Annotated in this window: 33 protein-coding genes and 1 tRNA gene (1 of these 34 cut by a window edge); 24 read left to right on the forward strand and 10 right to left on the reverse strand. The window is 45.2% G+C overall.

The window, feature by feature from the left end:
- From GFS24_RS23110 to GFS24_RS23135, 6 genes are all read left to right on the forward strand, one after another.
- Positions 1-2776 carry the 3' portion of a TonB-dependent receptor gene (locus GFS24_RS23110; RefSeq protein ID WP_153663729.1) on the forward strand. It extends 317 nt beyond the left edge of the window, so 2776 of the gene's 3093 nt are visible here — the last part of the coding sequence; its start codon lies off the left edge, out of view; it ends in the stop codon at positions 2774-2776.
- A gap of 26 nt (positions 2777-2802) precedes the next feature.
- Complete coding sequence (locus tag GFS24_RS23115; protein ID WP_153663731.1) at positions 2803-4353, forward strand: RagB/SusD family nutrient uptake outer membrane protein; 1551 nt, start codon at positions 2803-2805, stop codon at positions 4351-4353.
- A gap of 19 nt (positions 4354-4372) precedes the next feature.
- Positions 4373-5299, forward strand: a complete 927-nt coding sequence (locus GFS24_RS23120) for an FKBP-type peptidyl-prolyl cis-trans isomerase (RefSeq protein ID WP_173003168.1) — start codon at positions 4373-4375, stop codon at positions 5297-5299.
- Positions 5292-7883 (forward strand): glycoside hydrolase family 78 protein, encoded by a 2592-nt coding sequence (locus GFS24_RS23125; protein WP_153663735.1) that lies wholly within the window; start codon positions 5292-5294, stop codon positions 7881-7883. Before GFS24_RS23120 ends, GFS24_RS23125 begins: the two co-directional genes overlap by 8 nt.
- A gap of 75 nt (positions 7884-7958) precedes the next feature.
- The gene (locus GFS24_RS23130; RefSeq protein WP_153663737.1) at positions 7959-10919 is read left to right on the forward strand and encodes a glycosyl hydrolase; all 2961 of its coding nucleotides are present in this window, start codon (positions 7959-7961) and stop codon (positions 10917-10919) included.
- On the forward strand, positions 10916-11953 hold the full coding sequence (locus GFS24_RS23135; RefSeq protein ID WP_153663738.1) for a metallophosphoesterase: 1038 nt from the start codon (positions 10916-10918) through the stop codon (positions 11951-11953). Before GFS24_RS23130 ends, GFS24_RS23135 begins: the two co-directional genes overlap by 4 nt.
- On the opposite strand, the gene GFS24_RS23140 is transcribed toward GFS24_RS23135, so the two are convergent.
- The gene (locus tag GFS24_RS23140; RefSeq protein WP_153663739.1) at positions 11950-12618 is read right to left on the reverse strand and encodes a hypothetical protein; all 669 of its coding nucleotides are present in this window, start codon (positions 12616-12618) and stop codon (positions 11950-11952) included. The two genes, GFS24_RS23135 and GFS24_RS23140, sit on opposite strands and share 4 nt — an antisense overlap.
- A gap of 225 nt (positions 12619-12843) precedes the next feature.
- On the opposite strand from GFS24_RS23140, the gene GFS24_RS23145 reads away from it, so the two are divergent.
- The 9 genes from GFS24_RS23145 to GFS24_RS23185 all read left to right on the forward strand — a co-directional run bounded on the left by GFS24_RS23145 (position 12844) and on the right by GFS24_RS23185 (position 26276).
- The gene (locus GFS24_RS23145; RefSeq protein WP_153663740.1) at positions 12844-14004 is read left to right on the forward strand and encodes a chondroitinase-B domain-containing protein; all 1161 of its coding nucleotides are present in this window, start codon (positions 12844-12846) and stop codon (positions 14002-14004) included.
- Positions 14005-14124: 120 nt separating this feature from the next.
- Positions 14125-16197 (forward strand): glycoside hydrolase domain-containing protein, encoded by a 2073-nt coding sequence (locus GFS24_RS23150; RefSeq protein ID WP_153663741.1) that lies wholly within the window; start codon positions 14125-14127, stop codon positions 16195-16197.
- A gap of 6 nt (positions 16198-16203) precedes the next feature.
- Positions 16204-17040 (forward strand): endonuclease/exonuclease/phosphatase family protein, encoded by an 837-nt coding sequence (locus GFS24_RS23155; RefSeq protein WP_173003169.1) that lies wholly within the window; start codon positions 16204-16206, stop codon positions 17038-17040.
- Between the two features lie 9 nt (positions 17041-17049).
- Positions 17050-17631 (forward strand): RNA polymerase sigma-70 factor, encoded by a 582-nt coding sequence (locus tag GFS24_RS23160; protein WP_153663743.1) that lies wholly within the window; start codon positions 17050-17052, stop codon positions 17629-17631.
- A 72-nt stretch (positions 17632-17703) separates the two neighbouring features.
- Complete coding sequence (locus tag GFS24_RS23165) at positions 17704-18618, forward strand: FecR family protein (protein WP_153663745.1); 915 nt, start codon at positions 17704-17706, stop codon at positions 18616-18618.
- A gap of 226 nt (positions 18619-18844) precedes the next feature.
- Positions 18845-22177: a TonB-dependent receptor gene (locus GFS24_RS23170; RefSeq protein ID WP_173003170.1), complete on the forward strand. Its 3333-nt coding sequence runs from the start codon at positions 18845-18847 to the stop codon at positions 22175-22177.
- Between the two features lie 20 nt (positions 22178-22197).
- Positions 22198-24054: a RagB/SusD family nutrient uptake outer membrane protein gene (locus GFS24_RS23175; RefSeq protein WP_153663749.1), complete on the forward strand. Its 1857-nt coding sequence runs from the start codon at positions 22198-22200 to the stop codon at positions 24052-24054.
- Between the two features lie 11 nt (positions 24055-24065).
- Positions 24066-25511, forward strand: a complete 1446-nt coding sequence (locus tag GFS24_RS23180) for a Gfo/Idh/MocA family oxidoreductase (protein WP_153663751.1) — start codon at positions 24066-24068, stop codon at positions 25509-25511.
- Positions 25512-25514: 3 nt separating this feature from the next.
- Positions 25515-26276 (forward strand): DUF1080 domain-containing protein, encoded by a 762-nt coding sequence (locus GFS24_RS23185; protein ID WP_153663753.1) that lies wholly within the window; start codon positions 25515-25517, stop codon positions 26274-26276.
- 40 nt (positions 26277-26316) lie between these two features.
- Here the strand turns inward: GFS24_RS23185 and GFS24_RS23190 are convergent, their stop codons facing one another.
- Positions 26317-27186, reverse strand: a complete 870-nt coding sequence (locus GFS24_RS23190) for an AraC family transcriptional regulator (RefSeq protein ID WP_153663755.1) — start codon at positions 27184-27186, stop codon at positions 26317-26319.
- Positions 27187-27399: 213 nt separating this feature from the next.
- Between GFS24_RS23190 and GFS24_RS23195 the strand changes: the two genes are divergently transcribed.
- Both GFS24_RS23195 and GFS24_RS23200 read left to right on the forward strand, forming a co-directional pair.
- On the forward strand, positions 27400-28215 hold the full coding sequence (locus tag GFS24_RS23195) for a class I SAM-dependent methyltransferase (RefSeq protein ID WP_153663757.1): 816 nt from the start codon (positions 27400-27402) through the stop codon (positions 28213-28215).
- A 204-nt stretch (positions 28216-28419) separates the two neighbouring features.
- Positions 28420-28866 (forward strand): SRPBCC family protein, encoded by a 447-nt coding sequence (locus tag GFS24_RS23200; protein WP_153663759.1) that lies wholly within the window; start codon positions 28420-28422, stop codon positions 28864-28866.
- 81 nt (positions 28867-28947) lie between these two features.
- Here GFS24_RS23200 and GFS24_RS23205 read toward each other — a convergent pair whose 3' ends face one another.
- Positions 28948-29493, reverse strand: coding sequence for a hypothetical protein (locus GFS24_RS23205; RefSeq protein ID WP_153663761.1), 546 nt, complete (start codon positions 29491-29493; stop codon positions 28948-28950).
- A gap of 187 nt (positions 29494-29680) precedes the next feature.
- Between GFS24_RS23205 and GFS24_RS23210 the strand changes: the two genes are divergently transcribed.
- Positions 29681-30157, forward strand: a complete 477-nt coding sequence (locus GFS24_RS23210) for a hypothetical protein (RefSeq protein ID WP_253906573.1) — start codon at positions 29681-29683, stop codon at positions 30155-30157.
- A gap of 165 nt (positions 30158-30322) precedes the next feature.
- On the opposite strand, the gene GFS24_RS23215 is transcribed toward GFS24_RS23210, so the two are convergent.
- Positions 30323-31384, reverse strand: coding sequence for an endo-1,4-beta-xylanase (locus GFS24_RS23215; RefSeq protein WP_153663763.1), 1062 nt, complete (start codon positions 31382-31384; stop codon positions 30323-30325).
- A gap of 180 nt (positions 31385-31564) precedes the next feature.
- Positions 31565-31639 (reverse strand) — tRNA-Glu (locus GFS24_RS23220).
- 144 nt (positions 31640-31783) lie between these two features.
- Here GFS24_RS23220 and gap point away from each other — a divergent pair.
- The gene (gene gap / locus GFS24_RS23225; RefSeq protein ID WP_153663765.1) at positions 31784-32800 is read left to right on the forward strand and encodes a type I glyceraldehyde-3-phosphate dehydrogenase; all 1017 of its coding nucleotides are present in this window, start codon (positions 31784-31786) and stop codon (positions 32798-32800) included.
- Between the two features lie 98 nt (positions 32801-32898).
- Complete coding sequence (pgk, locus tag GFS24_RS23230) at positions 32899-34095, forward strand: phosphoglycerate kinase (protein WP_153663766.1); 1197 nt, start codon at positions 32899-32901, stop codon at positions 34093-34095.
- A 38-nt stretch (positions 34096-34133) separates the two neighbouring features.
- Here the strand turns inward: pgk and GFS24_RS23235 are convergent, their stop codons facing one another.
- Positions 34134-35507, reverse strand: coding sequence for a dipeptidase (locus tag GFS24_RS23235; RefSeq protein ID WP_153663767.1), 1374 nt, complete (start codon positions 35505-35507; stop codon positions 34134-34136).
- 142 nt (positions 35508-35649) lie between these two features.
- Positions 35650-36114, reverse strand: coding sequence for a response regulator (locus GFS24_RS23240; protein WP_074240657.1), 465 nt, complete (start codon positions 36112-36114; stop codon positions 35650-35652).
- 327 nt (positions 36115-36441) lie between these two features.
- Between GFS24_RS23240 and GFS24_RS23245 the strand changes: the two genes are divergently transcribed.
- The 4 genes from GFS24_RS23245 to GFS24_RS23260 all read left to right on the forward strand — a co-directional run bounded on the left by GFS24_RS23245 (position 36442) and on the right by GFS24_RS23260 (position 38905).
- Positions 36442-37020, forward strand: coding sequence for a LemA family protein (locus GFS24_RS23245; RefSeq protein ID WP_153663768.1), 579 nt, complete (start codon positions 36442-36444; stop codon positions 37018-37020).
- A gap of 76 nt (positions 37021-37096) precedes the next feature.
- Positions 37097-37552, forward strand: coding sequence for a TPM domain-containing protein (locus GFS24_RS23250; RefSeq protein ID WP_153663769.1), 456 nt, complete (start codon positions 37097-37099; stop codon positions 37550-37552).
- Positions 37553-37579: 27 nt separating this feature from the next.
- Complete coding sequence (locus GFS24_RS29380) at positions 37580-38377, forward strand: YgcG family protein (protein ID WP_153663770.1); 798 nt, start codon at positions 37580-37582, stop codon at positions 38375-38377.
- Between the two features lie 60 nt (positions 38378-38437).
- On the forward strand, positions 38438-38905 hold the full coding sequence (locus GFS24_RS23260) for a CHRD domain-containing protein (RefSeq protein WP_153663771.1): 468 nt from the start codon (positions 38438-38440) through the stop codon (positions 38903-38905).
- A 170-nt stretch (positions 38906-39075) separates the two neighbouring features.
- Here the strand turns inward: GFS24_RS23260 and GFS24_RS23265 are convergent, their stop codons facing one another.
- From GFS24_RS23265 to GFS24_RS23275, 3 genes are read right to left on the reverse strand one after another with little or no spacing between them, the layout of a single operon-like run.
- A complete protein-coding gene (locus tag GFS24_RS23265) occupies positions 39076-40152 on the reverse strand; it encodes a dipeptidase (protein ID WP_153663772.1) in 1077 nt (358 codons plus the stop codon).
- A gap of 46 nt (positions 40153-40198) precedes the next feature.
- Positions 40199-41296, reverse strand: a complete 1098-nt coding sequence (locus GFS24_RS23270) for a D-TA family PLP-dependent enzyme (RefSeq protein ID WP_153663773.1) — start codon at positions 41294-41296, stop codon at positions 40199-40201.
- Positions 41297-41316: 20 nt separating this feature from the next.
- A complete protein-coding gene (locus GFS24_RS23275; protein WP_153663774.1) occupies positions 41317-42642 on the reverse strand; it encodes a gluconate:H+ symporter in 1326 nt (441 codons plus the stop codon).
- Positions 42643-43132: the final 490 nt, after the last annotated feature.

Raw genomic sequence — 43132 nt, forward strand, 5'->3', positions numbered from 1 at the left:
TAAAACTTCTTCCAGTTCATTAAATGAAGTGGTGGTGGTGAGTTACGGAACACAAACCAACCGTGCCGTAACAGGATCTATTGCTACCATCAAAGCCGCTACCATGGAAGATTACCCGGTAGCGCAATTTACACAGCAATTGCAGGGTAAACTGGCAGGTGTGCAGATCAATGCTGCAAACGGCCAACCAGGCAGAGGAATGGAAGTGAGGATCAGGGGTGCAGCTTCGCTGACTGCTGGTAATTCTCCTTTGTATGTAATTGATGGTATCCCTATTACAGGGAGCATTAATAATATTAACCCTGCGGAAATTGAAACCTTCACGGTGCTGAAAGATGCATCTGCCAGTGCGTTGTATGGTTCCCGTGCAGCAAATGGTGTGGTGTTGATCACTACCAAACATGCCAAACCGGGAGAATCAAAAATTCAACTGAGTGCTAATTATGGTGTGCAGGCTGTTCCACAACGTGGTCGCCCTGAGATGATGAATGCCCGTGAGTTTGCAGAGTTCCAGAATGAATTTTACCAGGACAGGGTGAAATATGAAAACTTTACAGGTGCTTTGAACCCGGCGTATGCCAATCCTGAAAGATATGGAGAAGGTACTAACTGGTTCGATTATATGATGCGTGAAGCAGCTATCCAGGATTATAATGTGGTAATATCTACCGCTAAGGAAAATTCTTCCTCTACTATTGTAGCTGGTTATTTTAACCAGGAAGGTGTGATGAAGAATACGGATGTAAAACGTTTCTCCTTACGCATGAACCAGGATTTTTCCCTGAGTAATAAAGTGAAAGTAGGTTTTGGCCTGGCGCCCAGTTACAGGATAGATCACAATGCGCGGATCAATTCTGAAGGGGTAGGCCAGTTGCTGAGTGCGGCAGTGAAATCATCTCCATTAATTTCTCCTGTGGATGAAAACGGCGAGATGCCTTATTCTTCTTCTTCTCCGGGTATGATCGCTAACACGAATCCTTACAAGATATTGATGTTAATGAAGGATGATTATAAAACTACCCGGTTGCTGGGTAATGCTTATTTCAATTATGAATTCTTAACAGGGCTGACCCTGAAAACGAGTATCGCATTGGATCTTGGAAGCGAAAGCCGTAACCGGTTCGTTCCTAAATCAATTTCCGGCGCAGCTGCTGCGGGGCAAGCGACTTCTACAACAGAAGGTACAGGTACCTATTCCTCCGTTAATAACTATTCCTGGACGGCAGATGCGAACCTGAATTATGTAAAAACATTTAACAGGGATCATAACCTGGAAGTATTGGCTGGTTATTCTGTGCAGAAATTTGAATCCGGCAGCGGGTCTGTGAACGGAACCAATTTCCCCGGTGACGATATTCCTTACCTGAACCAGGCTACACTCATTTCTTCCGGTGCGAGCAGTGCTTATGCTTATTCGCTGTTGTCTGTATTGGGCCGTGTTAATTATAACTACAAAGGCAAGTATCTCCTGGAAGCAGCTATGCGGCAGGATGGATCTTCCCGGTTTGGCAGCGAAAGCAGGTACGGTTTCTTCCCTTCTGTTTCTGTAGGATGGGTATTAAGTGATGAAGCTTTTATGAAGAGCATACCAGCTGTTAACTTATTGAAACTGCGCGCCAGTTATGGTATAACAGGTAATAATGATATCGGGAACTATAAATTCATTTCCGGCATTGGTACCTATAATTATGTGTTCAATAACACATTGACATCCGGCCAAACGATCAGCTCCCTGGAGAACTCTGAACTGGCCTGGGAACGTAATAAATCATTTGATATAGGGCTGGACCTTTCTGTGCTCAATAACAGGATCTCCTTTACCTACGACTACTACCACAAATTAACGGATGGTTTATTGTTTGATACGCCCATCCCGCGTGGATCTGGTTTCACTTCCATTGCTTACAACGTAGGAACATTTAAAATGTGGGGACATGAGTTCACCATCAATACCGTGAACCTGACCGGCAAACTGAAATGGAATTCGAATTTCAATATCTCCTTTGATAAGAACCAGGTGGTGAAGCTGGTGAGTCCGGGTTACCTGGATAGAGTTACCAGTGTGAATTCCAATTATTATCGTAACCAGGAAGGATACCCGCTGGGCATGTTCTTTGGTTTTATGAACGATGGTCTTTACCTCACACAACATGACCTGGATAATTCTGCTGTTCAGGCTACTTCCCGCATTGGTACCGTGAGATATAAAGATATAAAAGCGGATGGAACGATTGATGCAGCAGATCGCACTTTCATAGGTAATCCTAATCCTGATTTTATTTTCGGTTTTACGAATACATTCAATTACGGAAATTTTGATCTGGCTATTGCTATGTCTGGCTCTGTGGGCAACGACATCTTTAATGCCACACATCAGTACACAGAAAACCTGGATGGTGCTTTCAATATTACGAAGGATGCCAAGAACCGCTGGCGTTCACCAGAGAATCCGGGCAGCGGTTATTTTACCAGCACTTACGCGGGTTCTACTGGTCCTTGGAGAGCATCGCAGAGCCTCTTCGTTGAAGATGGTTCTCATCTGACGGTGAAGAACATTACACTGGGTTATAACTGTCCGGTAAAAGGATTACTGATGAAGAACATTCGTTTATACGCTTCTGTTCAGCAGGCGTTTGTACTCACAAACTACTCTGGTCTGAATCCGGAAGTAAGTCTGGAAGGGGAAGCTTCCGCCGGTAAAGGTATTGGTATTGACGAATGGGCTTATCCTATTCCGCGTACCTTCTCATTTGGCCTGACAGCTACCTTTAAATAACATCTACTAATTTTCAAAATCCAGATATGAAAAGGATTATTAGCTTCTTCAGCATACTCACCATACTCATTTCTTCCTGTAACAGTTCCTTCCTGGACCTCAAACCGGAAGACGCGGTTTCTTCTGCTTCTTTCTTTAAAACAGAAGCGCAGTTCCGTTCGGCGCTGGCTACTGCTTACCAGCCACTGCGGGATGTAATGACCTATGATTGTTATGGCGCGGAAATGCGTTCTGATAACACACATTACGAGTTCTATTCTATTGACAGGGGGCCAGCCTACCTGGAAAGAGAGAACATTGCAGATTTCCTGGACGTAAGTACCAACTCTTATACCAACAATTTATATTACCAGCCTTTCAAAGGTGTTTCCCGTTGCAATATTGTATTGGACAGGATAGCAGGATCTTCTTTATCCGATGCTGCAAAAGCAGACATTGAAGGGCAGGCAAAATTCCTGCGGGCATTTTATTACTTCAAACTCGTACGGTATTTTGGCGGTGTGCCTTTGTTCCTGAAAGAAGTACGTACAAAGGAAGAAGCTTATCTCACCCGCTCAACGGTGGAAGAAGTATATGCCAGCATTATTGCAGATGCAAAAGATGCGATCGCTAAACTGGATAATCCTGTATTTCCACAAAGTGGCGTAGCATCTAAAGGTTCTGCTACCATGTTACTGGCAGAGGTGTATATGACACAGAAGAACTATCCGGAAGCGGAACCATTGCTGAGAAGCATCTTAACCATGGGTTATTCTTTGCTGCCTGTTTATGCAGATGTTTTTAAAACTGCCAATAAGAATAGCCGCGAATCTATTTTTGAAGTGCAATACCTGCAAGGTAACCAGGGGCAGCAGAGTAACTTCATTTATATCTTCCTTCCTAAATGTGCTAACACTACTGTGCTGACTGGTGTAGCTACCAACAATTCCAGTTCTACCGGTGGTGGATGGAATACGCCTACACAGAATATGATCAATGCTTACGAAGCTGGTGATAAACGTAAAGATGCTTCTATTGCCATTGCAGAAGGAAGTTATAATGCCAGTTTGGTTTTTACACCTACTGCATTGAAGAGTATTGTAAATTATGTTCCGCCTGCCGGAAAGATCGGGGTTCCTTTTATTAAGAAGTATTTGAACGCACATACAGTAGCGAATAATACAAATGATAACTGGCCTGTATATCGGTATTCAGATGCTTTGTTATTATTGGCTGAATGTTTGAATGAACGGAATAAGGCAGGAGAGGCTTTGCCTTTCCTCACAGAAGTACGTGACAGGGCTTTTGGTGTGGGTGTTTCTCCGATCACTACAACAGATCAGGGTTTGCTGCGCGACATCATAGCGCATGAGAGACGTGTGGAACTGGCATTTGAAAATCACCGCTGGCATGACCTGGTGCGGACGGACAAAGCGATCAGCGTGATGACAGCTTATGGTATTGCCCTGAAAGTGCAGTATCCTTACCTGGCTGCTAATTCTTACCAGGTAGATAAGAACAAACTGTTGTTTCCTATTCCGTTTAATGAGCGTAGTTTAAATCCGGCATTATCACAGAATGATGGGTATCCGAACTAGAGTAAATGCAATAAATTTTATGCCGAAAGCTGCCTGTATTTTACAGGCAGCTTTTGCCGTTTTCCTGATCGGTTGCAGCCAGCCGTTTCAGAAAGGGGAGGGGGATATGCAGTATAAGATCCTTACGGATAAGGGAGGTGCACATATTGGCATAGATGATTTTGTTTCGTTTTCTTATATTGAAGAAGCGGAAGATGGCAGGGTGATATCCAGTTCGGATGACTTTGATGCCAGGCCTGCTTTGATGTTCAGGGAAAGGTCCGCGTTTAAGGGGGATCTTTTTGCCGGGTTGGGTTTATTAAGTGAAGGAGATAAAGCGGTGTTTAAGATCAACAGGGATTCCCTGCTGCATTTTTCCGGGCGTAAGAAACTGGCTGCCGTAAAAGGACAGTATATTGTATACCGGGTGAAGATCGGTACGGTGATATCCCGGGGGAATTTAAGTGATCAGTTATTCAACAATAAGATTGAAGGTTTGAGGGCTGCTGAGATAAATAAAGCGCGTGACCGTGAAGCAGATAAGATAGCGGATTTTGCTGCTGCTCATGATGTGCATGAAGGCCCTGCAAACGGATTGAGGTATAAAGTGCTTAAGCAGGGCGCCGGTAAAAAAGCCTTGCCGGGAGATACGGTAGAAGTGAATTATACAGCTGGCTTTCTGAGTGGTAAAGTATTTGAGACCACTTATAGGCTTGTGGCAGAAGAAGCGGAAGTATATAATCCTTTATTACCGTATAAGCCGATGGCACTGACAATTTCCGGCGGAGCGGCTTTATCCGGTTTTGAGCAAGCCATGCTGATGTTTCCGAAAGGAACAGAAGCTTTATTAGTGATCCCCTCTGCGTTAGCATATGGGGCACAGGGGAATGGTTCCATTCTCCCCTATACACCTGTTACCTGTACGATCAGCATATCAGATATTAAATTCCAACGTTCTCATGATTAAGAAACTATTTTTTTTACTGCTATTTACCGTTAGCGTTTTTGGCGCATCGGGCGCCTTTGTTGTAAAGGAGTTGACCTGTGATTATAAAGTGAACCCACTGGGTATTGATAACCTGAAACCCCAGTTAAGCTGGATACTTTTTTCTACAGATAAGAATGTATTACAATCCGCTTATGAGATCAGGGTGAGTGAAGGTAAACGTGCTGTGTGGAAAACAGGGAAGGTTAACTCTTCGCAATCTGTTCACATTCCCTATGAAGGGGAGGTTTTATTGTCTGGTAAAAAATATTCCTGGCAGGTAAGGGTATGGGATGATAAAGGAAAAGTTTCTGAATGGAGTGAAGTGAGCACCTGGGAAATGGGTTTGCTCACTGCATCAGACTGGCAGGCGAAATGGATAGAGGCTAAAGAGGTTACAGATGGTAAGGTAAGCCCGGCGCCCATGTTCAAGAAAGGGTTTACGTTGGCCAAACCTGTTAAAAGTGCGCGTTTGTATGCTACAGCGCATGGGTTATATGAAGCGTATTTAAATGGCAAACGGGTAGGAAGGGACTATTTCCGGCCGGGATGGACGAGTAAAAAACGCTTGCAGTACCAGACCTATGATGTAACGGCCTTGCTACAAAAGGGTGTCAATATAGTTGAGACTACTGTGGGAGATGGCTGGTACAGGGGTAACCTTGAATTTAATAATAAGCGGAATACATATGGTAAGGAAGTGGCTTTGCTTTTCCAGCTGGTAGTAACTTATGCAGATGGCAGCACGGAGCAGATCATTTCAGATGGAACATGGTCATCCAGCTTTAACGGGCCTATCCTTGCTTCTGATATTTATAATGGAGAAACGTATGATGCACGTAAGGCTTTTAATAATGATGTTTGGGTTACTGTGCGTGTGCTGGATATTAGTAAAGATAACCTGGTAGCAGAATTTGGGCCTACCGTTACCAAACACGAAGAATTCAAACCCGTAAAAATGATCACTACCCCTAAAGGAGAAGTGGTGGCTGATTTCGGGCAGAACCTTGTTGGCTGGGTTCGTATACGTGTGAAAGGGAAAGCAGGTGATACGGTTGTGTTGCATCATGCGGAAGTGCTGGATAAAGAAGGTAATTTTTATACTGATAATCTTCGTGGGGCAAAACAGGAGAACAGGTTTATTCTGAAAGGCGGAGATGTTGAAACACTGGAACCGCATTTTACTTTCCAGGGATTCCGGTATGTGAAGGTTTCGGGTGTTATGCCGGAATTAACGGCCGTTGCGATCTATTCTGATATGAGTCCGGCTGGTACGTTTGAATGTTCTAATCCTTTGATCAATCAATTACAACATAATATTCAGTGGGGGCAAAAAGGGAACTTCCTGGATGTGCCAACTGATTGTCCGCAACGGGATGAACGTCTCGGCTGGACAGGTGATGCACAAGTATTCTTTAATACCGCTGCTTACAATATGAATGTGGCCGGGTTCTTTACCAAATGGCTGAAAGATCTGAAGATGGATCAACACCCTACAGGGAATATCCCTGTGGTGATCCCTGATGTGCGTTCCGTTAAAAATGCCGGTTCTGCAGGATGGGGAGATGTGGCCACCATTATACCCTGGAATTTTTATGTGGCCTACGGTGATAAACAATTGTTGCAGGAGCAATACCCTAGCATGAAAGCATGGGTGAATTACATCCGCAGCATCAGTAAGGATAATCTTTGGAATAGTGGTCCGCATTATGGCGATTGGCTGTTCTACATTCCCAATGATGACAAAGACGGGAAGGCTGCTATCACAGATAAATTCCTGATAGCGCAGGCTTTCTATGCGAACTCTACACAGAACCTGATCAACGCTGCGCGTATTTTAGGGAATGAGGCAGATGTAAAAGAATACACTGCTTTACTCGATACGGTGAAGAAAGCATTTATGCATGAGTATGTTGCTCCGAGTGGGCGATTGGTGTCAAGTTCTCAGACGGCGTATGTGCTGGCGTTGAATTTTGATCTGTTGCCGGAGGGGCTGCGTGCTTCTGCTGCAAAGCGATTGGCAGATAATATTGCATCTTATGGTAATCACCTGACTACAGGATTTTTGGGTACCCCGTACCTCTGTCATGTACTGACGAGGTTTGGTTATAATGATGTGGCCTATAAATTACTGTTGCAGGATACTTATCCTTCCTGGTTATACCCTGTGAAGAAGGGTGCTACCACTATCTGGGAAAGATGGGATGGTATTAAACAGGATGGCTCATTCCAGAATGTGGGCATGAACTCCTTTAACCATTATGCTTATGGTGCTATCGGTGACTGGATGTATAAAGTAGTGGCAGGTATTAATCCGGATGTTACGCAGGTGGGATATAAACATATTGTTATTGCACCTAAACCTGGTGGAGGGCTTACTTCTGCGAGCGCGTCTTATAAGACTTTGTATGGAGAAGTGAAATCCGCATGGCGCGTAACCGGTGATGTTGTTAAACTGGATATTACTATCCCTTGCAATACTACTGCTACTATTATCTTACCGGATGGGAAGAAACAGGATGTAGGTTCGGGGGAATATCAATATGAATGCTCGTTTGCCAAATAGTGAACAAGCCGTTGAAGGGAGTGACACAACGGCGGCTGATATAACTACAATAGCTGGCTACATAAATTATTAAAAATGGACAGAAGAAAATTTATTGCAACGGTAGGCCTTGGTGTGGGTGCAGGATTGTTAAGTACCGGGAATGCTTTTGCTATTATGCCGGGTGATGATATCAGGCAACTTTTTTTAAATCCTCCGGATAGTGCAAGGCCGGGTTGTTACTGGTGGTGGTTTAATGGCCTGGTGAATAAAGAAGGGCTTACGCGCGATCTGGAAGAGTTTAGAGATAAAGGGATCGGCAATGTATTGCTGGTGAATTCCGCAGGTGGATTGGGTGGTGTGCAAATGCCTTTTGGGGCAAAATTCCTTTCTGATGAATGGAAGGAATTATTTAAACATGCGATCAAAGAAGCGAAGCGATTAAATATTGATGTGGGGGTGAACCTTTGTTCCGGATGGGCTATGGGCGGACCATGGATCACACCGGAAGTAGCGGGGCGCTGGGTATTGCAATCAGAGATCACGATTGTGGGGCCGCAAAAATTCTCAGGTGTTTTGCCTTTACCAGGTAATAGATCGGGATACGATTACGTGTTCAACCCTCCGGGGTTTAAAGATTATATAGACCTTCCTTTAGAGAAGCTGGATTATCGGGATACGGCTGTGGTGGCTTTTCCCGGCGGTACTAAATTAGATGGGGAGAGAGCAAAGCTGATCCCTGCTAAAACGAACCGTAAGGACGCGAGTAATTTTATCAGGCAAAAAGATCTGATGGCACCGGTTCTTGAGCCATGGTCTTCGGCTGCTAATGATAAACCTGTACCTGTTGCACAAGTGATTGATCTTACTCCAAAGATGCGCGCTGATGGTCATTTGGAATGGGAAGTACCTGCAGGTTCCTGGACCATTGTGCGTACAGGACATAGAATGACGGGTTCCCGATTGATGATCGCGCAACCAGAAGCAGATGGATTATCTGTTGGCTGGCTAAGCAGCGAGGGAGTGGATATACAATTTGAACATCTTGGTAAAGTACTGCTGGAACTGGCCGGGCCATTGAAGGATAATACACTGAAGTATTTCTGTGACGATAGTTTTGAAGATGGTTTTCCTAACTGGACAGCAAAGATCCTGCAGAAATTCCAGGAGTACAGAGGATATGATGCGAGTCCTTATCTGCCGGTGTTAGCTGGTTATATTATTACAAGTGCGGAAGTCTCTGACCGTTTCCTGCACGACTATCGCAAGACGGTAGCAGATTGTATGGCAGACGGGCATTATAAACGTTTCGCGGAGTTGTGTCATGAGCATGGTTTGAAAGTGCAGAATGAATCTGCGGGGCCAAGCCGTTCTGGTACCATGTGCATGGATGGATTGAAAAACCTTGGGCGGAGTGATCAGCCGATGGGTGAATTCTGGCTGGGATTGCGGCATGATGAAGTGGGCGGACTGGATGATAACTTAGGGTATGGTGTTTCCCGTTTGGAGAACGGACAGAATAAAGTGACGAAGATGGCTGCTTCTGCTTCCCACATCTATGGAAAGAAAACAGCTTCTGCAGAAGCGTTCACCACCATGCGGCACTGGAATGATTATCCCGGGAATTTGAAACAGGCAGCGGACAGGGCGTATTGTGAAGGGATCAATCGTTTGGTGATCCATACATCTACTTCGCAACGCCCTGAAGATGGTAAACCTGGTTATGAATATGGCGCGGGTACACACTTTAATCCTAATGTAACCTGGTGGAATAAATCAGGTGGATTCCTTGCTTACATGGGGCGATGCCAGCATCTTTTGCAGGAAGGGAAATTTGTGGCCGATGTGCTTTACTACAATGGAGACTGGGCACCGAATATTGTGGAGCCTAAACATATTGATCCTTCTCTTGGATTTGGATATGATTATGATGTTTGTAATGCAGAGGTGCTACTGACGCGTTTGTCTGTAAAGGCAGGACGTTTAGTTTTACCAGATGGTATGAGTTACCGGCTGTTGGTTTTACCAGATACAGCGCGCATGCCTGTGGAAGTAGTAACTAAGATCAAACAGCTGGTGTCTGAAGGAGCTACCGTTGTAGGGCCGCGCCCTTCTATGGACCCGGGCTTGAAGAATTATCCTGTGTGTGATGCTGATGTTTTGAAAGTTTCTGGTGAGGTGTGGGGGAATTGTGATGGGGTGAATGTGACGTTTCATAAGTATGGTAAGGGACGCGTTTTCTGGAATAAATCCTTGCGGGATATTTTGCAGGATGATGGAGTGACATCTGATTTTTCGCATGATAGTCCTTATGCTTTTATTGATTTTATTCATCGTTCTACTGACGACGGGGAGATCTACTTTTTAGCGAACAGGAATAACCGGGTGGAGAAATTGAATTGTCAGTTCAGGGCCACCGGTAAACCGGAAATATGGGATCCTGTTGCTGCTGATATTCGTGGTGCTGCATTTTCTATTGCAGGGGGCAGAGTATCTGTGCCGATGGAGTTCCAGGCGTTTCAGTCTTTCTTTATTGTGTTTCCTAAGCGTGGTACTACTTTGAAGGGATTACCTTTTCCAGCTTTTGCGCCGGTTTCGGATATCAAAGGCGCCTGGACAGTGAGGTTTGATACAGCATGGGGTGGGCCTGCGTCTGTACAATTTCCTTCTTTGCAGGATTGGACGAAGCGGCCTGAGGAGGGAATTAAATTCTATTCCGGTACGGCTACTTATGTGAAGGAGATTAATGTTGAAACTACCGGCCGGCTGTTCCTTGATCTCGGTGTGGTGAAGAACATTGCAGAGGTAAAACTGAATGGTAAATCATTGGGCATTGTTTGGACGGCACCCTGGCGTGTGGAAATTACTTCTGCTGTTAAAACCGGCACTAATTTACTGGAGATAGAAGTGGTGAACCTGTGGCCTAACCGGTTGATCGGTGATGCCGCTTTACCTCCTGAAAAACGTTTAACGAATACTAATATTCCTTTTAAAAGTGATGCACCGTTGTTGTCCTCCGGATTACTTGGTCCTGTAACTATAAACAAGATTGTATGAGATATGTATTTCTTTTAGCCGCGCTGGCTTTAGCGGCATGTGGTAAGAAAAGCGGTGATGCAGGCCCGGGGCCGGTTACACCACCTGATAACTTTGAAACTGAACTGAATACACCCGGCACAACAGCAACCACTGCACCCGGTGATTTCACGATCGTGGTGATCCCTGATACACAATACTACCTTGGCCAGCCACAATTAGGCGGCACACCGGCCATGTTTACTTCACAGATCAATTGGATCAAGAATAACCAGGTGGCAGAGAACATTGCCTATGTTGCGCATCTGGGAGATATCACGGAACATGGTGATAACCCAACGTATGCCGCTACCGAATGGAAACTGGCGCGTGATGCGATCTATGGGCTGGAGAACCCTGTTAGTATTCCGTATGGTTTAGCTGTGGGGAATCATGATCAATTTCCCAGTGGTCATCCGCTTACTTCTTCCACTAATTATTACAACCGGTATTTTGGTGTTAAACATTATGAAGGCCGTCCGTATTATGGGGGTTCTTATGGTGGGAATAATGATAGCCATTATGATCTGTTCAGTGCGGGTGGCATGGACTTTATTGTGATCTATATTGAATTTGACGATCAGCTGGAGAATGCAGGCGCTATGAATAACTGGGCTTATGATCTGCTGGGTGTTTTTGCTTCCCGGAAGGCGATCATTGTGAGCCATTCTATTATGGGAAATAACCCTGTAGCCGGGTCTAACAGTACTCGCGGTAATTTCAGTACACAAGGTTCTTCTATCTATGAGCGATTAAAAACACGTACCAATATTGTGATGATGATCAACGGGCATCACGGGGATAATGGGGAAGGGTATCGTGCGGATACATTTGAAGGGCATACCATTCATACCTTTTTATCGGATTACCAGAGCCGGCCGAATGGTGGGGGAGGGATGATGCGGTTGTATAAATTCTCCGTGGCCAATAAACAGATCCAGGTGAAGACCTTCTCTTCTTTTACTGGCGTGGCAGAAACGGATGGGGATAGTGATTTTCCTGTTACGTTTAATTAATTCAATGCCCTGCGGTTATTATGGATCATCTGCCGGGTTTCCCATGCTTCCAGCAGATAGATACTCCTTTCCTGCAGTGCTCTGAAAGAGTCAATTGTGCCGGCAACTTTTGAAAGATATTCCCTGTCTTCATCATCCAGTGTCCGGGGACGCTTTTTATTTATATTTTCTTTCAGGAAATGGTGCAGCGTTTCTGTGTCCAGCATGAATTGCTGCATCAGATTTTCCATCTGCTCAATACTTTTAGTACTGATGCTGGCATCCTTGTCAGCCAATTTTGCTGCGATGGGGAGTAACGCCTCCTTATGATAGGCAGCTATCAGATTGCGATACTTGTCTATGTACTCCGGCAGTTTCTTTGCCAGGGGCATTCTGCTTCGGGAAGTGATCCGTGTTTCCCACCAGTCAGCCGTTTCCTGTAATAGTTGCAGCAATTCGGTAGCTGCGGGGATATCCAGGTGTTTTATCTTTTTTGAGATCTTGATGGCGTAATGGCTAAGGCTATGTTCCTGGCTGTTCCATTCCAGCATTTTTGTGAGATTACCGCCGTCGCTAACATAACATTTATAGATCAGTGTGCCATGTTGCTCAAGGGATTTGAATGGAAAGAAGGTAAATCCTTCGCAGAATTTCATTTGTAGTTCGGTGTCGGTGAATGAAGGCATGGTTCCTCGTTTTTACAGTATAGGTGGTTATCAAAGATAATATTGCCAGCCGGAGTAAATGGTAACCCAAAAGTGGTACAACAGCAGTAAACAACAATTGGGTGCGTTGTATAATTGTGTTATTTATGAGTTCTTTCTTTTATATACGGAAGTGGGAGGGAACAGGTTGCCTGCATGGTATCGAATATGATGCCATTTGCTTACTTTTAGTTTAATCTTATAGTTATGAAAAAACTCATACTGGCCACATTATTCTTACTGAGTACAATGATTGCCTTCCCTAAATCTTATCTTATTCACAATGAGAAAGAGTTCAACGACATTCGCTCCCAAATAAAACCGGGTGATCGGGTAATGATTGCAAATGGTACCTATGCACCATGGACTTTGATCATTAATACAACAGGAACAGCTGCTCAACCCATTATTATTCAGGCCGAAACAACAGGTAAGGTAATATTTACCGGTGATGTAGAACAACCCCTGTTTAAGCTTTCAGGAACTTATACTGTTTTGCAGGGGATTACTTTTACCGGCTGCAATATGCAAAAAGGAGGCGTGCTGGTGGAACTAAGCGGTACTAAATATTGCCGTTTAACGGAGTGTGGATTTAGCAGGAATGTAGCGAAATCACAGTTTACGCCTGCGGTGGTAGTTTCAGGCGAGGGAGAATATAACCGGATTGATCACTGTACGTTTGCAGGAAATATAGATAATCAGGAATTACAGGTGAAAGTTACCAAAGCGCAGACGCCTTTGTATACACTTGTAGATAACAACCTGTTTAAGGATAAGCAAAAAGTAAGCTGGAAAAACGGTAATGGAGGCGAGTGTGTGCAAATAGGCCAGGACCCTATTTTGCTGGGGACCGTTACCGCTAAAACCACCGTACGCGAAAACCGATTTTCCCGCTGCGATGGAGAGGCTGAAGTGATCAGTAATAAAAGCAGCAATAATGCTTACATCAAAAACTACTTTGAAGATTGCAATGGTGAGTTGGTAATGAGAGGCGGGCACGATTGTATTATTGATAGTAATACTATTAAAGGTGGTAACAGTGGTATTCGTGTTAACGGAACGGGACATCAAATTACGCATAATAATATCAGTGGTGTTAAAACAGGTATCCGGTTGATGTATGGTATGGCCAGTGGCAAAATGGAAACAGGGTTTTATATAGCAGCAAGCAATTGCCTGATCAAGTATAACCGTATTGAAAAAGCAGGCACAGGTATTTTAATTGGTGACAGCAAGAATGCTGACTGGACTGGTAAATTTGATACTACCCGTTATCCTTCCAGGGTCATGCAGGATGTAGCTCCTTTAAATAATTTGGTGGATGATAATGTTTTTATCGATATAAAGGCCAATGTGGTTAGTCTATGATGCTTTTCAGTAACCTTAATATAAACATAATATAAACCCGGTAAAGGGGGGCTGCAATTATAATAATTTTGTCGTTTGTTTATTATGATAGGGAGTATTGAATTGAATAAATGGATGGTAATGAAGTTTTGGATCTTCGTATTAATGGTACTCTCTTTCCGGCAGGTATCGGCTCAGTCAAAGAAAATTCAGCCGGCCGACATGGTCAATGTTTTCATCGGCTCCTCCGGTGACCGTGGCCAAATGTCACCTGCGGCCTCTTATCCATTCGGTTTTATGAGTATCGGGCCGCAAACGTATCCCGAGCTGCACATGGGATATGAGCACCTGGCCAAAACTTTCCTTGGATTTACGCACAACCGTTTTGAAGGTGTAGGTTGCAGGGGCAGTGGTGGTAACATTCTTATCAAGCCCTTTTCCGGAAAAGATCATCAGCTCCCTTTAATAAAAGCTACGGAAAAGGCTGGGCCGGGTTATTACCAGGCGTCCTTTGCAAATGGCATCCGTGCCAGCATCGCTGTTTATAAAAACAATGGGGTAGAAGAATATGTGTTTCCTGCTGGTACGCAGCAAAGTTTTTATCTGGACCTGAGCCATACATTGGCCAACCGCTTCGTGGCAGAACAGCATGAGACCACTTCCAATGGTATTTCCGGCTGGGTGGATTCCCGTACTACCTGTAATGAAGGCACCTACCGCGTTTATTATGCCATCCGTTTCAACAGGACGGTGAAGTTCAGGTCAATGGATGAGCATAAGCTGATCGCGGAGATGGATGGCAATACTTCCCTGGTAAAAATGAATATCGCTTTTTCTTCCGTGGATGTTGCGCATGCAACGCAAGATCTTGCCACTGCAGGTTTTGAGCAGCTAAAAACACAAAGTACGCAAGGCTGGAACAATATGCTGGGCGCAGTGCGTGTACAGGGGGATGCAGAACGTATGCGTCTTTTTTACTCTCTGCTTTACAGAACGATTCAATCCCCCTACCTCATTTCTGCAGCAGACGGGCAATACCGCGCTATCGATGGTAGTTTGCAAAAGCGGGACCGGCCAGTATACAATGGCTGGTCTATCTGGGACAATTACCGTACGCAACTTCCTTTACTATCTGTACTCTATCCGGAGCAATACAACGATATGGCGTTTTCTATCGCTAACCTGTATCCTTACGGTAAAAGGAACTATGCAACTGCGCATGAGCCTTCCAACACTGTACGTACAGAACATGCCATGGTAGTGTTACTGGATGCATATCGCAAAGGATATAAAATTGATTTTGCGCCCATCATTGATTCCCTGCTGGCAGAAGGTAGCCGCCTGGATTTCGGTTCGCCGGATAAAGCCCTGGAATCGAGTTATGACTGCTGGGCGCTTGGCAATATACTTGCCATTGCAGGAAGAGCAGCGGAGAGTAAACAATACCTGGAGAAGGCCGCTTCATATAAAGAACGCTGGAACAAGGATTTTAAAGATATCACCAGATCAGATGTTGATCGTATGCAGGCGCGTGGCCTTTATCAGGGTACTATCTGGCAATACCGCTGGTTTGTGCCGTTTGATGTGAAAGGATTGATTGCATTAACAGGTGGCGAAAAAACTTACACAGATCAGCTCGATCAATTTTTTGACAATGACCTGTATAATCACGCCAATGAACCAGATATCCAGGCTCCACTGATGTACAATGTTACCGCAGCTCCCTGGAAATCCCAGGCATTGGTGCATAAATACGCAGTAGATACAGTAGTGCAGTATTATTTTAATGATAATAGCCGCGGTATAGATCCTTTTGTAGATCGTGTGTACCGTAATCAGCCGGATGGTTACATCCGCACAATGGATGACGATGCGGGCGCAATGTCTGCCTGGTATGTATTTGCTGGTTGTGGATTTTTTCCAGCCTGTGTGGGGTGGCCGGTGTATTATCTCCATGTCCCTTTATTCCCTCAATTAACATTCAACTGGCCAGGTGGTAAACGTTTATCCATTCGCGTGGAAAACTTTACCATGAACGCCCGCTATATTCATAAAGTCATGTTGAACGGCCAGCCACTTACCCGAAACTGGCTTACACATGACGAGTTAATGAAAGGTGGTGAACTGGTGATCTCAGCCAGTGAACAGCCTGATGAAAAGTGGGGTACTGGAGATCAGTGGATCCCTTCTATTGAACAAACAACAATCAAATAATAATTGATGAAACATCTTTTAGCAATATGTGTTTTTGCCGGAACCTTTATATCGGCAAAGGCACAGGAATTGAACGCAGGCACTTTTAATTTACGATTTGATAATCCGAAGGACAGTGGTAATCTCTGGGTGGACCGTGCTCCTGTAGTAGCATCCCTCATTCGTTTTCATGATTTTGATGTACTGGGTACACAGGAAGGATATGAAAATCAGCTGGCGGATATCAGCACGCAATTACCGGAATATGACCGCTATGGCATTGGCCGGGATGATGGAAAAACCAGGGGCGAACATTCTGCCATCTTTTTCAAAAAGGATAAATACAAACTGCTGGACAAAGGAGATTTTTGGCTCTCACAAACACCGGAAACACCTTCACTCGGTTGGGATGCTACCTGCTGCAACCGCATCTGCAGCTGGGTATATCTGCAGGATATAAAGTCCGGTAAAAAATTCTATTTCTTCAATGCCCACTATGATCATCAGGGAGAAAAAGCCCGCGAAGAAAGCAGCAAACTCATCCTTCAGCGCATTAAAACCATCGCCGGCAACAAACCAGTGATCTTCACCGGAGACCTCAACGGTGATCACAACAGCAGCTGGTATCTGCAGGTGGCTAATTCCGGTTTTTTGAAAGATACTTACAGCCAGACAGCTCATCCATATACCAATAACCCCAGTGCCCATGGTTTTGGCAGGGGATTGAAGAAAAGCGGGATCATCGATCATATTTTCACTACACCGGGCTTTAAGGTAGACCGCTGGGGTATCTTATCAGACAGCTATCATGGTAAATATCCTTCTGATCACTTTCCCGTGCTGGCCCATATCAGGATGGAGTAAACAGATTATATGTATACAACCGAGGTACAATTGCAGCCGGACAAGGAACTGGCTGCCTTGCTGAAGCAGGGCAGTGAGCCTGCTTTTAATGCCATTTATAAAAGGTATTCGGCAAAGTTGTACCATGCTGCTTATAACCTGTTACGTAATAAAGAAGTGTGTGAAGACCTGGTACAGGAGCTATTCGTGGACCTTTGGTCCAAAAGGAACACACTGGAGATACAGGAAGTACGGCCCTATCTCTACCGTTCTGCTGTGAACAGGGCATTGATGGTGTTACGTGCCGGAAAAATTACGCTGGATCTGGAAGCGGTGGAGATGCTGATATCTGAACATGCTACAGACGATCTGGTGATCGATAAGGATATGCGTAAGAGCATTGAACTGGAGATCGCTGCACTGCCTGAAAAATGCCGGGAGGTATTTATATTAAGCAGAAAAGAGCAGCTGAGCCATAAAGAAATAGCGAGTCAGCTGAATATTTCTGTAAAAACGGTGGAAAATCATCTTACCCGGGCGCTTAAATCCCTGCGTGCATCGCTGGGAGATTTCTTATTCCTCGCCCTCATATTACTGTCCAATATTTACTAATTGTTAAGGATAGATGAAATCACGATCTCCGGTAGGGGGTCGTGATTTTTTTTGCATCATACATAACGAAGCATGGAAAATCAGCATTTTAAAAACAAACAATCATCCGGCCTGCTCAGCAAACTGATCGCCAGGTATTTTGAAAAGCAACAGGAATCTGCTGTTGACTCACCGGATTTCGAGAGCGAAAAAGTATACCAGCGGGTGTGGGATGCCATCAGTGAAAAGCAGCATAGGATTGTAAAACTGAAGCGTAATCTGCGCATTGCAGCGTTCTTTACCCTATTCGCCGGTGCGGGAGGAATGGCCTGGTATATGAATAAACAGCCGTCGCAAATGGCTATGGTAGAGCAGTCTGCCGCAAGGGGGGAAACCAGGTTCGTAGAGTTGCCGGATGGTACAAAGGTGTGGCTGAATGCAGACAGTAAACTCCGCTATCCTGCTGGTTTCAAAGGAAAAGAGCGGCATGTGGAACTGACAGGTGAAGCCTATTTCGAAGTAGTGTCCCTGCCGGAAAAGCCTTTTGTTATCCAAACCCGGGATATGAAAACGGAGGTGTTGGGTACCAGCTTTGATGTGAGGGCTTATTCAGATAACAACAGGTCTGAAGTAACTGTGCTCTCCGGAAAAGTAGTCGTAACAGCCCCTGGTGCAGATACGCTGCATGTAACAGCAGATCATAAACTGACGTACGACAGAAGGGACAAACAAATGCAACGGCAGGTAGTGAATGCACCGGATGTTATCGGATGGCGGTTTGGCAAGATGATCTATCGTAGCAGGGAAATGCAGGAAGTGGTTGCAGATATAGAGAGAAGGTACAATATCAGGATCCGGTATAATGAAAAGATCGGCAAATGCACTATCACAGCAGATTTTCATAATGAAGGACTGGATAAGATGCTGAAGGTAATGGCTAAACTAATAGACGGAACTGTTACACACCGGGATGGTGGTTATCATTTAGACGGGCATGGATGTGAATAGAAAACTGACCATAAAATTTTTCACTTAAACTAAAACTATGCTGTAACAATCACCCAAAACAAAAAACCCGCACGGGTAAGGTGCGGGCTTGCATCGTGACCAAAAAAAGAAGTTTGTCTGGCGACCTGAGAATCACAGACAGTTTCTTATCAGTACACTTTAACGTAATAAAATTATGAAAAGATCTCTATACAAGAATAGAGTAATTAACTATTGCCTGAAAATTATGAAATACAGCATCATTGCAGGTTGTATTGTTTTCTGCTTCTGTTCCCTGGCTTTTGCCGGTACTACGTACAGCCAGAACGTATTGAACAGGACAGTGACAGTTCAGTTAAGAAATATCCCGCTTGCGCAGGCGCTGGATGAGGTGGCTGCACAAGCCGGGATCAAGATCGCGTATCCTGATAAGCTGGTTGCGCAATCCGTTATTTCCCGTGAAGCCCTGAAGCAAGCCAGATTGAGTGATGTGCTGGACAAGTTGCTGGCGCCATTCAATTTATCTTATTCCATAGTAGATGATATGGTGGTGGTAACGCGGGGTGATAAGGACATCGTGAAAACAACAACTGTTGCAGTAGCAGCACATGTGGTAAGAGGGATCGTTACGGACGTATCAGGTGTTGGTCTGCAGGGTGTTTCTATCTCTGTGAAAGGTATTCCTGGCAACGGCGTGATCACTGATCAGAACGGTAGTTTCAGCATCAGTGTGCCGGATAAAGCGGTTTTGGTGCTCAACTTCATTGGTTTTGAGAAACAGGAAGTAGCAGTTGATAATAAAGCATACATCACCATCAAGATGGAGGAAGATGTGGCTTACATGAAAGAAGTGGTGGTAGTGGGTTACGGTACGCAGAAAAAAACAAACGTGACCGGTTCACTCACTTCTATCCATACCGCAGAATTGATGAGAACGCCTACGGCCAGTCTTACCAATTCTCTCGCCGGCCGCCTTCCTGGCCTTATTACAGTACAGGGTAGCGGTGAACCTGGTGCTGATGGTGCTTACCTGTACATTCGTGGTTACGGTTCTTACAATGGCCAGTCGCCCCTGGTGCTGGTAGATGGTATTGAAAATGGCATCGACCGTATTGATCCCAATGAAGTAGAGAGCATTACTGTATTAAAAGATGCTGCAGCTACAGCGGTATATGGAATGAAAGGTGCAAATGGCGTACTGCTGGTAACCACCAAACGTGGTAAAGTAGGTAAACCCACTGTATCCCTCACTTCACAGGTTTCCCTGCAGCAGGCTACCCGCATTCCGGAATACCTCGATTCTTACGATGGCCTGTCCCTTTTCCGGGAAGGTTTGATCAACGATGGTTTGAACGCAAACCTGTACACGGATGAATACCTGAACAAGTTCCGCGACCGCAGCAATCCCACTTACCAATACATCTACCCGAACGTAGACTGGCAAAAGGAACTGTTGAAGCCATCTTCCCTGATGAACCAGACCAACCTCAATGTGAGCGGCGGTTCACAAAGTACACGCTATTTCGTGTCTATGTCGTATCTCAACCAGGACGGTCTTTACAAATATGAAGACCTGAATAACTACAATATCCAGGCTACGCTCAATAAGTATAACTTCAGGAGTAATGTAGATGTTGATATCACCAAGGACCTTACCATGGAACTCAACCTTTCTGATGTGGTGAGAGACCGTAACTATCCTAACGAATCTACTTCTTCTTTCTGGAACGAACTGCGTGTAACACCATCCTGGCTGTACCCGCTCATGAATCCGGACGGCTCTGTGCCCGGCCAGCGTAATGTGCCTACCAGCCCATATGGGAGGCTCACCCAGTTTGGTTACAAACGGTTATTTGAAAATAACATGAGTGCGATCGTTGGTTTTAACCTGAAACTGAATTTTATCACAGAAGGCCTGAGCGCAAGAGCGCGGTTTGCTTTCGATGCACAGAACTATCGTGATATCACCCGCAAGCGTAACTATTCTACTTACAAATTCTCCATTGATGAGAATGAGACAGATCTGAGCAAGGGTAATTACGAAGAGATCTCCACAGGCGATGGACAGCTGGAGTTTTCAGTAGGCGCCAATAGCAGCCGTAAATCCACTTTCGAAGGATACCTTAACTACAACAGGACTTTTAAAAATAAACATGCCGTGACTGGTATGTTACGTTATAACCAGTCGCAAAGCTTTACCAATGCTACTTCAGACGGTGTGGCAGCTTTACCGTATAAACAACTGGGGCTTGTAGGTCGTTTGAACTATGCTTATGCTTCCCGTTATGTACTGGAGTTTGATGCAGGTTACAATGGTTCCGAGAATTTCAAGTCCGGGCGGCGTATGGGTTTCTTCCCAGCTATGTCAATGGCCTGGTTAGCATCCAACGAAGCCTTCATGAAAAATATCAGGGTTATCAACCTCCTGAAACTGAGAGGTTCGATAGGTACTGTTGGGGTAGATAACAGTGGTCTGCGTTTTCCTTATATCAGCACCTGGACGACAGGTGGGGGGAGTGGTTATCAATTCGGCCAGGAATCGGATGGTAACAGTTACAAAAGTTCACAGGAGAATGTGGTAGGAAACGAGTTCCTTACCTGGGAACGTGCCCGTAAAACAAATGCCGGCCTTGATCTTAGCTTGTTCAATAACTCGCTGACCTTTACCGGTGACGTTTTCCAGGAGCATCGTACGCAGATCCTTACCAGCGCCAAAACGATCCCGGATGTGCTGGGTATCGGTGCATTACCGAAAATAAATGCCGGTATTGTTGATAACAAAGGATTTGAAGTAGAACTCGCCTGGCGCAAGCAGATCAAAGATCACCACATCTTTGTAAGAGGCAGTTACTCTTATTCAAAGAACGAAATTAAATATGCCGCAGAGCCGGATTATAAACTGAAATACCAGGGGCTGAAAGGTACGCAGATCTATGAAGCCAATGGCCTCATGGCACTGGGCCTGTTCAGGGATCAGGCAGATATTGATAATAGTCCTTCTCAGGCTGGATACGGTATTATCCGCCCGGGGGATATCAAATATCTTGACCGTAATGATGATGGCGTGATCAATTCACAGGACATTGGTTATATCGGTAGTATGTTGCGCCCTTCATCTATACTCGGTTTTTCTCTTGGTTACAACTGGAAGATGATAGATGTGAACATCCTGTTCCAGGGATCAATGGGAGGCAGCAACTGGCTTACCGGCAGTTCCGCCTGGGCATTTTCCGGCAACAGTTCTGTGCTGGCAGATTATCTCGACAATCACTGGACGCCGGATAACCTCAATGCTAAATATCCCCGTATCACGGCTGGTAACAACGTGAACAATAACCAGAACTCTACTTTCTGGCTGCGCTCATCAGACTACCTGCGGTTAAAGAACGTGGAGATCGGATTTACTATTCCGTCATCTACACTGGCCAGGATACATATCAGGGAGGCACGCATATTTGCGAATGGCACCAACCTTATTACCTGGGATAAATTCAAGATCTATGATCCGGAGATCCCTGATGGTTTTGGCGATTACCCGCAACAGAAAGTATTTAACCTTGGCCTCAACATCACTTTATAATCACACAAGCCAACAACATCATGAAAAAGATATACCTGTTTATATTATCCTGCCTGTTGCTGTGCAGTATTTCCTGCAACAAGTACCTGGATGTGGTGCCGGATGAGTACATAACGGATAAAGATGTGTTCGAGAACATCAACCTTGCAGAGCAAGCGCTGGCAAGGCTTTACAATGCGCTGCCCAATGATGCGATACAGGAAGCAACTTCTTATACAGATGAATCTTACCATCACTGGTTTGATAATGAAAATGGTATAAACGCCTATAAATACAATCTCGGCACCTGGAGCACTACAGATAATCCCTTTGGAAACTGGGCAGGCCGTTACCAGGACATCCGCCGCGCCAATGTTTTCATTGAACGTATTGAGAGCGTACCTATTCCGCTGAACAGAGCGGCTTATTACGAGATCTGGAAGCCGCGTTATAAAGCGGAAGCCCGCTTCATCAGAGCTTTGTTCTATTTCGAACAATTCCGCCGGTTTGGAGCTGTACCGTTGCTGACAGGTGCGGCAGATATCGATCTGAACGACCTGGCATCGAATAATATAGAGCGCAATTCCACGGATGAGATCATCGACTTTATTGTGGCTGAATGTGATGCCATTGCGAAAGACCTGCCTGAAACGCAGGAGGGTCCGCAATTAGGCCGTGTTACCAAAGGAGCTGCGCTGGCTTTAAAAGCACGTACCCTGGTATATGCTGCCAGTCCGCTTTTCAATGGTAATGCCATGTATGCGAACGTTGTGAATAAAGATGGAAAGCATCTTTTCAATACTGCGTTTGATAAAGAAAAATGGAAGAAAGCTGCTGACGCTGCCATGGACGTGATCAATATGCCCATCTACAAGCTGTATGCTCCTTTCCCCGACAATCCGATACAGAACTATGCCGCACAATTCTATGTAAGGGATTATACAGAGTCCATTTTTATGCGTATCACACCCAACGGTACTTCAGTAGATGCTGCATTCCTGCCAAATGGCCCTCCCTTCAAAGGTAAAGGCAGGTATACTCCGCTGCAGGAATTCGTTGACGCTTATGAAATGGCGAATGGTTATCCTATTAACGAACCCGGTTCCGGTTATACTGCTGCAGGTACTTATAATGGCCCGTTATGGGATGGCCTGAAGTTGCAGAACGTGACCAACATTTCCAATATGTACAAGAACCGCGATCCGCGTTTCTATGCAACTATCTTTTTTCAGAACGATGTATGGCGTTTTGATGTGACCAAACGGGGTATGAAATTCGCCTACTTCGGTAGTGGTAATGGCAAGACGGATGGATGGGCCAATGGAAAGGGCGGTACTAACCCTATGGGTTACAACGTACGGAAGTATTGTACACCGGATTATGATGCGAACACTGGTACGGGTACCGGGAAACGTAACTACCAGATCTACCGCCTGGCTGAAATGTACCTGATCTATGCAGAAGCAATGAATGAATACCAGGATGCACCAGATAACCGTGTGTTCGAATATATCAACAAAGTACGGGCCCGTGTGAAAATGCCGGCACTGCCAATTCTTGCGGCAGACAATTCAAAAGAAGGCATGCGCAAACGCATCCAGAATGAAAACCGTATAGAGTTTGCATATGAGAATCATCGCTTCTGGGATGTTCGCCGCTGGATGATCGCAAAAACAGTGGACAATGGTGAGATGCATGTATTAAATGCCAAACCTTCCACAGAAGAATTGCTGGCCACCGGTATTACGGATGTGAACAGCGAAGCTGCAGGCCTGGCAGTATTTTACAAACAAGTGGTGATACAGAACCGTGTATTCCTGGACAAACATTATCTGATGCCCATTCCGCAATCCGAGATCGATAAAGATCCATACCTGGTGCAGAATTACGGGTGGTAAAAAATTTAAAGATGGAGAAAATGAACAATAAGAAGAGCAGACGGGATTTCCTGAAAAGCGGAGCGCTGGCAGCAGCAGGATTTATGATCGTTCCGCGTCATGTACTGGGCAGAGGATTTACCGCACCCAGTGATAAACTGATGATCGCCAGTGTTGGCGTGGGTGGTAAAGGAGCTTCAGACATTGGCGGATTTATGAAAAGCGGTAAAGCGGAAATAGCTTACCTGTGTGATGTGGATGATCGCCGCGCTGCTGGCACTGTAAAGAAATTTCCGAAGGCAAAATATTTCAGGGATTGGAGGGAAATGTTTGAGAAAGAACATAAGAACATCGATGCTGTATCTGTATCCACACCTGACCATAACCATGCCATCATTACTTATCATGCTATGCAGCTGGGCAAACATGTGTACGTGCAAAAGCCCCTCACACATGATATCTACGAAGCCCGTATGCTTACTGAAGCTGCGAAGAAGTATAAAGTAGTAACGCAGATGGGAAACCAGGGTGCCTCTAATGACGGCACCCGCCAACTCGCAGAGTGGTATGATGCTGGTCTTATCGGTGATGTGCACACCGTTTATGCCTGGACCAATCGTCCCGTTTGGCCGCAAGGTATTCAATGGCCTGCCACACGTGCAGACGTTCCCAAAGAACTGGATTGGGACCTCTGGCTGGGTACTGCGCCCTACAAAGATTATATCGATAAACTGGTGCCGTTCAATTGGCGCGGATGGTGGGATTATGGTACCGGTGCGCTCGGCGATATGGGATGCCACCTGGTAGAAGCGCCGTTCCGTGTGCTGGGACTTCAATATGCAAAAGATGTACAAGCCAGTATCGGCAGTGTATATGTGGATCAATTCAAACAGGGAGATTTCCCTGAAAGTTGTCCGCCTTCCAGCCATATTACACTCACCTTCCCGAAAACATCCAAAACGAAGGGTGACATCACTTTGCATTGGATGGACGGTGGTATTCAGCCGGATCGTCCTGTTGAACTGGAGCCCAATGAACCATTTGGTGATGGCGGCAATGGTACGCTCTTCATTGGTACCAAAGGTAAAATGATGGCCAATACTTATTCCCGTAATCCACTGCTGCTTCCTACATCCCGCACTAAAGAAATAAACGTGCCGCAGAAATATGCCCGCATACCTGGTCAGGATAGCGGACATTACATTCAATGGGTGGAGGCCTCACTGGCTGGTTATGGCAAGATGGAACTCAGTTCTCCGTTTGAAGTGGCAGGCCCGCTCACAGAAGCTTTGCTGATGGCCAACCTGGCTGTTCGCGGTCACGAGTTGAGGGTACCGCGGAATGATGGTAAGTTCAGTTATCCTGGCCGCAGCATCAAGCTGATGTGGGATAACAACAACATGAAAGTGACCAATTTCGACGAAGTGAATCAATTCGTAAAACGTGAATACCGCCAGGGCTGGAATTTAAAAGCATAAGAGATGAGATATATTTTAGCGATACTACTGGTTGGTAGCACAACGTCCGTACTGGCGCAGGAGAAACCAGAAGATACAGAAGTATGGTCTCCTGCTCCAAAAAAGGTAACACCTGCAAAGGTTCAATACGAAGCTGCGCCCTCTGATGCCGTTGTGTTATTCAATGGTAAGGATGAGCAGGAATGGGTGCTCACGTCAGACCGTAACAAACCTGCTACCTGGGATGTGAAAGACAGCCTGCTTAGGGTGAACAAATCTGCAGGTAACATAGAAACAAAACGCCTGTTCACCAATTACCAGTTGCATATTGAATGGCGCATTCCGGATAATATTTCCGGCAGCGGACAGGAGAGAGGTAACAGCGGAGTGTTCCTGGCATCACTGGGTAAAAGGAATGCCGGTTATGAATTGCAGATACTCGATTCCTATGGCAATGATACCTATATCAATGGTATGGCAGGTGCTATTTACAAGGAGTTTGTACCGCTGGTGAATGCTGCACTGAAGCCAGGAGAATGGCAGGTGTATGATGTGGTATGGATGGCCCCTGTGTTCAATGCAGACGGCTCTCTGCAGTCCCCTGCGAAGGCTACGGTATTCTTTAATGGTGTGTTAGTGCAAAACAATGTGGCACTCACGGGCCCAACTATGCACACCGGAAAACCTTCCTACAAAGTGCATGGCGCGGCGCCCATAAAGTTGCAATCACACGGTGATAAAAGTGAACCGATCAGTTTTCGTAATATCTGGGTGAGAGAATTGTAGATGATATTCATGCAACTAAGCCGTTTCTTCGGGGAACGGCTTAGTTGTTCTTTATGGCAGCAGGTGTTTTTCCAAATCTTGTTTTAAACGCACGGCTGAAATGAGACGGGCTTTGAAAGCCACTTTCAAAAGCAGCTTCACTAACTGTTTTATCCTTATTAGTTAATAAGTGCAATGCATGGTGCAATCTTTTTTCAAGTAACCATTTGCCAGGCGTACTCAGGAAAAGCTTTTCAAAATCTCTTTTAAAAGCGGAGAGGCTTCGGTTACTTAATTCAGCAAATACATCCAGCTTCAGGTTAAAGCAGAAGTTATCCTCCATTACCCGTTTTAATAATATTGTTTGTGGTTGGTGTAATAAAGTAGAGAAATAAGATAATAAGTCTTTGTTGCCAGGGTTATCTGCGATGTTCAACACCAATTCTTTGAATTTAAGTTCCAGCAGCGATGGTTCCGGATCTTTTGTTTCTGCAAAATAAGAGGACATGGAAAGAAAGAACCCCTTCAGTGTATCGTTAGACTCAAGCAGCATCACAGGTTCAAAATGCTGCTCATATCTTTCCAAAGGTTTTGATCTTGTATGCAGGGTGTCGCTGATAAAATCATCGGGTATAAAGAACAATATCACACAGAATCCGGTGTCCATTAACTGCTCTAAAATGAATCCTCCTTTTCGTACAAATACACAGCTGTCTTTTTGGATATCGTAAGGTCCTTTTGCTGTATGCCAGATCTTCTGGCCATCAATCACGTAGAACAGGTAATTGTATTGCGTCCACAATTCCGCAAACCGGGCTTGCGTCAAACGGGCTTCCATGGGGCAATTAAATGCTGTGATGAGCGATTTGCCGCAATTGAACTGCCTGTAGTATTGGGGATTCTGCAGTACCCGTTCAAAGAAATTGACCATATCCCTAATTTATGAAATTTCTGAACTTTTAAGTCAGATAATTGAACTTGACCGTCATAGGGGAAATTGTTATTTTTGCCGTCATAATAATAACCTCAAAATGCGCGCTTTATATCCCAACAATAAAGCAGCGCTTCTCAGGTTACCCCCAATTGTAGTCTAAATGAGCACCGGTATTGGTGATCAGTATTTTTCATGTAAAAATTAATCGTAATGAATCCAAACAAAGTGTTATGGGAAAAGGGCGACTTTACTAAACTTGCCGAAAGTATGCGTGAAAGCGGGACTGAACTAGTGTCCCAATTAGGAATTACCAAAGGTCTTAAAGTGCTGGACCTTGGCTGTGGCGATGGGACTACGGCTATTCCTGAAGCGAAATTAGGAGCCGATGTTTTAGGTGTTGACATTGCCAGCAATCTCGTGGAAGCTGGAAAGAAACGGGCAGTGGCTGAAAACCTTTCCAATTTGGAATTCCAGGAAGGCGATGCAACCGATCTGCATGAACTCAAAGATGAGAGTTTTGACCTGGTTGTAAGCATCTTTGGTGCCATGTTCGCACCAAAGCCAATGGATGTGGCCAAAGAAATGGTGCGTGTTACCCGTCCGGGGGGAAAGATCGTTATGGGGAACTGGATACCAGGAGATCCCACATTGGTAGCGCAAATATTAAAGATCAGTTCTGCTTATACACCACCACCGCCAGAGGGTTTCATTAGCCCTATGCTGTGGGGAGTAGAAAGTAATGTAATAGAACGTTTCGGTAATGCGGGTGTGGCAAAAGAAGATATCTCCTTCGTTAAGGATACTTTTACCTTTGGCCTCGCTTGTACACCCGCTGAATTCGTGGAGCGGTTTAAGAATTATTATGGTCCTACCATGAATGCGTTTGAAGCAGCTGAAAAGAATGGTAAGGCAGCGGAGTTGCAGCAGGAATTGGAAGGCTTGTTTAACAGTCAGAACAACAGTGGAGATAGTGCTACTACATCTATCCCGGCCACCTTCTTAAAGGTGACAGTTACGCGGCGGTAGTACGAAATACCATATAAAAAGCCCCGGTTTGATGACCGGGGCTTTTTTAATACTGGTCGCAAATAACCCCGTTAATTGTCGGATGCAGCCCCTGCCTGAATCAAATTTTCCTGTGACATTTGTAATATCAAGTGGAGCAGGAACCACTACAAAAAACGGGCGTGACCGAAAAGCCAAACGAGTAGGAAACAAAAAAATGATTTTATGTCAGGAACTGTTTCATTACACAGGATGCTTAAAACATCTCCCGAAAAGGTATACCGCGCATTCACTGAAGCACCGGCGATTGCTTCATGGCTTCCCCCATATGGCTTTGTTTGTATCGTTCATGAAATGACTGTAAAACAAGGGGGTACTTTTAAAATGTCTTTTCAGAATTTTTCTACCGGCAATGGCCATTCGTTTGGCGGAAGTTATGTAGAGGTCAAACCGAATGAATTTCTGAAGTATACAGATAAATTTGATGACCCTAACTTACCGGGTGAGATGATCACTTCTGTTTGGCTCAGGAAAACTATTGCAGGCACAGAAATAAAGATCACACAGGAAGGAATTCCAGATGCTATACCAGTAGAAATGTGTTATCTGGGCTGGCAGGACTCGCTGGAAAAGCTGGCGAAGCTGGTGGAGCCTGAAATACCTGATGCCTGATCAAATGATGTAAGTAAAAAAACGGGTTGCTCATATGAGCAACCCGTTTTTTTGGGAGGATTCCCTCTGTACCACTAAATATCAAATTGGTTCGTTAGATTTTCTTGCTTCAACACGATATGACCTGTTTAATATCGACCTCGTAATATTAATACCGGCCTGATATGCGGGGAAGGCAATAGAAGGTGCAATATTAGTCAGAAAGTCATACCTGAAGTAAACATATACTCCGAATGCAAGTGAAAATATCCATTTAAGTATGCTGTAAGGATTACCTGAACGACTTGAGCTTTGTACCAGATATCCAACGGGGTCGAGAACAATATAGACTGGCAGAATGCAGGTAAATGCGACACAAATAATAAACGGTAAAATCCATAACAGCTTATTATTGCTCTTCAAACAGATGAGTATACCTTTAACAAAATAGACAAGTAAGTAAAGGATAAAGCTTACAAGAATAACAACAGCTAATCCTAATAAGCTGGTTACCTCTTTTTTCATTATTGATGATACAATGATGAATGATGTAATAATAAGCGGGAAATAAATCAATGCCTTAAATAACCATTTTGCTACTTTCCATAAAAAACCAGTTTGTCTGTCAAACATTTGTTGATCATCCATAAAGTGTGGGTTTAATTTAAGAAATAGGGTTCGGGTTGACTGTTATCTAAGGTAAGAAAATTTGTAGAAATTATAATTGGGGAACCAGGCTTGATACAGCAGTAGTAGATTTAGTACCGCGTATGGGAGAACTATCTAACCTGTTGTGGAATGATTTGCGAACTTTTAACGATCTTGTTTGGAAATCATGCCGATGATGACACACCAGCAAATGATCGACTTTAAAACCAGTTTGAAAAAAGCAGGAGAGCTGCTTATCAAAGAACGAATAACAACTACAAAATTAGCCATTGATAACGCGCAGGAAGCGGCTAATAACGAAGGAAAAAGTTCGGCGGGCGATAAATACGAAACAGGAAGAGCGATGGGACATCTTGAAAAAGAGATGTATGCAAGGCAACAAGCAGAAAATATGAAGGAGCTAGATCTGTTGCAAAAGATAAATACGGATATTATTCATACCACTGCTCAGACAGGCGCTTATATAAGATGTTCAGATCATTCTTTTTTTATTGCAGCCGGCTTAGGAAAGCAACTGATAGCTGATCATCTGATATTTTTTCTTTCCCCATACGCTCCGCTGGCAAAGTTATTGTTACATAAAAAAGCAGGAGACCAGTTTCTTTTTAATAAGAACGAAACGGTGATCCTTGAAGTGTTCTAAGCTGATTGATATGAGTGATCTCCCTTTTTGGGCAGAGGCAGTAGAATAAAGGGAGAATTATCTAACCGGTTTATGCAGGATTTGCTCGCTTTTAATGATCTATCGAACGGATAATACGATGAAAACTCTCTTACTTCCGCGAACTATGCAATATACCTGCGAAGTTTAAAAGTCGATAACCTTCCGGTAAGCTTTTTTAGGCTGCAGGTTTTCATCGAATAACAGTGGATAGTTCTTCCGGCCCTTTACCGGAAAATTATCCAGCCAGCTCGAACGGTCTGAGACGTTCCAGAAAGTAACGCCGCTGATCACGTCACGATATTTCCTGAATGTATCGAAAAGCATTGCATATTGCTGTTCCTGCAGCTGCTCCTGTTCTGGCGTGAAATTGTGATGTTCGGGCATTTTATCGTTGGAGAAAACGGATACGTCCAGCTCAGTGATCTGTATTTTTATGCCAAGCGATGCATATTGATCGATCGTGGACACCAGCAATTCTCTGGAAGGATTTTTGATGGACCAGTGGCCTTGTAGGCCTATGGCATGAACTGGGATGTTTGCATCGCGCAGCTTTTTAAGCAGGCGATATATCTTTTCTCTTTTTGCCGGGCTTTCTGTATTATAATCATTGTAGAATAGTACCGCATCCGGGTCAGCTTCATGCGCATACAGAAATGCCTGAGCAATAAAGTCTTCCCCGCAGATCTGGTACCACAAGGAGTTGCGGAGAAACTCGTTGTGGTTGTCTGATACGGCTTCATTTACTACGTCCCAAGCATATATTCTACCTTTATAACGGCCCACAACATTGTGGATGTGTTTGCGCAATCTGTGCAACAAGGTATCTTTGCTTACCATTTTGCCTTCGGAATCATAAAACATCCATTTCGGAGCCTGATTATGCCAGCAAAGGGTATGCCCCCTGACCTTCAAACCGTTTTCCGTTGCAAAATGAACGATTGCATCAGCGCCAGACCAGTTGTACCGATCTTCTTGCGGATGTATGGGCTCCATTTTCATCACGTTTTCGGCCGTTAGGCTATTGAAATGCCTGCGTATGAAAGCACTCGTGGCCGAGTCCTGTAGATGGCGTGGTGTGATAGCTACACCAACCGGAAAGTAATTTTTGTAATAGTCTTTGAGCCCTTTATCGGCATGCTGTGCGTTTGTTACAACAGATGTCCATAGGAGTAAAACTGAAACGAGCAAGGTTTTTGATCTTATCATAGTTCTAAAATACAAACCCAGACAATTTTCCGCAATAGTGTAGTTAAAAAACAGTAACAACCGCGATTCAGGAATAATAAAGTATTTCGATTTTGGGGCTATTCTGCGCTGTTCGCAAACTTTGCCAAACGGACAGAGGGATAATAAAAAAAGGTTGTCCTTTTTAGAACAACCTTTTCCTGGTACCGCGTACGGGAATCGAACCCGTCATTCCTCCGTGAAAGGGAGGCGTCTTAACCGCTTGACCAACGCGGCGTACCCCTTATTTGGGATTGCAAAGGTATAATCTCCTTCCTTATTTCCAAAAAAAATTTACTTAACCCAAATATCTATTGATTAATCCCCGTTAAGCTTGTAATTTCGCAATTCAATTTTTTCATCTACAAACTACTGTGTAAAATGGGAACTACTCTCAAAATTGGTATTAATGGTTTCGGTCGGATCGGCCGCTTGGTTTACCGCCAAATTTACAATATGCCAGGAATCGACGTGGTGGCTATCAATGACCTTACGAGCCCCGCCGTTTTAGCGCATTTGCTGAAATACGACTCTGCACAAGGTAGATTTGGACAAGAAGTGAAGCATAGCGACAATTCCATCTCTGTTAACGGAGAAGAAGTTAAAATATACGCACAAAAGGATCCTAGTCAAATTCCCTGGAAGGACCATGGTATTGATGTGGTGATCGAGTGCACCGGTTTCTTTGCTGATAAAGATAAAGCAGAAGCCCACATTAAGGCTGGTGCTAAACGTGTTGTGATCTCTGCTCCTGCTACAGGAGACCTGAAAACTGTAGTTTTCAACGTGAATCACGATATCCTGGACGGTAGCGAAACTGTTATCTCCTGCGCATCCTGCACCACCAACTGTCTCGCTCCGATGGCTAAGGTGTTGAACGACAAATATGGTATCGTTTCTGGTCTCATGACCACTATCCACGCTTACACGAACGATCAGAACACCCTGGATGCTCCACATCCAAAAGGTGACCTGCGCCGCGCCCGCGCTGCAGCAGCTAACATCGTTCCAAACAGCACTGGTGCTGCAAAGGCTATCGGCCTGGTGCTGCCAGCACTGAAAGGTAAACTGGACGGTAGCGCACAACGTGTTCCAACCATCACCGGTTCCCTGACTGAACTGACCACCATCCTCAGCAAAAAAGTGACTGTAGAAGAGATCAATGCCGCCATGAAGGCTGCTGCGAACGAATCTTACGGTTATACTGAAGATGAGATCGTTAGCTCTGACATCATCGGTATCACTTTTGGTTCCCTGTTCGACGCTACTCAAACAAGGGTAATGACGCAAGGCGACGTACAACTGGTTAAAACCGTTTCCTGGTACGATAACGAAATGAGCTATGTGTCTCAGCTTGTACGTACTGTGAAGCATTTTGCCGGTCTGATCAGCAAATAAGCGGTTCGCATTATTATATTATTACCAACCCTCCGCGAAACGCTGTCCCAGCGGTGCACGGAGGGTTTTTTTCTTACCTTTCCTAAAATCCTCCCTTCATGAGCAAGTTCTCTGATCATAATTTCAAAGGCGAGAAAGCCTTGATCCGCGTAGATTTCAACGTGCCACTGAATGATCAATTTGAGATCACGGACGATACCCGCATGACTGCCGCGGTGCCTACTATCAAAAAGATACTGAAAGACGGCGGGGCTGTGATCCTCATGAGTCATCTCGGCCGCCCGAAAGATGGCCCCACCAATAAATATTCCCTTAAACACCTGGTTTTTCACCTGATCAGCCTGCTGGATGGCACTACTGTGAAATTTGCAGAAGATTGTATTGGCGAAGCTGCTGAAAAAGCTGCACTCAACCTGCAAATGGGAGAGGTGCTGCTGCTGGAAAACCTGCGTTTCTATAAAGAAGAAGAGAAAGGCGATCGTGCTTTTGCAGAAAAACTCTCCAAACTGGGTGATGTATATGTGAACGATGCCTTTGGTACGGCTCACCGTGCACACGCCTCCACAGCGGTTATCGCTGATTTTTATCCTGCTGACAAGAAGATGTTTGGACTCCTCATGGAGGCTGAAACTATCAGCGCGGAAAAAGTATTACACAGTGCTGAAAAGCCTTTCACGGCTATCCTGGGTGGCGCAAAGGTGAGTGACAAGATCCTGATCATTGAAAATCTCATGAACAAAGCCAATAACATCATCATTGGTGGCGGGATGGCATATACTTTCCTGAAAGCGCAAGGCAAAGAGATCGGTAATTCCCTCGTGGAGAACGATAAACTGGATCTGGCGAACGAACTTTTAGCTAAAGCGAAAACACTGGGTGTGCAACTGCTCATCCCGGAAGATTCCATTGCAGCTGATAAGTTTGCCGCTGATGCCAATACACAACTGGTTTCTAACGACAACATCCCTACGGGCTGGATGGGATTGGATATCGGGGCAAAAGCCATTGCTCAGTTCAGTGAAGTGATCGCTGCTTCTAAAACTATCTTGTGGAACGGGCCAATGGGCGTTTTTGAAATGGAAGCATTTCAGGGAGGAACCAAAGCCATTGCAGATGCTATCGTGAAGGCGACTGAAAATGGCGCATTCTCTCTCGTTGGTGGTGGAGACTCTGTTGCGGCGGTGAATAAATTCGGCCTCGCGGAGAAAGTGAGTTATGTGTCCACAGGCGGTGGTGCTATGCTGGAATACTTTGAAGGAAAAGAATTGCCGGGTATTGCGGCAATCAATAAATAAAGCATGAAAAAAGCCGCAGTAAGTACTGCGGCTTTTTTTTATTTTTTACTCATCTCAGCAAAATACTGGTGGAAATAAGGGATGGTCTCAATGCCCTTGTAGAAATTCTCCAGGCCGTACTTCTCATTTGGTGAGTGCAGATTATCACTATCTAACCCAAAGCCCATCAGCACTGTTTTTAATCCCAGTGTTTTCTCGAACAATGCTACAATAGGAATACTTCCTCCGCCACGCACAGGGATAGGATCCTTGCCGAAAGTGGTAGAAATTGCCTTGCTGGCTGCTTTGAAGGCTATATTGTCTGTTGGTGTAACATATGGAGAACCGCCATGGTGAGCAGTTACCGATATTTTTACAGATTTAGGCGCGATCTTTTCGAAATGTGCTTTGAAAAGATCTGAAATCGCTACCCAGTCCTGACCTGGTACCAGGCGCATGGAGATCTTGGCAAATGCTTTTCCGGGTAATACGGTTTTGGCGCCTTCGCCGGTGTAACCACCCCAGATACCATTCACTTCTAAGGTTGGGCGGATGCCGGTCCTTTCGATGGTGCTGTATCCTTTTTCGCCCCAAAGTTCTTCTACGCCGAGGTCTTTTTTGTATTCAGCTTCGTCGAAGGGGGCTTTGTTCAGGCTTTCGCGCTCTGCAGCACTCAGTTCCTGTACGCCATCGTAGAAGCCGGGGATGGTGATGTGGTTATTTTCGTCGTGCAGGGAAGCGATCATTTTGGCGAGGATAGTGGCCGGATTGGCTACTGCTCCACCATAAACTCCGCTGTGCAGATCGCGATTGGCACCGGTTACAGCTACTTCCATATAAGCGAGGCCACGGAGGCCGGTGTCTATGGATGGATTGTCCATGCTGATCATGGAAGTGTCCGAGATCAATACTACATCTGCTTTCAGGCGTTCTTTATTGTTTTCCAGGAAAACGCCCAGGTTATTGGAACCTACTTCTTCCTCTCCTTCTATCATGAATTTGATATTGCAGGGGAGGGTGTTGGTTTTGTTCATGGTTTCAAAAGCCTTCACATGCATGTAGAACTGGCCTTTATCATCGGCAGAACCACGTGCGTAGATCTTTCCGTCTTTGATAACGGGCTCAAAGGGAGGGCTGGTCCAGAGGTCCAGGGGATCCGGAGGTTGCACATCATAATGGCCATATACCAGTACGGTAGGAAGGGAAGGATCGATGATCTTTTCCCCGTAAACAATGGGATGGCCTGCTGTTGGGCAAACTTCCACTTTGTCCGCTCCTGCGTCTGTTAATCTTTGTTTCACCGCCTCGGCGCAGCGCTTCGTATCCTCATTATGGCGGGAATCCGCGCTAACAGAGGGAATCCGCAACAGTTCCAGTAACTCGTTCAGGAAACGGTCTTTGTTCTGTGCCTGATAATCTTTCCAAACTTGCATGATTGAGCAATTAAACGTTCACAATGGACGCAATTTAAAGGAAAATAGAAAGGTAACCAGCAAAAAAGACCAGGGCATCCATAAATAAAAAGAGGCTGCATCATTTTACCGATACAGCCTCTTTTACCTATAAAAAATTACTTTATGAGATCAATTTCTGACGGAGCAGGAATTCCAGCTTCTCGTTCACGTCCAGCAGCTTTTCTGTCAGCTCCCGGTTCTCTTTCCGCAAAGCATATACTTCATATGCCTTTTCTATGTTATGCCGCAATTCCTCGTCGTTCCAGGGTTTTGAGAAATATTTGTAGACCTGGCCTTTGTTGATGGCGTCGATCACTGCATTAATATCCGCATAACCTGTAAGAAGGATACGGATGGGCTCCGGATATTTAGCAAGTATTGATTCGAAGAACTCAATACCTGTCATCCTCGGCATACGCTGATCCGATATGATGATATGAAATTCATGATCCTCCAGCAGTTTGTAAGCATCGTCAGCGGATTCTGCCGTTTGAACGGTGTAGATCCTCCTGAATGATGCCTTAAATGCATTCAGGTTATGTATTTCATCATCGATATAGAGGATGTGAATGTGTTGTGCACTCATTATAACGCAGTAGACTAAATGTAAGTTAATAAAAATAAGTGAGTTAGCAACAGTAGAAACCACCGTAACTACAAACAAAATAACACAAGCTTGCATTCCCAATTGCCGGTATAATTGATGCACTCATACCCGGAATTCGAGTCCAAACATAGATATTTTTTGTTATTCAGCTTTCAACTTTTGGACAACCGTCGCTGCTTAGTTCGTAAACGGCACGACTTTGCGGTTAACCGCTAACATAATTGAACCATGTTTTGCGCTTTCCGTTATTTCTTGTAGGTTTGACTACACCCGTAACCTAACATTATTATTTAAAAAAGATAGAATATGAAAACAGGAATCATTGTTGTCATCGTCCTGGTACTGCTGGGGTTTTTTGGTTGCAGCAAGTACAATGGATTGGTAAAGAAAGATGAGGTAGTGCAAAAGGCATGGGGAAATGTGGAAACTCAATACCAACGGAGGGCTGACCTGATAGATAACCTTGTTAGTACCGTAAAGGGTTCTGCTAAATTTGAACAGGAAACACTGACCCAGGTAATTGAAGCCCGTTCCAAAGCTTCTTCTGTTCAGATCAACGCAAATGACCTGACCCCTGAAAAAGTACAACAATTCCAGGCAGCGCAAGGTGAACTGACCGGTGCACTTAGTCGTTTACTCGTTACCGTAGAAAAATATCCGGAACTGCGTACTACGGAGCAATTCCAGACGCTGATGGCGCAAATAGAAGGAACGGAGAATCGTATTGCGGTTTCCCGGAGCGACTTTAACAATGCTGTGAACGAATTCAACAGCAGCGTACGTGCTTTTCCCACTAATCTTATTGCCGGCCTTGGCGGATTTAAAGCGAAAGGTTACTTCCAGGCTGATAAGGGAGCTGAAAAGGCGCCTAAAGTGCAGTTCTAATATAATTAAAGGGGTTATCCATAACGAAATGTAGTGTTTCGGGGCGGATAACCCTTATTTGACTATTTCCTTTCATATGAAACTATTTTCTTTTAAAAAGAAGGAGCTTTTCTCGGAAGAGGAAAAAACCCGGGTGGTGAATGCCATCCGCCTTGCGGAGCGGCTGACTTCCGGAGAGATCCGGTTATTTGTGGAAAGCCGCTGTACATACGTTGATCCAATGGACCGTGCCCGGGAAGCATTTGTTTCTCTGGGAATGGATAAAACCAAACAACGTAATGGCGTGCTCCTTTATATTGCCATGCTGGACCACCAGTTTGCTATCCTGGGAGATCAGGGTATTCATGAAAAGGTGGGAACAGATTTCTGGCAGCAGGAAGCCCTCGTTTTAAAAAAGCATTTTTCCTCTAACAAGATCGTTGAAGGCATAGAAGTGTGCGTGAAAGAGATCGGAGAATCCCTGTATCATTATTTCCCTTACGAAACCGGAGATCAGAATGAACTGCCGGACGATATCATTTTCGGGAAATAATTAGCAATGATTCATAAGCAACAAACAATGAAGATTACTCGCTGGTTATTATTATGGGGATTGATCCTGGTTGGTACAAGTGTATTTGCACAAGACCTCCCCAAGAAACCTAATCCGCCCCGCCTCGTAAATGATTTTGCACAAAAATTGGTGCAATCAGAGGTGGATGAGCTGGAAAGGAAGCTGGTGGCGTATAATGACAGTACTTCCACACAGATTGCCATCGTGTTGGTTAAAACATTGGGGGATCATGATATTACGGAAGCCGCTGTGACCATCCTTCGGGAATGGGGGATAGGGTCGAAAAAGAATAATAATGGCGTATTGATATTAGCAGCCATTGATGACAGGCAGATAAGGATCGAAACAGGATCCGGGATGGAAGGTTCTATACCAGATGCGGTAGCCTTTGGTATCATTAATAAAGTAATTAAACCAAACTTCCGGGCGGATCATTATTACCAGGGCCTGGATGAAGCGGTGGATGATATTATTGCAGCGGCAGCCGGCGAATACAAAGGTGTTCCCCGTTCCAAGCAAGGTCCCAGTGGCGGTAATATAGTCGGGGTTATTATTTTTATACTGATCCTGGTGTTTATTATTGGCCGTGGTGGCGGTGGTGGACGTGGCGGCGGACGTGTGATGAGCCGCAGAGGTGATAGTATCTTTGGGGGGATCCTCGGAGGTATGATCGGTAGCAGCCTTGGTGGCGGTGGTGGATTTGGTGGCGGCGGCGGCGGCTGGTCCGGCGGAGGCGGCGGAGGTGGTTTCGGCGGCTTCGGTGGTGGTTCCGGTGGCGGCGGTGGCGCAAGCGGCAGCTGGTAAATCCGCTCTTCAGGCAACTAATTTCTGCATTGGCTCGTACTAAGTTGAAAACGAGCACTTATGAAAAACATACACGCTTGGGTGTTTATCACCATGGGTTTATTCTGTCTGCTGGCTGTGGCTTGCAAAAAAGATAAGGATGATAACCTCTACACTGTTGTTAATGCCCCCATGGCCGGTGCACAGGAAAACCCTGCTGTGACCACTACCGGTTCAGGAAGTTTTGATGCCACGTATAACCCGGCCTCCAAACAAATGACCATCACTGTACGCTGGCAGAATCTGAGCGGCAACGCAACGCTTATGCATATTCACGGACCCGCGGCGAGAGGTACGAACACAGGTGTGATACAGAATTTCGCAACGTTATTTACAGCAACCCCGGCAGGAAGTTTTACCACCAGTTTTGTGCTTAACGGAACTACGCAAACGGAGGCTGACCTGTTAGCAAATAAATGGTATGTAAATATTCATACCGCTGCAAACCCTGGTGGAGAGATCCGCGGGCAGATAGAATTGATCTATTAGATCAGAGAACAGTGAACATGCAACATCCGCCAACCATCCTTCCGATGTCAATGGCTGGCTGAAGCGGGCTTTCGTAGCCCGCTTTTTCTTTGCGCATAGTTTGGTTACTCCAGGTTCTACTTTGTGAATAGTTGGCTTAACCCCAGGTTTCTACTTTGTGAATCGTTAGTTTACCCCCAGGTTTCCAATAAGAAACGGATCCAGTTCTTGTGCAGGATGTTCTCGATATCTTCTTCTTTATACCCACGCGTTTTTAAGATAGCAGGCAGTTTTTGCAGGCCGGCTATGCTTTCCAGGTCATGCGGAGATTGTTCTGTGCCGAATGCACCATCCAGATCAGAACCAATGGCAGCATGTTTGCTATTACCCGCTATCTGGCAAATGCGATCGATATGATCTGCTACATGCTGTAAGGAAACACCCGTTCCTTCAGGTGTGCTTACACCACGTTCCCAGCCAGGGATCAGCATCCATGCATCAAAGGCGGTACCTATTACGGCACCACGTTCAATCAGGATAGAGAATTGCTCATCAGAGAACTGGCGGTTATGAGGAACCAGTGCCCTGCTGTTATGATGACTGGCCCAAACAGGGCCGGAGAAATGATCCATTGCTTCAAAGAAACTCTCATCGCAAAGATGGGTAGCGTCCAGGATGATGCCTAAACGTTCCATTTCTGTGAGTAATGCACGTCCTTTTGTGCCTAAACCTCCGTTGGAATCTGTGCCATAAGCATAAACACCCGGGCCATAGTGAGCAGGTCCAATGGCGCGTAATCCAGATGCATAGGCCTTTTCAACGCAAGCCAGTTCAAAGAAAGAATCGGCGCCTTCCAGGCTTAATATAAAACCTACGGGGAGAGAACTTGTATCTTCAGCGTTTTCCCAGAGTTTGAGATGCGCTGTTAATTCCGCTGCGTTAGTGATCTGTTTCATTTCACCTCTTGCATCCATGGCCTGGTACCAGGCTAACTGGCCCTGGGTCTGCGCCCATGCCTGTTCCTGTGAATGCCAGCCTGGTAACGGGTTATCCAATCCTACATATCTTGCGATCTGTGTGGCTACGCAGATGCCTACACGCCCTTTACGCATTTCAGGTAAAGACACGGTTCCATTTCCACGGTCCGGTTTATCATTCATATTCTTTTCCCGATCGCGGATGGCTTGCAGGGATTTCGTCAGGTCGCGGTTCCACTCCAGTGCATTCATGCTAAGATCCAGGTGCGCGTCGAAGATTAAAGGTTGCATAGGTGATTTTTAGAAAGCAATTTTAGTTAGGTGTGAATGTGTTTATTTAGTGCAAGATCCGCCGTCCGCGGGTGATTGCCCATGTATCCGTTTGTGCGCCGTTTTCAATGATCTGCGCTTCGTTATATAAAGCTACTGTAGGACAAACATGCCATGGTGTGCCGTATAAAATATCTCCTACTTTGAATTGATCTGCCAGTGGTGTTTTCAATACCAGGTGTTCTTCACTTTGAGAGAGTACTTCGTATTCCGGCAATTCTTTAAAGAAGACCCTTTTGGTGATGGGGTTTTCTGCGGATACGGCTTTATGCCCCAGGTCTAAAGTAAGATGACCTTCCTGTGGTTTGGAGATCACGCGCGCTAATAACAAAGCCGCGGGAATGAAATCCTGCTCAGGTAAGGAGCTGCCGTAACCTTCATCCCATAGGATGCAGGTGCCGGGGCTGCAGATCACATTTGTGCGTTTGGCATGGATCGGGAAAGTAGGTGTACCGCCGGCAATGATCTCCGGGTTATCCATCTTTTCCGCTAAAGCGGCTACCGGTTGGAAAGCAACGTTGCATTGTTCCGTACGGATAGTGAGATCAGATTCCCGCAGGTGACCATCATAAGCATGTAAGCCACGGCAGCGGATATTAGGCAGTTGCTGTAATTGCTGATAAAGCGCAAATGCAGCTTCAGGCGCAATGCCGGTGCGGTGCATGCCACTATCAATATCTATATAGACTTCCGCGGTTTGCGGTTGAAAGAGGTCGTTCAGTAATTGCGCAGATGCCAAATTATCTACGAGGGACGCGAAACGGATGTTTGGATATTTGCGGGCCAGCTTTACGAAACTCTCTGCTGTGGGGGAGTTCAGCTGATAAGCTACCACCACATCTTTGGCGCCCGCTTCTGCCAACATATTGGCTTCCGCAAAAGTGGCACATTTAAAACGGGTGATGCCTTTAGCCAATTGCATGGTAACAACAGGCCCCATTTTATGTGTTTTGACGTGAGGCATCAGTCTGGCCGTGCCTCCGGCCATCTCAATCATCTTGTCTATATTCTCTGTGACTTTTTCCTTGTATACCAGCAGGGCCGGAGAGGCGATGGTGGCAGGATCCTTTATATGATGCCAGGATGATATCCCTTCTTTGGTCATCTCTTAATTTTGCAATAAAGTTATCCAATAAATTGATGTAATACCAACACGCCAATTAATCCACATACAGAAACGATGGTTTCCATCACGGACCATGTTGCAAAAGTTTGTTTCAGCGTGAGGTTGAAATATTCTTTGAAGAGCCAGAACCCGCCATCATTCACATGAGAGAACATCAGGCTGCCTGCTCCGATAGACAATACCATCAGTTCAGGATGCACTGCCTGACCTTTAATTAAGGGCAATAAAATCCCTACGGTGGTTAAACCTGCTACCGTGGCAGATCCTACGCATACCCTGATCACTGCTGCAATTATCCAGCCCAATACCAGCGGGGAAACGGGAAGACCTTTGAGTGCTTCGCCAATGTATACATTGATGCCGCCATCTTTGATCACCTGCATGAAAACACCTGCTCCTGCAATGATGAGCATAATAGGCGCTACATCTTTGAAAGCTGTTTCGATAGATTTCATCAGGGTTTTCATGGATTGCCTGCGGCGGATCCCTAAGAAATAGATGGCTGCCAGTACAGAGATGAGCATGGCAATATTTGGATCACCTATCACACCTACCATAAGATGGAGGAAAGAACCAGGTTGTAAGATGGGGTTTAATAAAGTGGTGATCGTTAGCAGGATCAAAGGAAGAAGGGCTGTTGCCAGGCTGATCCCCAGACCGGGAAGTTCTGTATCCGATTTGAAGGAAATGTTCAGCAGGCCTTGTTCGGGTGTTACCTGCATTCCTTTTAATGTTCTGCCAAATAAGGGGCCTGCCAGTGCGATGGTGGGGATGGCGATAATGAGGCCGTATAATAAAGTTTTTCCCATGTCTGCTCCCAATTGCTGGCTGATAGCTACGGGGGATGGATGCGGGGGAAGGAAGCCATGAGCTGTGGATAATGCGGAGATCATGGGAATTCCTAAATACAACATGGGTAGGCGGGTAGAGATGCCCGTTGCAAAAATGAGCGGAACCACTACTACGAAACCTGCAGTATAGAACATGGGGATACCTACCAGCAAACCTGCCAGGGCCATTCCCCATTGAATATGTTTGATGCCGAAGATCTTAACCATGGAGGAAGTGATCTGTTGGGCCGCCCCACTGTCCGCCACCAGTTTTCCCAGCATGGCGCCAAAACCCAGGATGGTGACGAGGGAACCGAGGGTTGTGCCGATTCCGCCGGCAATGGACTTCCCGATCTCGGGGCCGGTCATCTTGCAGGATAAAGCGAGCAGGATACTGACTATGAGGAAGGAGATGAAGGTGTCCAGCTTTGCCCAGACAATGAGTAAGATCAGGACGAGGATAGCTGCTATGACGAGAATTAAGGGTGATATCATGGGCTGCAGAGGTGGAATTTATAAAGGTTTTCTCAAGATAGGGAAAAGTGGGGCGAATTTCAAAGGGGGAGTTTGAGGCACCAGAAGACAAGCATAGACGGCTGGATATCTCATCATGCCAACCTCTATCCAGGCTCTATAGTTGTATATCCCTATATCACTGAAAGCCCATTCCTATAACACTCTTATAGCATTCCTATATCGTTTGGATATACCTATGCTATAGGAATGATATAGCAATGCTATAGGAGCGATATAGAAATGATATAGGAATGAGCCACTATTATGCTGATATTGAGTGATTTAGGCAATAAAAAAGAGACAGCCCTTTCGGAACTGCCTCTGATAGCGAACAAATTGTTCAAGTGAGTGACCTTTAGATTTGTATGGATAAAATAATGGATTAAATTGAAGGAAAGAGATGGGGTGAACTAAGTGAGTGACTGGGCTGGAGGCCCATGTTGTGTATTAGTCCCCATCTCATTTCCCT

The organism is Chitinophaga sp. SYP-B3965, assembly GCF_009647655.1.
In the GTDB taxonomy this organism is placed as follows: domain Bacteria; phylum Bacteroidota; class Bacteroidia; order Chitinophagales; family Chitinophagaceae; genus Chitinophaga.

Bases quoted from the DNA above. Each gene is read 5' to 3' on its own strand.
- GFS24_RS23160 (WP_153663743.1), top strand. From the start codon at position 17,050: ATGTATACAACCGAGGTACAATTGCAGCCGGACAAGGAACTGGCTGCC.
- GFS24_RS23170 (WP_173003170.1), top strand. From the start codon at position 18,845: ATGAAATACAGCATCATTGCAGGTTGTATTGTTTTCTGCTTCTGTTCC.
- GFS24_RS23270 (WP_153663773.1), bottom strand. From the start codon at position 41,296: ATGACCAAAGAAGGGATATCATCCTGGCATCATATAAAGGATCCTGCC.
- GFS24_RS23190 (WP_153663755.1), bottom strand. From the start codon at position 27,186: ATGGTCAATTTCTTTGAACGGGTACTGCAGAATCCCCAATACTACAGG.
- GFS24_RS23155 (WP_173003169.1), top strand. From the start codon at position 16,204: ATGAAACATCTTTTAGCAATATGTGTTTTTGCCGGAACCTTTATATCG.
- GFS24_RS23210 (WP_253906573.1), top strand. From the start codon at position 29,681: ATGCCGATGATGACACACCAGCAAATGATCGACTTTAAAACCAGTTTG.
- pgk (WP_153663766.1), top strand. From the start codon at position 32,899: ATGAGCAAGTTCTCTGATCATAATTTCAAAGGCGAGAAAGCCTTGATC.
- GFS24_RS23260 (WP_153663771.1), top strand. From the start codon at position 38,438: ATGAAAAACATACACGCTTGGGTGTTTATCACCATGGGTTTATTCTGT.
- GFS24_RS23150 (WP_153663741.1), top strand. From the start codon at position 14,125: ATGAAGTTTTGGATCTTCGTATTAATGGTACTCTCTTTCCGGCAGGTA.
- GFS24_RS23165 (WP_153663745.1), top strand. From the start codon at position 17,704: ATGGAAAATCAGCATTTTAAAAACAAACAATCATCCGGCCTGCTCAGC.
- GFS24_RS23205 (WP_153663761.1), bottom strand. From the start codon at position 29,493: ATGGATGATCAACAAATGTTTGACAGACAAACTGGTTTTTTATGGAAA.
- gap (WP_153663765.1), top strand. From the start codon at position 31,784: ATGGGAACTACTCTCAAAATTGGTATTAATGGTTTCGGTCGGATCGGC.
- GFS24_RS23120 (WP_173003168.1), top strand. From the start codon at position 4,373: ATGCCGAAAGCTGCCTGTATTTTACAGGCAGCTTTTGCCGTTTTCCTG.
- GFS24_RS23250 (WP_153663769.1), top strand. From the start codon at position 37,097: ATGAAACTATTTTCTTTTAAAAAGAAGGAGCTTTTCTCGGAAGAGGAA.
- GFS24_RS23175 (WP_153663749.1), top strand. From the start codon at position 22,198: ATGAAAAAGATATACCTGTTTATATTATCCTGCCTGTTGCTGTGCAGT.
- GFS24_RS23195 (WP_153663757.1), top strand. From the start codon at position 27,400: ATGAATCCAAACAAAGTGTTATGGGAAAAGGGCGACTTTACTAAACTT.
- GFS24_RS23245 (WP_153663768.1), top strand. From the start codon at position 36,442: ATGAAAACAGGAATCATTGTTGTCATCGTCCTGGTACTGCTGGGGTTT.
- GFS24_RS23200 (WP_153663759.1), top strand. From the start codon at position 28,420: ATGTCAGGAACTGTTTCATTACACAGGATGCTTAAAACATCTCCCGAA.
- GFS24_RS23130 (WP_153663737.1), top strand. From the start codon at position 7,959: ATGGACAGAAGAAAATTTATTGCAACGGTAGGCCTTGGTGTGGGTGCA.
- GFS24_RS23275 (WP_153663774.1), bottom strand. From the start codon at position 42,642: ATGATATCACCCTTAATTCTCGTCATAGCAGCTATCCTCGTCCTGATC.
- GFS24_RS23185 (WP_153663753.1), top strand. From the start codon at position 25,515: ATGAGATATATTTTAGCGATACTACTGGTTGGTAGCACAACGTCCGTA.
- GFS24_RS23140 (WP_153663739.1), bottom strand. From the start codon at position 12,618: ATGCCTTCATTCACCGACACCGAACTACAAATGAAATTCTGCGAAGGA.
- GFS24_RS23235 (WP_153663767.1), bottom strand. From the start codon at position 35,507: ATGCAAGTTTGGAAAGATTATCAGGCACAGAACAAAGACCGTTTCCTG.
- GFS24_RS23115 (WP_153663731.1), top strand. From the start codon at position 2,803: ATGAAAAGGATTATTAGCTTCTTCAGCATACTCACCATACTCATTTCT.
- GFS24_RS23145 (WP_153663740.1), top strand. From the start codon at position 12,844: ATGAAAAAACTCATACTGGCCACATTATTCTTACTGAGTACAATGATT.
- GFS24_RS23215 (WP_153663763.1), bottom strand. From the start codon at position 31,384: ATGATAAGATCAAAAACCTTGCTCGTTTCAGTTTTACTCCTATGGACA.
- GFS24_RS23125 (WP_153663735.1), top strand. From the start codon at position 5,292: ATGATTAAGAAACTATTTTTTTTACTGCTATTTACCGTTAGCGTTTTT.
- GFS24_RS23240 (WP_074240657.1), bottom strand. From the start codon at position 36,114: ATGAGTGCACAACACATTCACATCCTCTATATCGATGATGAAATACAT.
- GFS24_RS29380 (WP_153663770.1), top strand. From the start codon at position 37,580: ATGAAGATTACTCGCTGGTTATTATTATGGGGATTGATCCTGGTTGGT.
- GFS24_RS23180 (WP_153663751.1), top strand. From the start codon at position 24,066: ATGGAGAAAATGAACAATAAGAAGAGCAGACGGGATTTCCTGAAAAGC.
- GFS24_RS23265 (WP_153663772.1), bottom strand. From the start codon at position 40,152: ATGCAACCTTTAATCTTCGACGCGCACCTGGATCTTAGCATGAATGCA.
- GFS24_RS23135 (WP_153663738.1), top strand. From the start codon at position 10,916: ATGAGATATGTATTTCTTTTAGCCGCGCTGGCTTTAGCGGCATGTGGT.